Raw genomic sequence first — 53,715 nt, forward strand, 5'->3', positions numbered from 1 at the left:
GCAGCTGGAGGCGAGACGTGGGGTTGTCGCTAAATTGCAAGGAATGTATAGAAAAACGGCGTGGCCTGGGTCGGCTGGCGAGCGTCACGCGGTTGCCAGGGCAGTTGCCGACGCTATCATTGCGCGCCTGCATTCACAGCCATCGACACGGGACACACCATGACGGATCAATCTAGCACCCTCTATGCCAAGCTGCTCGGTGAGACCGCGCCGATTCGTTGGCAGGAACTGCAGCCGTTCTTCGCTCGCGGTGCGCTGCTCTGGGTCGAGGGTGGCGAGGATCTGGTGGCGGTCGCGCAGGCCGTGGCCGAGAACGATCAGGGCAGAGTTGCGCACTGGATGAACCGAGGCCTGCTGTGCAAGCTCGAAGATTCACGTGCCGAAGATCTGCTCGCGCGTGACCCGCAGTTGTGGGCGGTCGTGGTCGCCCCCTGGGTGTTGGTACAGGAAAGGGCAGGAGATTCGACTCTGCACTGAAATGGCGCACTGCAGGGCGATGAGCAGCGAGCTAGACTCTTCGCACGCTCCCGTCAGGGAGTCTCTCACAGCGCGACGGCAAAGGAGTGAACCCATGTTCGAACCTGGTCACCTGCATCGCAGCAATCCGCCTGGCCTGGGCGGGCAACCCGGTTACAGCATCGATTTCTACTACGAGGTGCGCAAGGATTCGCAAGAAGGGCCCATGCTGCATGGGCGCCTGGTTGGCGAGATCGAGGGCAGGGCATTCGAGGAAGTCTTCGAAATGCATCGCGATACCGCGTTCAACTTCGCCAGCGTGATCTCCCGCCTGGTAGCCAAGCATGGCTTGCCGCCCAACCAAAGCCCGATCATGCGTGCCCATGCCGAGTACGATGCGCTCTTCGAAGACATTCGCGCCAGGTTGCATGCCAAGCCGGGTGAAGCGGTAGACCTCGATCACCTGGAGCGCGACGGCCTGGCGTGAGCCTATGGCTGATCGAGGACGAAAAAAAACCGGATGCCGAGATCCGGTTTTTTCATTCTCGTGTCGTGCCTCAGGCAGCGACGAAACCTGCAGGATAGGCCAGCGAGGCTTGGCTGCTCTGCACTTCGGCGATGGTTTCGCGAACGACCTGTTTGGCCAGGCAAGCGCACTTGCCACACTGGCTGGCGATGCCGAGCGTGCCGCGCACTTCACGGTAGCTGCAGCAGCCTTCGTAGACCGCATCGCGGATTTGCGTATCGGTGACACCTTCACAGAGGCAGACGTACATAAGCAAGGCTCGTCTTGGTGGTTCTGTTCGATGGATCGGATACTAATGTTAATGAGAATGCTTGTCAAAGATCGATTGCGAATGCTCGCATCTCCTGACGAACGGTGTGTGAGCCCGTTGCGCAGATATGAAAAAACCGGCCTTGGCCGGTTTTTTCATTGAAGGGTGAATGCGCAGAGGCTCACTGATCGAATTCGTCCCAGCCGCCCATTTCCTTCCAGCGGTTGACGATGCCGCAGAACAGCTCGGCGGTCTTCTCGGTGTCGTAGCGCGCCGAGTGCGCTTCCTTGCCATCGAACTCGATACCGGCGGTCTGGCAGGCCTTGGCCAGCACGGTCTGGCCATAGGCGAGGCCGGCGAGGGTCGCGGTGTCGAAGCTGGAGAAAGGGTGGAAGGGATTGCGTTTGATGCCGCAGCGCGCCACCGCCGCATTGAGGAAACCGAGGTCGAAGCTGCTGTTATGGCCGACCAATATCGCACGCTTGCAGCCAGCCGATTTGATCGACTTGCGCAGGCCCTTGAAGATTTCGCCCAGCGCGTGCTCCTCGCTCACTGCCATGCGCAGCGGGTGGTCGAGCTTGATGCCGGTGAATTCCAGCGCGGCCTGTTCGATGTTGGCCCCTTCGAAGGGTTCGATGCGGAAGAAGTGGGTGTGATCCGGATAGAGGAAGCCGCTCTCGTCCATGGCAATGGTGGTCGCGGCGATTTCCAGCAGGGCATCGGTGGCGCAGTTGAAGCCGCCGGTTTCCACATCCACCACCACCGGCAGATAACCGCGAAAGCGTGCGGCCATGGGCGTGCGCGGGCCGGACGGCAGGCTGGGTTCGAGTTCGTCGTCGTAGTTGTCTTCGCTCACGCCTGGGCCTCCAGCAATTTCCAGCGCAGGGTTTCGCCGGCGCGCAGCGGCACCACGCTGTTGTCGCCCAGCGGCAGGGTGGCCGGCACGGTCCACTCCTCGCGCACCAGGGTGATGCTGTCGCTGTTGCGTGGCATGCCGTAGAAGTCCGGGCCGTGGAAGCTGGCGAAGGCTTCCAGCTTGTCCAGCGCGCCGCGCTGCTCGAAGGCTTCGGCATACAGCTCGATGGCCGCATAGGCGGTGTAGCAGCCGGCGCAGCCGCAGGCGGCTTCCTTGGCGTGCTTGACGTGCGGCGCCGAGTCGGTGCCGAGGAAGAACTTGACGTTGCCGCTGGTGGCGGCATCGAGCAGGGCTTCCTGATGCACGTTGCGCTTGAGGATCGGCAGGCAATAGAAGTGCGGGCGAATGCCGCCGACCAGCATGTGGTTGCGGTTGTACAGCAGGTGGTGCGCGGTGATGGTGGCGCCGACGTTGACCGAGGCGGCCTCGACGAACTGCACCGCGTCACGGGTGGTGATGTGCTCGAACACCACCTTGAGCGTCGGGAAGCGGTCGACCACACGGCTCAGGTGCTCGTCGATGAAGGTCTTCTCGCGGTCGAATACGTCGATCTCGGCGCGGGTCACTTCGCCGTGTACCAGCAGCAGCATGCCGACTTCGGCCATGGCTTCGAGTGCCGGGAAGATCTTGTCGATGCTGGTCACGCCCGAGTCGGAGTTGGTGGTGGCGCCGGCCGGGTAGAGCTTGGCCGCATGCACGAAACCGCTGGCCTTGGCCGCTCGCACGTCTTCGGGGCTGGTGTTGTCGGTGAGATAGAGCACCATCAGCGGCTCGAAGCGACTGCCCGCCGGGCGCGCCGCGAGGATGCGCTGACGATAGGCGTCGGCCTCGGCGGCGTTGCGTACCGGCGGTACCAGGTTGGGCATGATGATGGCGCGGCCGAAAGTGCGCGCGGCATCGCCGACGGTGTGTGGCAGCACTGCGCCGTCGCGCAGGTGAATGTGCCAGTCATCGGGACGCAGGAGAGTCAGGCGGTCGGACATGGAGGCTTCCAGGCGGGTAAAACGTGGCCGCATGGTAACTGAAAAGCGCCTGTTCGCGCTCGCGCCGACGCGACAATCGCACGCCGGTGTCAAGTTTCCGCGCGCCTGACCGATACCCCGTGAGAATGCCGTGAACCGCCGTGGAGTCGACCGTGCGTGTGCCCAATTTCCTTCTGATCAGCCTGCTGGCTGGTATGCCGTTGTGCCTGCCGGCACACGCCATCAGCTTCCAGACGCGACTGGAAAAGGTGGAGTGGGCGGTCGAGGGCGATCAGTTCGAGTGCCGCCTGAGCCAGCCGATCAGCAATTTCGGCAGTGGCGAGTTCGTACGCCGCGCGGGTGAACAAGTCACCTTCCGCCTCAAGGCCCGCGAACGCTGGATGGGCGCCGGTTCGGCGACCTTGCTGGCGGCGGCTGCACCCTGGCAGCCGGGGCGCGGCGATATCAACCTGGGTGTGGTCAGTGTCGGTAATGGCGAGGTGCCGTTCAACAGTTCGCAGGAACAGGGTTCGCGCCTGCTCACCGGTTTGCTCGAAGGGCGCAGCCCGCTGGTACGTCATCGCACCCCCAACGATGGCGATAATCTGGAAGTGCGTTTGCTGCCGGTGAAGTTTCACAAGGCCTATGGCGATTACCAGGCCTGTATCGCCAAGTTGCTGCCGGTCAATTTCGATCAGATTCGCCAGGCGCAGATCGGTTTTCCGGGCGGTGGCATCGATCTCGACCCGATGGCCAGGGCCAAGCTCGACATCATCCTCGACTTCGTCAAGGCCGATCCGAGCATCAACAGCTTCCAGATCGATGGTCATGCCGACAACAGCGGCAATCGCCTGACCAATCGCGACCTGTCACGCCGTCGTGCGCTGGCCGTGCAGGAATATCTGGTGGCCGGCGGCATACCGGTCGAGCAGATCACCATGCGCTTTCATGGCGAGCGTTACCCGCTGGCGCCAAACAACAGCGAAGCCAATCGCGCCAAGAACCGTCGTGCGACGCTGCGCCTGGATCGCGTGCCCGCGCCGGAAGTCCCGGTACAGAGCGAACCGCAGACCGCTCCACCGAGCACCCCGGTCGATCCGGCCGGAAGTACGCCCTCCTGAGGCAAAAACGCCCATTCTTGCCGTCGCTTCGTCGTCACAAGCTGTCGCGCCCCTGTAAATTGGCCCGCAGGGTCAGTAGAATCACCGGTTTTACCGTACAACCCGTGGAGTGATGGCATGGCGGACGTCAAAAAGGTAGTTCTGGCCTATTCCGGTGGCCTGGACACCTCGGTGATCCTCAAGTGGCTGCAAGATACCTATAACTGTGAAGTGGTGACCTTCACCGCCGATCTCGGCCAGGGCGAAGAGGTCGAGCCGGCCCGCGCCAAGGCTCAGGCGATGGGCGTCAAGGAAATCTACATCGACGATCTGCGCGAAGAGTTCGTCCGCGATTTCGTCTACCCGATGTTCCGCGCCAACACCGTCTACGAAGGTGAGTACCTGCTGGGTACTTCCATCGCCCGTCCGCTGATCGCCAAGCGCCTGATCGAAATCGCCAACGAGACCGGCGCCGACGCCATCTCCCACGGTGCTACCGGCAAGGGCAACGACCAGGTGCGTTTCGAGCTGGGCGCCTACGCGCTGAAGCCGGGTGTGAAAGTCATCGCCCCGTGGCGCGAGTGGGACCTGCTGTCGCGCGAGAAGCTGATGGATTACGCCGAGAAGCACGCCATCCCGATCGAGCGCCACGGCAAGAAGAAGTCGCCGTACTCCATGGATGCCAACCTGCTGCACATCTCCTATGAAGGCGGCGTGCTGGAAGACACCTGGACCGAGCACGAAGAAGACATGTGGAAGTGGACTGTCTCCCCCGAGGCAGCACCGGACGCACCGACCTATATCGAGCTGACCTACCGCGCCGGCGACATCGTCGCCATCGACGGCAAGGCCATGAGCCCGGCTACCGTACTGGCCGAGCTGAACCGCATCGGTGGCGAGAACGGCATCGGCCGTCTGGACATCGTCGAGAACCGTTTCGTCGGCATGAAGTCCCGTGGCTGCTATGAGACGCCCGGCGGCACCATCATGCTCAAGGCTCACCGCGCCATCGAGTCGATCACCCTCGACCGCGAAGTGGCGCACCTGAAAGACGAGTTGATGCCGAAATACGCCAGCCTGATCTACAACGGTTTCTGGTGGAGCCCGGAGCGTCTGATGCTGCAACAGATGATCGACGCCTCCCAGGCCAACGTGAACGGCGTGGTCCGCCTGAAGCTGTACAAGGGCAACGTCATCGTCACCGGCCGCAAGTCCGACGATTCGCTGTTCGACGCCAACATCGCGACCTTCGAGGAAGATGGCGGCGCCTACAACCAGCAGGACGCGGCGGGCTTCATCAAGCTCAACGCCCTGCGCATGCGCATTGCCGCAGGCAAGGGCCGCAAGCTGGTCTAAGCTGAGGCAGCTGCGCTACAAGGACCCCGGCCATGTGCCGGGGTTCTGCTTTCTGGAGGAGTGAACCCATGAGACTGCTGCACACCATGCTGCGCGTCGGCGACCTAGACAAGTCCATCGCCTTTTATACCGAAGTGCTGGGCATGACCCTGCTGCGGCGCAAGGACTATCCCGACGGACAGTTCACCCTGGCCTTCGTCGGTTATGGCGACGAGGCGCACAACAGCGTGATCGAGCTGACCCACAACTGGGGCGTGGACAGCTACGAGCCGGGCACCGGCTACGGCCATATCGCCCTGGAAGTCGAGGATGTCTACAAGGCCTGCGAGGACATCCGCAGTCGCGGCGGCAAGATCACTCGCGAGCCAGGCCCGATGAAGCATGGCAGCAGCGTCCTGGCCTTCGTCGAGGACCCGGACGGCTACAAGGTCGAGCTGCTCTCGCCGTCGCGCCGCGACTGATCGGCCGATACGCAAAGCCCCGCAATCAGCGGGGCTTCTTCTGTGCAACTCGATAATCAGATATCGAAATCATACTCGGCCAGCTGTTTGTGCAGGCGACGCTCTTCGAGGAAGTTGTCGATGATGCGGCGCTTGGTCAGGTTGGTCTTGGCGACTTCCACCGCAGGCTCGGCATCGTCCGATTCTTCCGCGACAAAGTCTTCGTCCAGCTCGAGATCTTCTTTGTCAGTGCTCATCTATTCCACTCCAGGCCAGTGACTGGGGCCGTTTGCGCACCTTATAGCGGCAAAAAACGAGCGGGTAAAAAAGATTTTTTCAATCAGGAGATCGCCAGATTCTATGGTCGATCAATCGTCGGAAGTCTTGGCCTTGTACTCGCACAGATCTTCGATGCGGCAGGCGCCACAACGTGGTTTACGCGCAGTGCAGACGTAGCGCCCGTGCAGGATCAGCCAGTGGTGGGCGTCGAGCAGGTAATCCTTGGGCACGAACTTGAGCAGCTTCTTCTCCACCTCGACCACGTTCTTGCCCGGGGCGATGCCGGTGCGGTTGCTGACGCGAAAAATGTGCGTGTCCACGGCCATGGCCAACTGGCGAAAGGCGGTGTTGAGCACCACGTTGGCAGTCTTGCGGCCGACGCCGGGCAGGGCTTCGAGGTCTTCGCGGTTGTCCGGTACCTGGCTGCCGTGTTTCTCGATGAGCAGGCGGCAGGCCTCGATGACGTTCTTCGCCTTGCTGTTATAGAGGCCGATGGTCTTGATGTATTCGCTCAAGCCCTCGACGCCCAGGGCGTAGATCGCCTCCGGCGTATTGGCGACCGGAAACAGCTTGGCCGTGGCCTTGTTGACGCTGACATCGGTGGCCTGGGCCGACAGCGTCACCGCCACCAGCAGTTCGAAGGGCGAGCTGTAGGCCAGTTCGGTCTTCGGCTCGGGGTTGTCCTCGTGCAGGCGGCGGAAGATTTCCAGGCGTTTGGCAGCATTCATGGTGTCGGACTTCAGGCGTGGCCCGGATGCAATCCGGGGTGGGTATTTGGCATTCCCGGATTGCATCCGGGCCAGGGTTGGTCGCTCGCTGGTGGCGTCATTCGATCACGCCGGTGACCCGCACGCGGCGGCTTTGCGCCGGCGCTTCGGGGGCGAGTGCCCTGGCGCGTTCGGCGGCGATCTGATCGATGCGGTTCTTGCCGGCGATCAACAGGCCCAGGACGATGAAGGCGCCCGGTGGCAGGATGGCCAGCAGGAAGCCTTTGTAGTCCTGCACCAGGGTGAGCGTCCAGTCGGCGGCAATCGGGCCGAATAAGAGGTGCATGTTGGCGAATAGCGCGCCGGTGCCGAGCAGTTCACGCATGGCGCCGATCAGCACCAGCACCAGGCCGAAGCCCAGGCCCATCATCAGGCCGTCATAGGCGGCGCGGGCCGGATCGTGTTTGGCGGCGAAGCCGTCGGCGCGACCGAGGATCACGCAGTTGGTGGTGATCAACGGGATGAAGATGCCGAGGATCTGGTACAGCTCGTAGGTGAAGGCCTGCATCAGCAGTTCTATGCAGGTGGTCAGTGCGGCGATGATCATGACGAAGGCCGGCAGGCGCACGGCGCTGTTGACCACGCCGCGCACCAGCGATACGGCGGTGTTCGAGCACACCAGCACCACGGCGCTGGCCAGCGCCAGGCCAAGGGCGTTGACCGTGGAGTTGCTTACCCCGAGCAGCGGACACAGGCCGAGCAACTGCACCAGCGCCGGGTTGTTCTTCCACAGGCCGTTGAGGCTGATTTCGCGGTAACTGGTCATTGCTCGTCCTCCGCCAGGCTCAGCAGCTGGGCGCGGTGCTTGTCGAAGTAGCGCAGGGCGCCGTGCACGGCCTTGACCACCGCGCGCGGGGTGATGGTGGCGCCGGCGAACTGGTCGAAGTCGCCGCGATCCTTCTTCACCGCCCAGCGGTCTTCGCCGGGGTCACTCAGGGACTTGCCCTCGAAGCTGCGCACCCAGTCGCTCTTGGCCAGTTCGATCTTGTCGCCCAGGCCCGGTGTTTCCTTGTGGCTGAGCACACGCACGCCAGCCAGGCGGCCATCGGCGAAGATGCCCACCAGCAGGTGGATGGCCCCGCTGTAGCCGTCGGGTGCGGTCACCGGCAGGATCAGCGCGCTGGGTTGGCCGCCCCTGAGCGCCAGGTAGGCTGACTGCGGGCTGCGGTGGCCCAACTCAGGAGCGTTGAGTTCGATGCGGTTGTCCAGCAGATGGTTGTCGTAGCTGCCGACCGGCAGTATTTCGGCCAGCGCGCGCACCTGGGCCTCGCGTTCGGCTGCGGCGATACGCTCGGCAGTGCCCTGTTGCAGCAGGGCAACGCTGCCGACGGTGCCGATGGCGAACAGGCCGAGTACCAGAGCGTTCTTCAGCATCGAGCGGCTGATTTCCGGCAGCATGTTCATTCTCCCAGCTTGAAGCCGCTGTTGGGCTTGCGGTGGCCGTAGCTGCGCGGCCGGGTGTAGTAGTCGATGGTCGGCGCCGCCAGGTTCATCAGCAGCACGGCGAAGGCCACCGCGTCCGGGTAGCCGCCCCAGGTACGGATCACGTAGACCAGCACGCCGACGCCGATGCCGAACACCAGGCGCCCCAGGTTGCTGGTGGCACCGGAAACCGGGTCGGTGACGATGAAGAAGGCACCGAGCATGGTGGCGCCGGTCAGCAGGTGGAACAGCGGTGAGCCGTTGGAGTCCGAGCCGCTGCCATTCCAGAACAGCAGGCTCATGACGAACAGCGCGGCGAGCATGCCCAGCGGCGCGTGCCAGGTGATCAGGCGCTTGTGCAGCAGGTACAGGCCGCCGGCGAGAAACGCCAGGTTGACCGCCTCGCTGCCGGCTCCGCCGAAGTGGCCGAAGGCTGCATTGCTGGCATGTAGCTCGTCGATGGTCAGGCTTTTGTTGACCTTGAGTGCGTCCAGCGCGGTGGCCTGCGCCCAGCCATCGGGCAGATTGGCCATGCCGAGTATGTGCTGGAGACCGTCCAGCGCGGCGACGCCGTGCGGGGCCGGCCAGCTGGTCATCTCCACCGGGAAGGAAATCAGTACCACCACGTAGCCGACCATGGCCGGGTTGAACGGGTTCTGCCCGAGGCCGCCGTAGAGCTGCTTGCCGAAACCGATGGCGAAGCCGCAGGCGATCAGGGTCAGCCACCAGGGTGAATAGGGCGGCAGTGCCAAAGCCAGCAGCACGGCGGTGACCAGGGCGCTGCAGTCCTTGAGGAAGAACGCCAGCGGGCGCTGGCGCGCGGCCAGCAGCGCGGCTTCGAAGCCCAGCGCGCAGAGGCAGGCCCATACCAGATTGAACAGCGTGCCGGCGCCGAACAACCAGGTCAGCGCGAGGATGCCCGGCACGGTTGCCAGCAGCACCTGCAGCATGACCTGCTGGGTACGGTTGCTGCCCGTGGCGTGGGGCGATGTGATGCGGGGCAGGGCCATCGGCGCTCCGGTGGTTCCGTTACTGCGTTCTTGGTGATCGCAGTTGGTGTTCATTGCCCGGATTGCATCCGGGATACGGTTGTCTGTGTCGCCCGGCTGTAATCCGGGGCACTGTACCGGCGTGCCGGCGTTTTCGTTCCCCCTCTCCCGTTTACGGGAGAGGGCCGGGGAGAGGGTGCGGTGTACTGGCCCTCTCCCCAACCCCTCTCCCACAAGTGGGAGAGGGGCTTTAATCGTTGTGCTGCCTGCCTTGGAGGGTAATCCGGGGCGATCGCTACGGCTGGTATTCCGCCAGCTTGCGTTCGGCCTCGGCCAGGCGTGTGCGGGCCTGCTCCAACGCATCGGCTGTGGCGTTGTCATCACGCTCCAGCTTGCGCAGGTCGGCGCGGGCGAAGGCCGCTTCAGTCTTCAACGCCTTGAGCTCGGCATCCACGCCGGGGCGTTCGCTGCGCACCAGTTCCGGCGCCGGCTTGCCCGATGCCGCCTCGGCAACATGCAGGGCCTGCTCGGCAGCGGCCAGGGCGTCGCGCAATGGTTGCAGCCTGGCCTCGTCGTTGCCGGCCTTCTCGGCCTTTTTCAGCTCGGCACGTTTCATTGCCAGCTCGATCTTGGCCTTTTTCAGGGCTTCCTCGCCCGCAGGTTTGGCAGTCGGCGCAGGCGCCTGGTTCTGCAGATCGGCCAGGGACTTCTCGGCGGCTTCAAGCTGTTGGCGCAGGCGGGCGATTTCGGTCTGCTGCTCGTCGTCCGGGGTTTCGAGCTTCTCCAGCTTGCGCAGCTGGGCCTTGAGCATGGCGGCTTCGATCTTGGCCTTCTTCAGGGCTTCGTCGCCCGCAGGTTTGGCAGTCGGCGCAGGCGCCTGGTTCTGCAGATCGGCCAGGGACTTCTCGGCGGCTTCAAGCTGCTGGCGCAGGCGGGCGATTTCGGCCTGCTGCTCGTCGTCAGGTGTTTCGAGCTTCTCCAGCTTGCGCAACTGGGCCTTGAGCATGGCCGCTTCGATCTTGGCCTTCTTCAAGGCTTCATCGCCGGCTGGCTTGGGTGCGAGAGCAGGTGCAGCAGCCTGGGCATCGGCCAGGGCCTTCTGTGCAGCCCCGGCGGCGGCGCGCAGTTCATTGACCTGGGCTTGCAGCTCCGGCGTGTCATGGGCGGCCAGCTGTTTTTCCGCCTTCTTCAGCGCGACCTGGGCCATGCTGGCTTCGATCTTGAGCTTCTTCAGCGCTTCGTCGGCTGGCGCGGCTGCCGCTACGGCTGGCGCATCGGCTTGCGCGGCCTTGGCGCGGGCGGCTTTCTCGGCGCGTGCCTTGCGCTCGGCTTCCTTCTGTTCCTCGGCGCGGCGCAGGCGCTCCTGGCGCTGCTCGAAACGCTGTTTGGAATGCTCGGCCTTGAGCTGCTTCTGTTCCAGTTCGCGGATTTCCGCCTTGGCTGCGCGGTAGTACTGCACCAGCGGGATGCTCGATGGGCAGACGTAGGCGCAGGCGCCGCACTCGATACAGTCGAACAGGTTGTGCGCCTTGAGCTGCTCGTGCTCCTGGCCGAGAGCGAAGAAATGCAGTTGTTGCGGCAGCAGGCTGGCCGGGCAGGCTTCTGCGCACTCGCCGCAGCGGATGCAGGGCATGGCCGGCGGCGGTGGCGGCAGCTCGGCGGCGGTACTGGCCAGCAGGCAGTTGCTGGTTTTGATCAGCGGTACGTCGAGGCTGGGCAAGGTAAAGCCCATCATCGGCCCGCCCATGATCAGGCGGCTGAGCTTGGCCTGATCCAGTCCGGCAAAGGCCAGCAGTTCGCCCACCGGCGTGCCAAGCAGCGCCTCGACGTTCCCAGGGCGTGCCAGCGCCTCGCCGGTCAGGGTGGTGATGCGTGAGATCAGTGGTCGGCCAAGCACCACTGCGTCGTGAATGGCCGTGCAGGTGCCGACGTTCTGGCAGAGGATGCCGATATCGGCCGGCAACCCGCCCGAGGGCACCTCGACACCGGTGAGAATCTGGATCAGCTGCTTCTCGCCGCCGGACGGATACTTGGTGGGGAATACCCGCACCTGGTAGCTGCGCTCGCTGCAGGCACCGCGCACGGCGGCGATGGCCTCGGGCTTGTTGTCCTCGATGCCGATCAGCACCTGATCGGGCTGGATCAGCTGCACCAGGATATCGATGCCGGAAACCAGTTCAGCGGCGCGCTCGCGCATCAGCAGGTCATCGGCGGTGATGTAGGGCTCACACTCGGTGCCGTTGATGATCAGTGTGTGAATCTTCTGCGTAGGGCGCGCAGTGAGTTTCACCGCCGTGGGGAAACCGGCGCCGCCCAGGCCGCTGATGCCGGCCTCGCGGATCAGCGCCAGCAGCTCGGCCGACTCCATATGCCGGTAGTCGGTGTGCGGCGTCAGTTCGATCCATTCGTCCAGGCCGTCGCTGTCGATGACGATGGCCGGCGCCAGCATGCCGGAAGCATGTGGGTAGGGCTGCGGGCCGATAAAGCTGACGGTACCGGAGGTCGGGGCATGCAGCGGCGCGCTGACGAAGCCATTGGCCTCGGCGATCTTCTCGCCCTTGCGCACACGCTGGCCGACGACCACGCAGGGCTCGGCGACTGCACCGATATGCTGGCCGAGCGGCAACACCAGGCGCTTGGGCAATGGCGGCGAGACGATGGGCGTACGATTGGACAGTTCCTTGCGCTCGGCCGGGTGGATGCCGCCGGGAATGTCCCAGATCTTCATGGCGTCAGCGTGGCTTGCCCGCGCTGCGCCCATGTCGTCCTTTGACATGGCGCTCATGCCGCCTGCTCCCGGTCACTGGCGATCAGTTGGCCGGGTGCCAGCGGCTTGTCCCATTTCCAGTTCTGCACGGTGCTGCCGACCTCGATCATGTCGATGCAGTCCACCGGGCAGGGTTCGACGCACAGGTCGCAGCCGGTGCACTCGCTGACGATCACCGTGTGCATCTGCCGCGCCGCGCCGACGATGGCGTCCACCGGGCAGGCCTGGATGCACTTGGTGCAGCCGATGCACTCGGCCTCGCGGATGTAGGCGACCATCTGCGGCTTCTCGCCTTCCACCGCATCCAGCGGCTCTACCTCGACATCCAGCAGGTCGGCCAGCGCCTGGATGGTCGCCTCGCCGCCGGGTGGGCACTTGTTGATCTTGTCGCCGCCGGCGATCGCCTCGGCGTATGGCTTGCAGCCGGGGTAGCCGCACTGGCCGCACTGGGTCTGCGGCAACAGGGCGTTGATCTGCTCGGCGATGGGGTCGCCTTCGACCTTGAAACGCACCGCAGCGAAACCGAGGATGGCGCCGGCGATCAGGCACAGGCCGAGCAGCGCGAGTACGGCGATGAGGACCAGGCTCATAGCTTGATCAACCCGGCAAAGCCCATGAACGCCAGCGACATCAGGCCGGCGGTGATCATGCCGATGGCCGCGCCCTGGAAGGATTTCGGCACGTCGGCGATGGCGATGCGCTCACGCATGGCGGCGAACAGCACCAGCACCAGGGAGAAACCCAGACCCGCAGCGAAGCCGTTGGCGGTGGCGGTGATGAACGTGAACTCGGCCTTGTTGGCGTTGAGCAGGGCGACGCCGAGGACGATGCAGTTGGTGGTGATCAGCGGCAGGAAGATGCCCAGCACGCGATAGAGCAGCGGACTGGTCTTGTTCACCACCATCTCGGTGAACTGCACGGTGACCGCGATCACCAGAATGAAGCTGATGGTGCGCAGGAATTCCAGATCCAGCGGCTTGAGTACGTACTGCTGCACCAGGTAGCTGCACATGGCGGCCAGGGTCAGCACGAAGGTGGTGGCCAGGGACAGGCCGATGGCGGTTTCGATCTTCTTCGACACGCCCATGAACGGGCACAGGCCGAGGAACTGCACCAGCACGAAATTATTGACCAGGATGGCGCTGACCATGATCAGGACGAGTTCGGTCATCGGGTTGCCGTCGAGTGCGCAAAGGCCATAGGAAAAGGGCGCCTATTATCGGGAAGCCGCCCCGGGCATACAAGCCGGATGCGGCGAATTGCCTGCCCTTGGCGACCTCGCGTCGCAAGCAGTATGGATCTTTTCAGCGGCTGGCGAGGCGTTTCCAAAGTTTGCGCAAACCCAGTGCCACGGGGAACAGCACGATGAGGAAGGGCAGGCTGTAGCCGATGAACTCGATCAGGTTGGCGGTGCCTTCGGCGAGGTTGTCCGTCAGGCGCGAGAAGGCGTCGCCGATGCGGCCCAGGGGTGAGCTTTCGTAGGGGCTGCTGAAATTCAGGGTCAGCAGGTTGGTATCCAGACGCCGCTGCTGTTGGGCAGCCTCTTGCGCCAGTGCCTGCAGTTGCACTTCCAGGGCGGCCTGCTCACGGGCCAGAGCCAGCAGGTCGGCCACGGCCAGGTCATCGCGCTTTTCGAACTGTTGCAGGGTCTGTTGCTGGCGCAGCAGTTGCTCGTGCTGGCGCCGGTTGTCGTTCACGGCCTGGGCCAGGTCTTCGGCGCGGGTGGTGCGATGGGTCAGCTCGCCGCCCTCGCTGGCCAAGGCGGTGATGGCCTCGACGCCGTCCGGCACGATGCGCAGGGTCAGTTCGCCGTGAGGTGCTCGGCCGCTGCTGTGCTGGGCGGCAATCAGGCTGCAGGTGCCGAAGCGCTCGGCCAGGCAGGCTTCGCGCGTGGCCGCGATACGCTCGCCGATCTGCTCGGCTGCCAGTTCGATACCTGCATAGTGTTCGTAGGCCAGGTAGTTGCCGGCCTTGTTGCGTTCACCTTGCAGGGCGCCGCCGAGCGGGGCGCCCGATTGCTCCGAGCAGCCGGCCAGCACAGCCAGCAGCGCCACTGCCATCCATGGTTTCATCCTTGCCTCCTGGCGCTTGGCTTATTTGACGCGCTGACCCGGCTTGGCGCCGCTGTCCGGGCTGAGCAGGTAGATGTCCTCGCCACCGGGGCCGGCGGCCAGGACCATGCCTTCGCTGATGCCGAACTTCATCTTGCGCGGCGCCAGGTTGGCGACGTACAGGGTCAGGCGGCCTTCCAGCTTGCTCGGGTCGGGGTAAGCGGACTTGATGCCGGAGAATACGTTGCGCTTCTCGTCGCCAATATCCAGCGACAGGCGCAGCAGCTTGTCGGCGCCTTCGACGAACTCGCACTTCTCGATCAGGGCGATACGCAGGTCGACGGCAGCGAAGGCGTCGAAATTGATCTCGGCAGCCAGCGGGTCCTTGGCAAGTTCGCCATTACCCTGTGGCTTGGGCGCTTCGGCGGCCAGGTCTTCCTTGGAGGCTTCGATCATGGCTTCGATCCTTGCTGGCTCAATGCGGGTCAGCAGTGGGTTGAACGGGTTCAACTGGTGATTGGCCAGCGGCAGCGCCAGGTCGGACCAGGTTTGCGGTTTCACGTTGAGGAAGGCTTCTGCTTCTGCGGCCAGCTTCGGCAGCACCGGCTTGAGCATGATCACCAACTGGCGGAACAGGTTGATGCCCAGCGCGCAGATTTCCTGCACCTCGGCCTGCTTGCCCTCGACCTTGTTCAGCGCCCAGGGCGCCTTATCGGCGATCCAGGCGTTGGCGCGGTCGGCCAGCGCCATGATCTCGCGCATGGCGCGGGAGAAATCACGCGCCTCGTAAGCGTCGGCGATGCTCGGCGCGGCGGCCTGGAAGGCTTCCCACAGTTCGGGCTCCGGGTTGGCGGCGACCAGCAGGCCGCCATTGCCCTTGTGGATGAAGCCGGCGCAGCGGCTGGCGATATTGACCACCTTGCCAACCAGGTCCGAGTTGACCTTCTGCACGAAGTCCTCGAGGTTCAGGTCCAGATCATCCACGCCACGGCCCAGCTTGGCGGCGTAGTAGTAGCGCAGGTACTCCGGGTTCAGGTGATCGAGGTAGGTGCGCGCCTTGATGAAGGTGCCGCGCGATTTGGACATCTTCTGCCCGTTCACCGTCAGGTAACCGTGCACGTTGACTGCGGTCGGCTTGCGGTAGCCGGCGCCTTCGAGCATCGCGGGCCAGAACAGGGCGTGGAAGTTGACGATGTCCTTGCCGATGAAGTGGTACAGCTCGGCGGTGGAATCCTTGCCCCAGAAAGCATCGAAATCCAGCTCCGGGCGGCGTGAGCAGAGGTTCTTGAAGCTGGCCATGTAGCCGATCGGCGCATCCAGCCAGACGTAGAAGTACTTGCCCGGCTCGTCCGGAATCTCGAAGCCGAAGTAGGGCGCATCGCGGCTGATGTCCCATTCCTGCAGGCCGCTGTCCAGCCACTCGGCGAGCTTGTTGGCCACCGCGTCCTGCAGGGTGCCGCTGCGCGTCCACTGCTTGAGCATGGCTTCGAAGTCGGGCAGCTTGAAGAAGAAATGTTGCGACTCCTTGAGCACCGGCACCGCACCGGAAATGGCCGAGCGCGGGTTCTTCAGCTCGGTCGGTGCATAGGTAGCGCCGCATTTCTCGCAGTTGTCGCCGTACTGATCCTCAGCGGCGCACTTCGGGCAGGTGCCCTTGATGAAGCGGTCGGCGAGGAACATGCCTTTCTCGGGGTCGAAATACTGGGTCACCGCGCGGGTGGCGATATGGCCGGCGTCGCGAAGTGCCAGGTAGATGGACGCCGACAGCTCGCGGTTCTCCTCCGAGTGGGTGGAGTGGTAGTTGTCGAAGTCCACGCCGAAGTCGGCGAAGTCGGCGGTGTGCTCGGCCTGCACGTTAGCGATGAGCTGCTCAGGCGTGATGCCTTCCTTCTCGGCACGCAGCATGATCGCCGAGCCGTGCGCATCGTCGGCACAGACGTAGATGGCCTGGTTGCCACGCAGCTTCTGGTAGCGCACCCACATGTCGGTCTGCACGTACTCGAGCATGTGGCCGAGGTGGATCGAACCGTTGGCATAGGGGAGGGCGCTGGTAACGAGAATCTTGCGGGCTTCGGTCATGGTGATCGGCTGCACGGGGGAAACGAGGGAAGTCGGCAACTATAAAGCAGCGGCAGGCTGCAAGCCACCTGCAGCAGGCGAGCGTGGTCGATGTACCGCGCATGGCTCGGTGCTGCTGCTATGATGCCGGCCTGTTATTGCGCTGCCTTCTGGAGTCCATGCATGAGTGCCGTCACCCGCGAAGCGGTCGAAGCCTGTCTGCGTCAGTTCACCGATCCTCATCTCGATCAGGACCCGGTCAGTGCCGGTTGCCTGCGTGAAGTCGACATTCAGGGCGCGCGTGTTTCCGTGCGTTTGCAGCTCGGTTATGCCGCCGGCCTGTTCAAGAACGGTTGGGCGCAGATGCTGCAGATGGTGCTGGAGAACCTCGATGGCATCGACAGTGCGCAGGTAAAGGTCGATTGCGTGATTGACTCGCATCAGGGCCAGGCCCAGGTGCCGGCACTGGCCGGGGTCAAGAACGTGATCGCCGTGGCCTCGGGCAAGGGTGGTGTAGGCAAATCCACAACCGCAGCCAACCTGGCCTTGGCCCTGGCGCGTGAAGGCGCGCGGGTGGGCATTCTCGATGCCGATATCTACGGCCCCAGCCAGGGCATCATGTTCGGCATCGCCGAAGGTACGCGGCCGCAGGTCAAGGATCAGAAATGGTTCGTGCCGCTCGAGGCGCATGGCGTGCAGGTGATGTCCATGGCCTTTCTCACCGACGACAACACGCCGATGGTGTGGCGTGGGCCGATGGTCAGCGGCGCCTTGCTGCAATTGATTACCCAGACTGCCTGGAACGATCTCGATTACCTGGTGGTGGACATGCCGCCGGGCACTGGCGACATCCAGCTGACCCTGGCGCAGAAGGTGCCGGTGGCCGGCAGCGTGATCGTCACCACGCCGCAGGACCTGGCCCTGCTCGATGCCAGGAAAGGCGTGGAGATGTTCCGCAAGGTGCACATCCCGGTGCTCGGCGTGGTGGAGAACATGGCCGTGCACATCTGCTCCAACTGCGGCCATGCCGAGCATCTGTTCGGCGAGGGCGGTGGTGAGAAGTTGGCCGCGCAGTATGGCGTGGAGCTGCTGGCCTCGCTGCCGCTGTCGATGGCCATTCGCATGCAGGCCGATGATGGCAAACCGACCACGGTGGCCGATCCGCAAAGCCAGATCGCCATGATCTACCAGGACCTGGCGCGCAAGGTTGGCGCGCGTATCGCCCTGGCGGGCAAGCCGGCGATGCCCAGTATCGAGATCAGTGAGGACTAAGAGGGCGGGAGAGGGCCATACAGGCGACTCAGTCTCGGCTTGGCGAAGCCCACTCCGATTCCGCTTTCGTAGGAGCGGCTTCAGCCGCGAATTTCGCGGATAAATCCGCTCCTACAGGGCGTGCAAATCGCCATAAAAAAGCCCCGCACTTGGCGGGGCTCTTTATCAAGCAGGACAGTGCAGGTTAGACAACCTGAACTTCCTCAGCTTGCATGCCTTTCTGACCACGGGTGGCCACGAAAGTCACTTGCTGGCCTTCTTTCAGGCTCTTGAAGCCATCGCTCTGAATGGCTTTGAAGTGTACGAAGAGGTCGTCACCGGATTGCGGGGTGATGAAGCCGTAGCCTTTCTCATCGTTGAACCACTTGACGGTGCCAGTCTGACGATTGGACATGTGATGTCTCCTAACAAAAGTAATAGCAGCCCTGGAAAAGCCCAGGCCGGGACTGAGTGCAACGAGTACTAGGAGTCGGACGATGTTTGGATCGAGATCTAGGCATCAAGTAGCGATTCGCGGTGACACATGCAGCACAGTGGGGACACCATACGTGTTTTTATCGCCAAGTGCGAATGCTCGATGCAGCTTTTTTGCAAATAATCTTCAGCGCCGGGAGCGGCAGTCTTTGAAGCGTGTCGCCTGCATCGGTAAGATGCGCTCACTTTTTTCGCAATAACTCAACTCAGGACTCCCCCGCCATGAGCATCAAATCGGACAAGTGGATTCGCCGCATGGCCCAGGAACACGGGATGATCGAGCCTTACGTCGAGCGCCAGGTACGCGGTGCCGACGACAGTCGCGTCATCTCCTACGGCGTTTCCAGCTATGGCTACGACGTGCGTTGCGCTGATGAATTCAAGGTGTTCACCAATATCCACTCGGCCATCGTCGACCCGAAGAATTTCGACGAGAAGAGCTTCGTCGACATCAAGAGCGACGTCTGCATCATTCCGCCGAACTCCTTCGCCCTGGCGCGTACCGTCGAGTACTTCCGCATCCCGCGCGACGTACTGACCATCTGCCTGGGCAAGAGCACCTACGCGCGTTGCGGCATCATCGTCAACGTCACGCCGCTGGAGCCTGAGTGGGAAGGTCACGTGACCCTGGAGTTTTCCAACACCACCAACCTGCCGGCGAAGATCTACGCCAACGAAGGGGTGGCGCAGATGCTGTTCCTGCAGTCCGACGAGGCCTGTGAGGTGTCCTACCGCGATCGCGGCGGCAAGTACCAGGGCCAGACCGGGGTAACCCTGCCCAAGGCCTGATCACCGGTTCTGGCAGGGGCGTGCGCCAACATGATCAAGGGTGCCGCAGGCGCTAATCCATCGAGCAGGCCTGGCGCAGGTAGTTTTCGGCGTCCACTTCGATCATTACCGGCTGTCGAGTGTCTTTGAGCTGCAGCAGCAGGGTCTGTAACCGAGCGGGCGTATCGACACGGTGATAAGACGCGTGGAAGCCACGGGCCATGGCCTGAAAGTCCGGTGTCAGGATGTCGACGCCCAGTGGTTCGATATCCCGATGCTGCATGTAGTCGCGAATTTCTCCGTAGCCCTGATTGTTCCAGAGCAGCAGGATGATGCCGATCTGCGCCTCGTGGGCGGCGATCAGCTCGCTGCTGGCGAACTGCAGGCCGCCATCCCCCACGAGCGCTATCACCGGACACTCTGGTCGGGCCAGTTTGGCGCCTATGGCAGCCGGCAGACCGTAACCCAAGGTACCGTAACCGCTGCCTGCGTTGAACCAGCTTGCGGGAGCCGGAGCCCTGTAGCCGCAGGCCCCCTGGTACACCGGTTGCGTCGAGTCCCCCACGATGATCGGGCTGCCCAGGGTGTCGCGCAGCCCGTCGAGCAGGTTTTGCAGGCCCTGTTGCCTGGGCGTCCAGCCGTCGCGTTCTGCCTGATTCACCCGCTTTACGCCGTCCTCCGCCCAGCGGCCGCGAGCGCAGGGCTGCAGGGCTTCCAGCAAGGCCTGCAAGCCTTGCAGGGCATCGCCCACCAGGCCAACATGGGCCCGCTGCACCCCCATGACCTGCATGGGGTCGATGTCCAGGCGGATCAGTGAACCCCTGAAACACAGTGCGCCCAGGCCGAAGAAGTCGTAGTCGGTTTCTCCCAGCTCGGTGCCTACGGCGAGCACCACGTCGGCCTCGTCGATCAGCGCCCGGCCGTGGGGCGATGACTGTACGCCGTCGAGCAGCAGCGGGTGTGAGCCGGGCAGCAGGCCGCGTGCGTTGGTGGTCAGCGCCACCGGTGCTTGCAGGCGTTCGGCCAGTTGACGCAGTACCTCGGCGCAATGGCGGGCGCCGCCGCCCGCGAGGATGAGTGGGCGGTGAGCGGCATTGAGCAAGCATGCCGCCGTCTGGATGGAGGCTTTTGCTGGAGCAGGTGCCTCGGGCAGGCTGCGGGGCATCAGGTTGAGCTGGTCGGCGGGCAGTTCCAGCACATCCAGGGGAATTTCGATGTGCACCGGCCGAGGCCGCGCGCACTTGAATACGGCAAAGGCCCTGGCCAGGAGTTCCGGCAGCTCAGAGGGCGATTGCAGGGTGTGACTGAAGGCGCATACGCCGGCCACCATGGCTCGTTGGTCAGGTAGCTCATGCAGGTGGCCGTGGCCCAGGCGCAGGTGCTCGCGACGGTTGACCGTGGAGATCACCAGCATCGGTACCGAGTCGGCGTAGGCCTGGCCCATCGCGGTGAGGATGTTGGTCATGCCGGGCCCGGTGATGATGAAGCAGACGCCTGGCTTGCCGCTGGCCCGCGCGTAGCCGTCGGCCATGAATCCGGCACCCTGTTCATGGCGTGGGCTGACGTGACGCAGACGGCTGCCGTGCAGGCCACGATAGAGCTCGACGGTGTGCACGCCGGGAATCCCGAACACGGTGTCCACGCCGTAACCTTCCAGCAAACGAACCAATGACTGCGCACAGGTGTTCATCGACCACTCCTCTTGGGTGTCTGCATGCCTGCGACACCTTGTGCCCGGCTGACGTCCGAGGACGTTAGACGCTGCACTCAAGCGGCAACAATCGAAATAAATCGTCGCGATTGCTCAATAAAATTCATGCGTTGTCAGTGTGACCAGGGTCGGGCACCAGGCGGGTGATGCCTTGCAGTTGGGACTTGATCCATTCGCTGAAAACCAGCACGACCGGTCGCTCGGCCTTGAGCATGTCGGCCACCAGGTAATAGCCGCGGCTGGACTCGATCTCGGTGCTGAAGGGTTTTACCAGCCGGCCTTGAGCCAGGGCTTCACCGCTGAGCAGGTTGTCGCCCATGGCAATGCCTTGGCCGGCAATACAGGCCGATTGCACGAAATGGGCATCAGCAAAGATGATGCCTCGCTCAGCCTCGATGTTCGGCGCCCCGGCCTCTGCCAGCCAGACTCGCCAGTCGGAGTAATCGATCATGTGCAGCAGTAACGCATGCCGGAGGCTGTCCAGGCTGTTCAAACCGCCCATGGCATTTACCAGGCTTGGGCTGCACACCGGGAAATAGCGCAGTGACACGATCTTCTGGACATGCTGGTTGGGCCAGTCGCCCATGCCATAGGCAATGAACAGATCGACACTGCTTTCACTGGTATCCCTGGGTGTACGTGGTGATACCAGTTGCAGCTCAACCTGGGGATAGAGTGTCTGAAACTCGGCGACATGGGCGCACAGCCAATAGGTAGCAAACCCCGGCGGGCTGCTGATGCGCAACCGGCCACTGATGTGCTGGCCGTCGGAACGCTGTCCGGCTTCGAGGATGCTGGCCAGCAGCAGGTGGATGTCACGGGCATAGCGCTCGCCCTGATAGGTGATGCGAATGTTGCGACCATGGCGTTCGGTCAGGGCAAAGCCGAGGGTCTGCTCCAGACTCTTGATCTGGTGGCTGATCGCGCTCGGGGTCAGGTTCAGCTCACTGGCGGCTTCGGCGACACTGCCCAGGCGAGCGACTGCGTCCAGTGCGCGCAGCGCGGTCATGGAGGGATAACGCATACCGACTCTGCCTCGACTGCAAGGAAACGAATAGCAGCACCTTAGTCGTGAAAGGACCCAGGCAATAGCCTTGCCTGTGGCTGCAAAATTCTCCGATTGCTGAAAAAAAATACCCTATCCAGGCAAAAAAGCTCGATTGACCCCACCACCTCAGTGGCTAATTCTCCAGCTCAACCCGTGCCAGGTGCTGCCCGGCCACCAGACAATAACAAGAGGGTCGACCCTTGCAATCGCAGCCCAACTCCATCAATCCCGTGGTGGCGATCGATGATCTGCACAAGAGCTACGGCGATCACGCTGTACTCAAGGGCATCTCCCTGCGTGCCAATGAGGGCGAGGTGGTGTCGCTGATCGGCTCCAGCGGTTCGGGTAAAAGCACGCTACTGCGCTGTATCAACCTGCTGGAGGTCCCCAACAGCGGCAGCTTGCGTATCAATGGCGAAGAAGTGCGTATCAGGACGGACCGCGCCGGCAACCCTCAAGTCGCCGACCCGGCTCAGGTAACGCGCCTGCGTACACAGCTGAGCATGGTGTTCCAGAGCTTCAACCTGTGGCCTCATCGCACTGTGCTGGAGAACGTCATGGAAGCGCCGGTGCATGTCCTCGGCGAGGATCGCAAGGACGCCATTGCTCATGCGCAGTTCCTGCTGGAAAAAGTTGGCCTGGCCAGCAAGCGCGACACCTTTCCCTCTTTTCTCTCTGGCGGTCAGCAGCAACGGGTAGCCATTGCACGCGCGCTGGCCATGCGGCCTCAGGTGTTGCTGATGGACGAACCCACGTCTGCACTGGATCCGGAGTTGGTGGGCGATGTGCTCAAGGTGATCCAAGGCATTGCCGAGGAGGGGCGCACGATGATTCTGGTGACCCACGAAATGGCCTTCGCCCGCGATGTGTCGAGCAAGGTGATGTTCCTCCACCAGGGGCTGGTGGAAGAAGAGGGGCCGCCACAGCAGCTGTTTCTCAATCCCGTCAGCGAGCGCTGTCGGCAGTTCGTCATGACTCAGGAAAATCGTACCTGACGTTGCGCTTCAATCCTTGAAAACAACAACATTGATAGAAGGGTAAAGCCATGAAAAACATGCTCAGGAGTCTTCTCGTTGGGGCTCTGCTCGGTTCGCTGACCGGTCAGGTCGTAGCCGCCGATCAGATAGTCTTCGGTATCGCGCTGGAACCCTACCCGCCGTTCTCGATGAAAAGCGGTAACGGTGACTGGAGTGGCTTTGAACCCGAGCTGATCGAGGCTCTGTGCGAACGCATGCAGGCTCAGTGCCCACTCAAGGAGGTGGCGTGGGACGGTTTGATCCCGGCTCTGCAATCGAACCAGATCGACGCCATCCTCAACTCCCTGAGCATCACCGAAGAGCGACAGAAGGTCATCGATTTCTCCGAGCCCTACTATCAGACCCCGGCCATGTGGGTCGCCGACCGCAGTCGGGAGTTATTGACCACGCCCGAAGGTCTCGAAGGCAAGTTGATAGGCGTGCAGGGTTCGACCTCCAACGCCACGTTCGCCAAGACCTACTATGGCAAGACATCGACCTTGCGCTACTACAGCACCCAGGACGACATGATTGCCGACCTGCAAAGCGGGCGGATCGACGTGATGCTGGCAGATGCCCTGACTGTCGAACCGATCCTCAAGAGTGCAGCCGGTGCCGGCCTGGCGGACAAGGGCCTGGCGCCCAGCGATCCCTTGTTCGGGTCCGGCATTGGCGTGGCCATGCGCAAGGGCGAGAGTGCCCTGCAGCAGCGAATCAACACCGCCCTGGCTTCGCTCAAGACTGACGGTACCTATGACAGGATCCGCAGTCGCTACTTCAGCATCGATATTTCCGCCCACTAGCTGGAGCGCCCGGTCGGCCCGCTGCGGTGGGGCGCTGGCGTTGACTGGATACGTCATGATTACTCTGTCCGAACTGTCCCAGTTGTTCGTTGCTGACGGCTGGCTTGGTGCTTTGGCCAACGGCGCGCTGACCTCCCTGCAGATTTCCGCTGGCGCCTTCGTTCTTGGCCTGTGTATCGGTTTTTCGGTGGCGATGATCAAGCTCAAAGGGCCGCGCTGGCTGGTGAAACTGGCCAATGTCTACACCACCTTGTACCGCGCGATACCGGAGCTGCTGCTGATCCTGTTGCTGTACTACGCAGGCACTGACCTGCTGAACATGGCCATGGCCGCGATGGGGCACTCGAGCGTCACGGTCAATGGTTTCATCGCAGCGGTGCTGGTGCTGGGTATTGTCCAGGGCGCCTATTCGGCAGAGATCATCCGGGGAGCGGTTCAGGCCATTCCCTACGGCCAGATCGAGGCTGCACGAGCCTACGGGATCGAGCGCTGGCTGCTGGTGCGCCGCATTCTGCTGCCGGGCATGCTGCCTTACGCCATGGCCGGTCTGTCGAACTTGTGGCTGGTATTGGTCAAGGACAGTGCGCTGATCAGCATCGTCGGCTACAGCGAGCTGCTTTCGGTTGGTAAGCAGGCTGCCGGTTCTACCAAGCACTATCTGGTGTTCTACCTGGCGGTCGCAGCCTTCTACTTCGTCATCACCCTGGTGTCCGGGAGCCTGTTGCGTGTGCTCGAGCGACGCATCAATCGGTGGTTGCCGCAACATTAGGAGGCGCGTATGGACTTTTCCTGGCTCAACGGTTTTTCCGGAGAATTGCTGCGCGGCCTGGGTATCACCCTCAAGCTGCTGGTCTTGAGTGGCGTTTGCGGTTTTGTCCTGGCGGTGATGGTGAGCCTGGGCCGGGTGTCGCGCAATCCACTGATAAGTGCGCCCATGCAGTTCTTCATCAGCGTATTTCGCGGTACGCCGTTGCTGGTGCAGATCTACATCCTCTACTACGGGGTTGGCAGTCTGTTCGCCGGTTATCCGCCAATTCGCGGCAGCATTCTCTGGCCCTACCTGCGCGACGGCTTCTGGTATGTGGCATTGGCCCTGACCCTGAGTGTCGGCGCCTATGTTGGCGAAGTGCTGCGTGGCGGCCTGCGAGCGGTGCCCCGGGGCGAACTGGAAGCGGCCTGGGCTTATGGCATGGGTTACCGGCTGACCCTGCAGAGGGTCTGGCTACCCAGAGCGCTGGAACTGGTGCGCCCGACCCTGGTGGGGGAATGCGTGCTGCTGCTCAAGGCTACTGCATTGGCGTCCACCGTGGCAGTCACCGACTTGCTGGGCGCTGCCAATCTGGTGCGTGCGCAGACGCTGAAGGTCTATGAGCCGCTGCTGGCGGTGGCGCTGATCTACATCGTCCTGGCTTTTGTCATCGAACATCTGTGTGCACGCCTGGGGCGTGTTTCCCAACGCCAGGTCTGAATTTATCGATCACGCGGGCAGTGATGCTCGCGAGGAGAACAGCATGCGTTACTCGCCCTTCGTTCAGCGCATCAGCGGTGAATCCGTCAGCGCCTGGGATATTCATTATGCAGCCATCGATGCCCGTGCTCGTGGCGAGGACGTGATCGTCCTCAGTGTGGGTGATCCGGATTTCGCCACTGACGCGCGCATCTGCGCAGCCGCCAGCGCCGCGCTCGAGCAAGGCGATACCCATTACACCCACGTCCTCGGTCGTCCGGCGTTGCGCGATGCCATCGCCGCCAAGCAAGAGCGTCTGCTCGGGATCGACGTCGGTGTCGAGAACGTCGCCGTGGTGGCGGGAGCGCAGAACGGTTTGTTCGCCACCTCGCTGTGCCTGTTCAGCAGCGGTGATGAAGTCTTGGTGCCCGAGCCGATGTACCTGACTTACGAAGCTTGCATCCACGCCTCGGGCGCCAGTATTGCCTGTGTTCAGCAGCCAGCGGCCGACGGTTTTCGCCTGACCGCAGCGGCTCTGGAGGCGGCGCTCAGCGACAAGACCCGTGGTATCGCCCTGGCCACACCATGCAATCCCACCGGCAACGTTTACAGCCGCGAAGAGCTGGAGGCTGTTGCCGCAGTGGCCCGCAAGCACGATCTGTGGGTGATCTCCGATGAGGTCTATGGGCAACTGACCTATGACCGTGAGCACCTGAGCATCGCCTCGTTACCTGGCATGGCCGAGCGCACGGTGATCCTCAACAGCCTGTCGAAAAGTCACGCGATGACCGGTTGGCGTGTGGGCTGGGTAGTCGCCCCGGCGCCTCTGGTCAGGCATTTGGACAACTTGCTGTTGTGCATGCTTTACGGCTTGCCCGGGTTCATTCAGCAGGCCGCTCTCAAGGCGCTGGAGCTGGATGAGGAAGTGCTCGGCAGTGCTCGCGAGGTCTATCGGCGTCGGCGTGATCTGGTGCTGGGGTGCTTAAAAAAAGTCAGTCTGCTGGACTGCCGCGAACCCGAGGCGGGGATGTTCATGCTGGTGGATGTACGTCGCACCGGGCTTTCGAGCATGGATTTCGCCTGGCGACTGTTCCAGGCCACCGGCGTCTCAGTGCTGGATGCTCAGGCGTTTGGCGCCAGTGGCGAGGGGTTTGTACGGATCTCCTTTACCGTCGCTGACGACAGGCTCCTCGAGGCCAGCCAGCGTATTGCCGACTTCGTTGCAATCCTGGAAGTCCAGTCGGCTGACTGAAGAGTCGGCGCGCGCTTGCCACGACATGACGCCTGTTGCCCGCAGATCATGCTGCTGCGACCGAAGGGGCTACGTGCCTCCTCGTCTGCGTACCCGTCACCCGTTGCAGAAACCCGGAATCAACTGTGTTCATTAGCGCTTGTCGTCTATTTTCTGCCCCCTTGAGGGCGCTGCCCTGAGAGGTGATCCGTGATTGCAGCCGATCAATTCAACTCCACCCACAGCGCCGTCGATCAATACGCTGAGCTGGTGCTGCACAACGGCCGGATGTACACCCTCGATCCGGCCCAGCCCTGGGCGGATGCCGTGGCTATCCGCCAGGGCAGGCTGATTGCGGTCGGCAGTCTGCATGATCTGGTTTCGCTTATCGGCCCCCATACCCGGCAGCACGATCTGAAGGGCGCCTTCTGCATGCCCGGCCTGCATGACATGCACACCCACCCGGACCTGGCGCTGGCCCCACGCTATGCCGACGACCTGGACGTGGGCGTTGAAGACCCTACCCCGGAGCAACTGGCGGCAGCGATTCATGCCTATGCCGACAGTCACCCCGGCGATGGCTGGATCTACGGCCAGTACTGGGTGCGCTACACCTTCCGCGAAGCCGGCCTGATGCCAGGCCGCGACTGGCTCGACAGCATCATGCCGGACCGTCCCGTGGCCCTGCTGGATCGTATGTGGGGCAGCATGATGGTCAACTCCAAGGCGCTCGAGGTGGCCGGTATCGATCGCCATACCCGCGACCCGCGCAACGGTTATCTGGAACGTGATGAGCTGAGCGGCGAACCCAACGGTCTGCTGATCGACGGCGCCTATGCACTGATTCACGCGGCCATGCCACCGACCCCCGTGTCGGTGCTGCGCCGGGCCTATCGTGATGGCGTGCACTTCCAGACATCGCGCGGGGTGACGGCAAGCAAGTACGTACACGTCTGCGAAAATCGTCTGCAAGCCCTCAAGGAGCTGGACGATGCCGGTGAGCTGACCCTGCGTGTGGAGGCCGCCATCAGTTGGCAGGACGATATTTTTCCGGTGCGTCGGCGCTGGGAGTTGCTCAGCGGCGAGCGGCATTTTTATCGCAGCGCACGGCTGAACGCCAATGCGGTCAAGTTTCACTTCGACGGCACGGTAGAGCCCCGATCCTCCTACTTGCTGACGCCCTGGCCTGATGAGTCGAGCTGGCGCGGCAAGCTCAATCTGACCCCTGAACACATCACCGATATGGTCGTGGACATGGACAGGCGTGGCCTGCGGGTGATCGCTCACTGCACTGGCGACGGTGCATCCGACGTGTTCCTCGACGCAGTGGCTGAAGCCAGGCGGCGTAACGGTAACAGCGGTATTCGCCATCAGTGCGCCCACAGTACGCTTCTGCACCCTGGCAACCTCAAGCGTTTCCAGAGCCTGGACGTGATTGCCGAATTCTCGCCTGCCGCCTGGTATCCAACGCCCTTCGCCAGCGGCGCTCGATCCGGTTACGGTCCGGAGCGTCTCAAGCGCATTTATGATTTCGAGGGCGTATTGGCCGCTGGCGGTATCGCGGTGTTCGGTACCGACTGGCCGGTGGCATCCATCGATCCGTGGTTGGCACTGGAAACCATGGTCACCCGGCAGAACCCATGGAACCAGGAACCGCACACCTTCGGCGAACCGATCAGTCTGGAGCAGGCACTGCAAGTGGCAACACTCAATGGCGCTCATGCCATGGGGCTCGAGCATCTGACCGGTAGCCTCGAGGTCGGCAAGTCGGCGGACCTGATCGTGCTTGACCGCGACCTGTTCGCTCAGCGGGCGCGCAACTATATCCACCATACCCAGGTGCAACTGACCTTTGTCGAAGGACAGCTGGTCTATGACCGCCAGGGCGTTTTCAGCGACACGCCGTTGCAGGCGATCTGGCAAGGTCAGCCGCCGGTAGTCGAGGGCGCGCAACGATGAACAGCGCACCGAGTATCCCGGTGACCGTGGTGGCTGGATTCCTTGGCGCCGGCAAGACCACCCTGCTGCGCCAGATGGTGCAGCGTGTCGACAGCGGCAGGCTGGCGGTGATCGTCAATGATTTCGGCGAGCTGAACATCGATGCCGCGATCATTGCCGAAGTCACCGATGCGGTGTACAGCTTGCAGAACGGTTGCATCTGTTGCACCGTGCAGGAAGACCTGTTGGCGCAACTCGTCAGCCTGTCCAGGCTGCGCCCGGCCCCGGAGCGGATCATCATCGAATGCAGCGGCGTCTCTGACCCGCAGCGCATCGTGCAGACCATCGCCTACCCGCAGTTGCGCACCAGTCTGCATCTGGACGCGGTCATCACCCTGGTGGATGCCAGCAGCCATCACAACCTCGACGTCGAAATGGCCCGCTTGTCACGTGCCCAGGTGGCCAGCGCCGATTGGCTGCTGCTGAACAAGGTCGATCTGGTGACGCCTGAACAGCTGCACAACATTCGTATCGGACTTGGCAGCCGTGTGCCGGTGTTCGAGACGGTACGGGCGGAGCTGCCGCCCGAGCTGCTGCTGGCGCCACTGGTGCGTTCCAGCGAGGTACTGTTCAAGCTTCTGCCTCAGGCGCACGACCAGCTGTTCGAGAGCTGGGTGTGGAGCAGCGTGCGACCGCTGCAGCCAACGGCCCTGCGCGCCTGGTTGGCGCGCCTGCCTGCAGATCTGCTGCGTCTCAAGGGCCTGGTTCATCTGGACGGAAGTGAACAGCCCTATTGGTTGCAGCATGTGGGCAAGCGCAGCCAGTTCATCCCGGCCGCCAATCAACCCAGCGAATATGCCGCGCAACTGGTTTTCATCGCTCGCCGCGGTAGTGATCTGCGGCAAAGGCTGGAAGCCGGGATCAAGGGTACGCAGGCGCCCTGATCCCGGGGCTGAATGCGAGGGGCAACGACGATGTGATGGGTGCGCGATCAGCTTCGCGATTCAGGGCTTTCAACCCGGTGCCGCCAGGGGAGCTCCCCGAGCGGCCCAAGCCATGATTGTGCGTGCAGGCCCTCAACAGCGAGCGTGCCGGTGAAAGGACTGCGGACGGCGACTGCAACCCGGCACCGGACCCTCTGCGATGATTCAACTGGCAGGCGCCCGCAGTTCGCCGTCACGGCACCAATGGCAATTCGCGTTTGTGGCGCGTGTTGTCGTAGGTGCGAACGATGGTGGCGTAGGCTTCGTCGCTGACTGTCTCGCCATGCAGGAAGGCGTCGATTTCGGCGTAGGTGACGCCATGCGCCTCCTCGTCCGGTTTGCCTGGGCGCAGTTCTTCCAGGTCGGCAGTCGGCGTTTTCATCACCAGGTGCTGCGGTGCGCCCAGGTGCGCTGCGATGGCGCGCACCTGTTTCTTCACCAGGCCGGACAGCGGCGCGAGGTCGCAGGCGCCGTCGCCGAATTTGGTGAAGAAACCCATCACCGCCTCGGCGGCGTGATCGGTACCGATCACCAGGCCATTGTTGGCGTTGGCGATGGCGAACTGGGCGACCATGCGGATGCGTGCCTTGATATTGCCGACGACGAAATCGCGGCGGGCGTCGGTCAGTTTCTGCAGATGGCTGACCTGCTCGCCGAGGCCGGATACGCTGCCGGCGATGTTCACAGTGTCTTGTTCATCGGCGCAGATGAATTTCAGCGAATCCTGGGCGTCAGGTTCGTCGTGCTGGGCGTTGTGCGGCAGGCGCACGGCGATGAAGCGGTAGCCGGCGTCTCCCGTTTCGGCGCGCAGCTCCTCGACCGAAAGCTGGGCCAGGCGCCCGGCAGTCAGCGAGTCGACGCCGCCGCTGATACCCAGGACGAGTACCTTGAGGCCGGAATTCTTCAGGCTGTTCTTGATGAAGGTCTTGCGCCGCTCGATCTCCGCGCTCAGCGCGGCGACGTCGGCGAACGGCGGCACCACATCGAGGGCGGCGGCGATTTCGGCTTGGCGGTTGCTCATGTCTGGCTCCTCACTGGGTAACGCGAAAGACGTGTTTCAGGTAATGGACGAAGTTCTCGTCGCGGCATTGAGTCTTGCCGGGGGTATCGGAGATTTTCGCCACGGGCTGACCGTTGCAGGCGATCATCTTGATCACGATGTTCATGGGCGTGACGCCGGGGATGTCGCAGGTCAGGTTGGTGCCGATACCGAAGCTTACGTGGATTCGCCCGGAAAGTGCACGGTAGAGCTGTAGCGACTTGGGCAGGTCAAGCCCGTCGGAGAACACCAGGGTCTTGCTCCTGGGGTCGATACCGAGTTTCTCGTAGTGGGCGATGGCTTTTTCTGCCCACACCAGCGGGTCGCCCGAGTCGTGGCGCAGGCCGTCGAAGAGCTTGGCGAAGTACAGGTCGAAATCGGCGAGGAAGGCATCCATGGTGATGCAGTCGGTCAGGGCGATGCCGAGCAAGCCGCGGTATTCGCGGACCCAGCAGTCGAGGGCGGCGATCTGGCTGTCGATCAGCCGTGGGCCGAGCTGCTGATGCGCCATCAGCCACTCGTGGGCCATGGTGCCAATGGGCTTGAGGTCGAACTCGCGCGCCAGGTGCACATTGCTGGTGCCGACGAAGCGACCGGGGAAATCGCGCTTGAGGATATGCACCGCCTGCTCCTGCACGCGGTAGGAAAAGCGCCTGCGGGTACCGAAATCAGCCAGCTGGAAACCGGCCAGCTCGCTCGGCGAGGCTTCGGCCTTGAGCCAGTCGAGCTTCTCGTACAGGCGCTCGGCGGCCTGCTCCAGCAGCACTTCGCGGTAGCGATAGCGGTTGCGCACCTCGCTGACGATGGCCAGCAACGGTACCTCGAAGAGGATGATGTGCAGCCAGGGGCCGCGCAGGCGGATGTTCAACTGGCCGTCTTCGATGCTGGTGTGCACGTAGCGCAGGTTGAAGCGGAACAAACTCAGAAAGCGGATGAAGTCGGGCTTGATGAAGGGAATGCTTTCGAGAAAAGCGAGCTGATCGATGCTTAGGCTCAGCTCGCTCAAGCGTTCGATCTGGTAGCGGATCTCGGCCAGGTAGGGCGTCAGGTCCTCGCTGCTGCGGCAGCGGAACTCCCATTCCACCTCGGCGTTGGGGTAGTTGTGCAGCACCGCCTGCATCATGGTGAGCTTGTAGAAGTCGGTGTCCAGCAGGTTCTGCACGGTGCGCTCGGCGAAGATGCTCTCGCTCATCGCAGATTCTCCTTGGCTAGGGCGCCATCCAGCTGTTCCAGGCTGGCGGCCAGGGTAATGCCCTGTTCGCGCATGGCGATGCAGGCGGTTTCGGCTGTTTCGCTGGCAATTGCGCGGCAGGCCGGTAGATGCACGATCACCTCGAAGCCGGCGCGGCGCAGCTGCAGGGCGGTGGTCTTGACGCAATAGTCCAGGGCCAGGCCGCCTAGCAGTACAAGGTCGACGTCATTTTGCCGGAGAAATTCGATCACGCCCGTGCTGCGCTTCTCGGCCAGGTCGTGATAGCAGGCGCCGTAAGGGTGCAGGTCCGGCTCGACGCCTTTCCACACGAAGTAGTCGTAGTCCAGCGGCGCTGGCAGGCCATCGAGCAATTCGAAGCCGGGCGTGCCGGGCACGCAGTGGCTGACCCAGGTCAGGTCGGCATTGGCCAACGGCAGGGGCTGCAGCATCTGCGCATGTTCTGCCACCACCCAGGTGGCTTGCGGGCTGTGGGCATCCTTGCTGCCGATGCGCAGCTGGGCGCGAGCGGCCAATTGATTCAGTGCCGGGACGATGGCGTCGCCCTCGGGCACTGGCAGCTCGTTGGGGCACAGCGGGGTGAAGCCTTTCTGGGCATCGACATCGAAGCTGGCGATCTTCATGGCGCCCTCCTTCTCGTGGGTGAGTGACTACATATTTCATCTGATGAAATATGTAGTCAAGTGTTTTCACCAAATCCTGCGTGAAAAAATATGAGTTATTGGTCAAGATGGAATAAGTATATGAAGGAGCAAGGGACAGGATGAGTGCAGTGGAGGTTCTGGCCGGGGTGGATATCGTTGCCCTGCGCCTGAGCGAGGAGGGGGCGTTGCAGGTGCTGCTGCTGCGTCGCCAGCGCGAACCCTACGCAGGGCAATGGGCGCTACCGGGCGTGCTGGTCAATGGTCGTTGCGTCGATGCCAGCCTGGACGCCGCCGCTGCCCGTGCGCTGGCGGACAAGGCGCGCCTGCAACCGCAGTATCTGGAGCAGGTGGCGACGGTGGGCAATGGCGTGCGTGATCCGCGCGGCTGGTCGTTGAGCACCTGCTATCTGGCGCTGCTGGCGCCTGATGCCGTACCGCAGGATGAAGGTTTGCGCTTCGCCGATCTGACGCTCATAACTGCAGGACAGCAGGCGTTGCCATTCGACCACACGCAACTGGTGCGCCTGGCGGCCGAGCGATTGCGCGGCAAGTCGGTCTACAGCTCCCTGCCGCTGTATCTGCTGGCGCCGCGATTCACCGTGACCGAAGCGCTGACGGCGTTCCAGGCTTGTCTGGGCGAGCCGGTGCAGCACACCACCTTGCGCGGGAGGCTGGAACGGATGAAGGCGCAGGGTTGGATCCGTGACACCGGCGAGAAGAACTATCCGAAGATGGGGCGCCCGCAGAGTCTGCTGGAGCATCGCCCGCAAGCGGCTGAGGCCTTTATCTTCGACCGTAGCCTGCTGGCTTAGCAGGCCGTTGCAAAACTACCTACGTTGCCATTGCTGCGTTAAAGACAGTCTCGCGTGCGAGCCCAGTCAAAATGCTCATTTACAGCTCGTAAAGTCGACCGCGACTCCGACCGTTTTTCGCCTGTTTTTGCGGGGCCGCCACCGGTATTGCCCTGGCTGCCTCGGCTCGGGCTTCCTGCTTCGCTCTACCTCCTGCATCCATGCAGTCGTCGCCTACGTTTTTCAACGGCCTGTTCGCAGGCACTCTCTGAATCGCAGGCAAAAAATAGGCGCCAGAGGCGCCAGGGGAGCATTTCAATCGATGCATAGTCTCTGAGCCTGCTTCGTTCGGGAAGTTCCGTACGGTGATGGAAAAAAGCCATCTTTTTCCTGCAGGCAAAAGAAAAGGCGCCAGGGGCGCCTTAAAACGATGATCTATGGAGTAAGTCGATCATTCAGAGTCAGGCGCTGAGGGAAAGGTTCAGCGCTGCCCGACGAACGGTCATTACTTGGCCGGCATCAACAACAGGCGCTGCTTGCCGTAGACCTTGTCCAGGTTCTGCGCTTTGAAGGGGAAGCTCATGTAGCCGCCCTTGAGCCATGATTCGATGCCGTCGGCATAGTGTGGGCTGGCCGGATTGCCGGACTGGCCCGAGCTGTTGACGCCGACCAGAGGCTCGTCCGCGGCAAAATCCACCACGATGCGCATGGCCGGGATCAGGAAGGTGTGGAAATCCTGGCCCCAGGCGTAGGCGGAGACGTTCAGCGTGCTGTGGTCGCCCCCGGCCGGATAGGGGCCGCGATCCAGATAACCTTTCAGGGCATTGATGCTGGTGCGCTGGCTGGCGCTCATGTAGGGCGCCATGCGTGTGGTGTCCGTCACCCACTCATAGCTGTGCAGCTTGCCCCATTGCCAGTTGCGACGCTCCATGCCCAGGCGGTTTTCCAGCAACTCGATGCTGGCGGCCAGGCTGCGCGCGAGGATGGCCGGCTTGTCTTCCTGCTCCGGCGTGCGGATGTCGTTCCAGAACGGGCTGTCGGCACGGCCAAGCAGATGATCGGCCTGCGCCGAGTAGGAGGTGTTGGCGGTTTGCACCAGCGCCTTCCAGGCCGGGCTGTCTTCCGGGCCCAGCTCGTCGAGGAAGATCTGCCGCGCGCTTTCATGCAGGAAGGCGCCGTAGATGGCGGCATCGGCCGAACCGGCGGCGAGCTTGCCGTCGAACGCCAGCAGGCGCTTCAGGGCTTCATCGGCACGGGCGCGCTGACCAGCGGGCAGGGCGGCGATGGCCTGGCGCAGCGAATCGTGCATGACCGGGTCGTTGAACATGGCCTGCAGTTTGGCGACGAAGGGGGAGGTCTGGTCGTACTGCATGGCGATCATGCTGCGACCATCGTGACGGCCGTTGCCGGCCAGTTCGGCGATGCGCTCGGCGCGCTCCGGGTAGTACCAGGAGCTGGACAACTGCATGCCATAACCGGGCGGCACGCTGCGCTCATTGGCAGTGCCCAGCCAGCCTTGCGGCGGGTCCTGATCGTAAGGGTGCAGCATCGGGTCGGCGAAGCCATCCCAGGCGTAGCGTTCGTCCCAGCCGGGCGAGGGCAGCAGGCCACGACCTTCGCGGCGGTTCGGGTAGCGACCGGTGACCTGCCAGCCGATGTGCTGGGCATCGGCGAAGACGATGTTCAGCGGCATGGCGCGGATTTCCCGCGTCGCCTCGAAGGCCTGCTCCACCGATTGTGCGCGTGACAGGTCGAAGAAGGCATCGAGGCTCTGGTCACGCTCGAACTGGGTGGTTTTCAGGGCCAGGCCATAACCGCTCTGCAGCGCCAGGGGCTGCAGCATATGTTTGCGTTCGCCCAGTACCGAGTTGAGCAGCGGCCCGTTGCGGGTCTCGTAGAGCGTTTCACGGATCGGGCGCTGGCCGCGAATGAAGAACGTCTCCTGGCGCTCGCTGACCGGCAGCCACTTGCCGCCGGCCTGATACATCAGGCGGCTGCCCTCGCGCTTGATGCGCTCCAGGTAGATATCCTGGTTGTCGCCCATGACCATGGTCATGCCCCAGGCCAGCTTGCCGTTGTAGCCGGCGACCACGGCCGGCACGCCCGCCAGGGACACGCCGGCGGCCTGGTACTTGGGCGAGCGGATCTGCACGAAATTCCACAGCGAAGGCATGCTCAATGGCAGATGAGTGTCGTTGGCCAGCAGGCTCTTGCCGCCACGGCTACGCTGCGGGGCGATGGCCCAGTTGTTCGAGGCGGCGACGCCGAGCATGTGCTGTTCGGCGATCTGCGTCGCAGTGCGGGAAATCGCCTGCAGGCCCGGCAACTGGCCCTTGAGGTCGAGACCGGCGAGTTTTTCCGCCTCGGCGAAGGGCAGCGGTTCGTCCGGGTAGATCGGCAGCAGCCAGGGCAGCTTGTCGGTGCCCACCTGCTGGGCCATGGTCAGCGCGGCGATCTCTTCCTGCAGGTTCACCGCCAGGCCAAAGTTGAGCAGGCAGAACAGCAGCACCGAGTCCTCGGGCTTCCAGTACTCGGGGCGGTAGCCGGACTCGGCCAGATCCATCGGCAGGCGATCGCGGTAGCGGAACACATAGGCGTTGACGCCACGCGAATAGACCTCGAAGAAGCGCTTCAGGCGAGGCGAGGCGTCGGCGTAGAGAATTTCCGCATTCTTTTTCAGGTTGACCGCGCGCATGAAACGGTCCATTTCCAGCACGCCGGGCCCGGCCATCTCGGCCAGGCGACCCTGAGCCAGCAGGCGCATGCCGACCATCTGGCTGAGACGGTCACCTGCATGCACGTAGCCCAGGGTAAACAGGGCGTCGTGGAAATTGCTCGATTCGATCAGTGGCATGCCGAGGGCATTGCGCCGCACCGACGCACTTTCGGCCACACCCTGGATGCGCTCGACACCGCGCGTCGGTGGCACGCTGTCGGCATAACGGCTGTTGAGCAGGGACTGGCAGCCGGCGAGGCTGATCAGTGAGGCGGCAATAGTCAGGCGAGCCAGCGTGCGCATGGCGAATTTCCTTGGTGTGCGGACGGTCGCGGCCGGTCGTGCAGTGACCGGCCACAAAGGCGCCAAGGTAATGAGGCTGGCGATGCCTGGCAAGAGGCCTCAGACGCTCGTCTGAGGCCTCTTCAGCCCTTCGTCCAGCAACCAGCGAGCGGCGATGCGCGCGGCGGCCTTGTGCTGCAGTTCCAGCTCGTTGAAGCGTTTTTCGAAGCGGCGCCGTTCGGCCTTGTCCAGGGCCTTCCAGGCCGCATGGGTGGGCACCTCGGCGGTCGCCTCGAAGAGCAGATGGAACACCTGGCAGCGGTTGTCATTGCTCAGGGCGCTGTCATAGTTGTCGAGCAGCACCTTGATGCGGATGGCACCTTCGATCAACGGCAACTGCTCGTCGAGCAGGCTGCTGGCGAGGATGTGCAGATCGCCACCGATGCGTTGCTGGCGCTCTTGCTGCGCTTGCTCGTGCACGCGCTGGTTCGCCCACACACGGCGCCACAGGTGCCAGGCATAGGCGGCCAGCGCTGCGATCAACAGCAGACCGGTCAGCAGCAGGATGAGGGTCAGAGCATCCATGCGCGGTTCAGGCGCCGTGGCACTTCTTGTACTTCTTCTCGCTGCCGCATGGGCAGGGATCGTTACGGCCGACGTCCTTCAGCGCGTTGCGCACCGGCTCCTGATGGCCATGGTTGCAGTGCGGGCCGTGCACATGGCCGTGATCGTGATGATCGTGGTCATGGTTGCAGTCAGGGCCGTGGACGTGGGGTTGGTTGCTCATGGTGTTACTCGTGCAGGTTATTCGGGGATGAAATCGCCGGGGATTATCTCGCCATTACGCGCCATGTGCACGCTGCGGCCGAACAACATGCCGGTTTTTACCTTACCCTTGAGGCTATAGCGAATCGGCACGTCCGGTTTTTCCAGTGCTTTGACGATCTGCCGCACATGGCGCCAGAGGTTGGTGCGCACCGATACGTCGAAGGTGTGGTGGCCATGGGCGGGCACGGTGAACCACTCGTTGGAGTAGCCCTCGGCCAGCTGGATACCGTTGAGCTGGACGTTATAGTCCAGCCCGCGCACCGGCAGGCTGACGCCGTTGGGATTGTCGATTCGAAAGCGCAGGCGGAACTCCTGTTCGAGCAGCCTGGCCTTGACCACATCAACTTTGATGAGTTGGACGTCCGGGTCCTTGAAGCCACCTGTCATCCAGGTGGAGCATCCTGTCAGGCCTGAAAGCAGGCCAAAAAACATCAATAGGCTGATAATTCTTATCATTTGCGCCTGAGAAAACATTTCATACCCCCATTGCGGCCCAGTGTAACAAGCAAGCGCTTGGCTGCAACGGGGACGCACTCATTATTTTCAATGAGATACTGTGGTGGTTTCGGGGTGTTGGTGATCGCGAGAGCATGAATGAGAAGCCTGCAGTGTCAGGGCAAAGGAACCTGCGCCATACTGAGCGGCGAATAGGACAGGAGTGTGACCATGAGTCGCTACGAGATCGCCTTCTCCGGGCAACTGGTGCCGGGCGCCCAGCCAGAGCTGGTCAAGGCCAACATGGCCAAGCTGTTCCAGGCCGATGCTCAGCGCATCGCTCAGTTGTTCTCCGGGCGCCGCATCGTGATCAAGAACAACCTCGACGCCGCCGGGGCGGAGAAGTACCGCGCGACTCTGGAGCGGGCCGGTGCGCGGGTCGAAGTCGTCGACATGGACGCCCTGATCGAGGAGGTCGAACTGGCCCCGCCGCCGCCCGTAGAGCCGCAACCGGCTCCGGCAGCAGCACGGGCTGTGGCCAAGCCAGGGCGCCTGCAGGTCGCGCCACGAGATGAGTACATGGCCGCGTTCAGTGATGTGGATGCCCCGGATTTCGACATCGCTCCGGTGGGCAGCGATCTGCAGGACGCCAGGCCCGACGCTGCAGCGCCACAGGTCGACTTGTCGCAGTTCAGTCTGGCGCCCGTCGGTAGCGATATGGGGCAGGCCAAGGCTGCGACTCCAGCGGTTGCACCGGATACATCGCACCTGAAACTGCAGGACTGAGCATTCGGTAGCCTGGCTTGAAACGCCCTGAGTTGAGCCTGCAGCCACGGCGTTTTTGCGTTCAGGGCCGCTAACCCGCCTTGCACGCGGTCGCGGCTTCCTCGGGCTTGAGGTTGCGCACGCTGGTGAAGAACAGTTCGCAGGTTTGCAGCTTCTCCGTTACCTGCCATTTTTCGGTGCAGGTATTGAGCGTCTGCTGCGGATCACTCGTCGGCTGCTGGCCCATGCCAGCCTGCCAGCAGGCGGCGCTCAAGTCCTGCCCCATGACCTTGATCCCGGCTGCGTTGGCGGCAGCCTTGCTGCCCTTGTTGTTGGCCGGATCGGCCGCATACCAGATGTAGCTGGGATGATTGGCGCCGAGCACGTAGACCTGCTGCCCGGGGGCCGCATCGATCTGGCCGAGGCCCAGCACCGGCAGATTGACGCCGTACTGTTGCTTGATCCAACTGCGCACCGGGCTGCCGAAGGCGACCATTGGCAGGCTGGCATCGTTCGGGCCGGCGCTGAGTTCGCTGACCATGCGCCGCTGATAGCTGTTGAAGTAGCCGTACACGCCCTGCAATGCGCTGCCGGCACTGGCCGGGGCGGCGATGGGAGCGATGTCGATGATGGTCTGGTAGGCAGGAGTGTGTTGCGCCTGTACACCATTGAAACCGAGCAGCGAGGCCCAGCGATCGGTGGTGCTCGAACGCAGATAATCCTGAGCCTGGGTCAGTGAGTAGTCCGGTGGGAAGTGCAGCAGCTCGACGCTCTTGCGGTTCTCCAGAGCCATGCCCAGCGGCAGGAAGAAGTACCAGTTGTACTGCCATTTACCGTCACGATTCAGCTGACTGGCGCCCTGATAGGCCAGGTCACCGGCATCGAGCAATTGCAGCAGGGGTTTGCCGTAATCCTTTGGCGTGCCGTCGAAATTGGCGTGAATACGTTCCCCGTTGCGTGTTACGCGCACGCTGGCCTGGGGGTAACCATCGCGCGTCAGGCTCTGTTGCAGGTAGTGTTCGACCGTCTGTTCCAGCGTCCAGTCGCGGTAGCAGATCACGCTGCAGTTGTTCGGGTAAGCGAACAGGCGGCTGACGCGCTGGCTGTCGCCCAGGTCCAGCGTTTCCCCTTGCAGCCCGGCGGGCTGGTTGGCGCAGCCAAAAAGCAGGCTGGCCAGGATAAGAGCGATACCACTTTTCTTGTGCATGACTTTCTCCTTGTTGAGTGTCCTCGTGGGACCCATCAACTCAAGCAGAAAGCAGGATTAACGCCAATCAGCCATTCAGGTAAGGCGCGCAGCACTTCTTGAACTTCTGCCCGCCCTGGCAGGGGCAAGGGTCATTGCGTCCGGCCTTCAGTGGTGCGGTCGGGTCGAGGAAGAACCAGCGCCCGTCCACCTGAACGAAAGCGGAGCATTCGCGGTGACGATGTTCGCCGTTGTCATCGTGCCAACGAGCGACGAAAGTCACCTGGGCATGCTCCGGCTGACCGCCGAATACCTCGCTGCCCTCGACTTCCAAACCCAGCCAGGTGCTTTGCGCGCTCCAGGCGGCCATCGCGTCGCGGTCGAGGGCCTGTTGCTGGGCGGGCAAGGTGGTGGCTACCAGATAATCCACCAGGCCCAGTACATAAGCGGTGTAGCGCGAACGCATCAACAACTGCGCGCTGGGTGCGTGGGTGCCCGCGTGATAGTGGCCGCAGCACTGGCTCAGCAGGTTGCCGCTGCCGCAAGGACAATTGGGATCGAGAGGGTGCATCGTTCTACCACCAGTATTTGCCGAAGTTTTGTGGATTTGCCCAGAACTTCGCGTTCAACCAGTCGGGAACTTGCTTGTAATCGAGTAGATCATAGGTGAACAGATGCAGGGTCTGTCCCTCGCGCTGGAACTGTTCACTGGCTTGCATGGCCAGGGCGAAAAAGTCGGTTTCCTGCCAATCACCTGCCTTGAGGTCGAGCAATACGGCGACCCGGCTGGCGTTGAGGTTGCGAATGCCACCCAGTAGTTGCAGTCCATCGCGTTTGGGCAAGTGCTCCAGACAGTCGACCAGAATTGCCAGGTCGAAGCGCTGTGCGGCCAGTTCAGGCGCCAGGGGAGCAGCAGGTGCGGTAGTGACCTGACACTGCGGGTGGGCGCTGTGAAAGGCGCTGACTGCGGGGAGCTCGCTTGCTCCGAGTAACAGCAGTTTCTCGGGGGTATGGCGGGCAAGCAGTGCCGCAATGGCTTGCTGTGGAGTACGGGTGCTAAGGCTGGCGGTCATCGAACTTCCTCGAAAAGTCTGCAAAGACTAACGTGGTGTCGGTATCAGGCCTAGAGTGAGAGAAAATTATCCGTAGAAGCTGCTATAGCTGGCGGATTGTACAACTCCTGTCTTTACTACTATCGAGTCGGTTATGCGCCGATGAACATTGGAGACCTAAAGTATGAGTATCACAAGGAACGCAGTACCCCTGATTCTGGCTAGCACCTTGCTGACCGGTTGCGCCGGCCTGCAGAAAACCGACTGGCCCACCTGCGCCGCTGTAGGCGGCGTGGGTGGTGCTGCGCTCGGGGCAATCGAAAGTTCTTCCTGGGCGGGCGGCGGTGCGGTGTTAGGTGCCGGTATGGCTGCTGCCTACTGCTGGGTACACGGTGCCGAAGAGCAGCAGGTTGCCGTCGTCGAAGAAGTCGTTGTCGAGGAGATGGCAGTTGCCGAGCCGGCCGAGGCCGTTCGTGTCGAGCTGGACGTCAAGTTCGACTTCGACAAGGCTCAGGTCAAGCAGGAAAGCTATGGCGACATCAAGGCCCTGGCCGACTTCATGAAGCAGTATCCGCAGACCAGCACCGTGGTTGAAGGTCACACCGACTCCGTGGGCAGCGATGCTTACAACCAGGGTCTGTCCGAGCGCCGCGCCAGTGCCGTGCGTGAAGTTCTGGTCAACCAGTACGGTGTAGAGTCCGGCCGCGTGCAGGCAGTGGGTTATGGCGAGAGCCGCCCGGTTGCCGACAACGCCACTGCCGATGGTCGTGCCATCAACCGCCGCGTAGAAGCCGAGGTCGAAGCTCAGCCGTAAGGCGCTTCTTCCAAGCCACGTCAGGTGTCACCCGCGAAGGCCCGACCGATTCCATCGGTCGGGCCTTTTCTTGTATGAACCCCTGCTGCGGTCTTTACTCCTGTGATACCGGCCACATGCCGGTATCACAGGAGACACCGCCATGAGAATCCAGCTTTCGAGGGTTTTACCCTTTCTCCTGGTCAGCAGTGTTCTCTCGGGTTGTGCCACGACTTCCAGTACGGGAGACGCGCCGCTCAACCAGGGGAACTGGCCCCTGTGCAGTGCGATTGGAGCTTTGGCCGGTGGCGGCCTCGGCGCAATCGAAAGTTCCACCTGGGCAGCAGGCGGCGCGGTAGCCGGCGCTCTGCTGGGCACCATCATCTGTTATGCGCAGGACGGCGACGAAGATGGCGACGCTGTATTCGACCGCCGTGATCGCTGCCCCGGTACGCCAGCGGGTACTGCTGTAGGCCATAACGGCTGCCCTTTGCCGCAGTACCCCGCCAGCGTTGCGGCCGAGCCGGCGATGGAGCAGCAGGTGCAGGATGAGGTCATCGTGCTCAGCGACCTGGGAAATGTGCTGTTCGCGTTCGACTCAGCCGAGCTGACGGGCGAGGCGCGGCGCCTGCTTGCCGATGTCGGTAGCCGTCTGACCGGCGCCAGTCTGGTCGCAGTCAAGGTCGTCGGACATACCGATAGCGTCGGTTCTGATACCTACAACCAGGCGTTGTCCGAACGCCGTGCACGCAGTGTTGCCGACTTCCTCAGCGCCCAGGGTGTGCCTGCCGCCAAGCTCAGCACGGAAGGCCGTGGTGAGAGCCAGCCGGTGGCGGACAATGGCAGCGATGCCGGCCGCGCCCAGAACCGCCGCGTCGAGTTGTACGTTTCGCGTTGAAGCGAAGGGGCGCCCCACAGGTCGTCACGGCCTGGGGGTGTCGCTTTTGCGGCGGGTGACAGCTGAAGTCATGGAAAATAATCCCGCGCTCTGGTGGTCAGCGCCGCGACCGGTTAACGTGCTGCGCTATTAGAAGAACCAGAGCAAGAGGGCGGGGATGAAAGCATTGTTGGGGGTGGGCAAGGCGCTGACCTTGGCCTTCTGGCTGGTATTCGGGGCGGCGCTGGCCAAGCGTTTCGGCGCACCGTTCGAGCAACTCGTCTATCTGCTCGGGGCCTTTCTTGCGCTGCTGCATGGGGCACAGCTGTGGCTGTTCGCAGGTCTGCTGTGCGGTCGCGCCAGCCCCTGGCTGGATCGTGTACAGGTCCTGCTGTTCGGCATTTTTCACCTCTATCCGCTGAAGGTCGAGCGGGCGGGCGAGAGCCTGGCTGCAGCGCATGAGGAGGCTGCTCATGCGTAGTCTCGCTTTGTTGCTCTGCTTGTTCACAGGCGCGTCGTTGGCCGCTACTCAGGTCAAGGTGCCGTCCAATACCTTGATGCGTCTGCCGGTCGCCACTAGCAGCCTGCAGCTCGAGCGGCTGGAAGTGGCGGATCAGGCGACCCTGATGATCCCGGCCACGGTGACCGAGTTGCGCATTGGCGAGTTGCTGATGGGCCGCGACGCGCGTATTGGCGTAGCGCCCAGCGATCAGCCGCTGCGTCTGCTAGTCGAGGACGCCGATATCGGTCCGGGCGCCTGGATCAGCGCCAAAGGTGCGGCCGGTACTTACACTCGGCCGGCTACTGCTGGGCGTGAAATCAATCTCAAGCTGCACAAGCTGACATTCGAATCGCTGACCCTGGATGTACGGGGTGGGCAAGGCAGGCCGGGTTATGCCGGGCTCGATGGGGCGCATGGCAAGCCAGGTGGTTGCACCTGGGGCCAGGCCAGTGCCGGCCACGATGGCCAGGACGGTACCGATGGCCATGAAGGCGCAGCAGGTGGCAAGGTGGTCCTTGAAGTGCCTCACCATGTCGAGGTCGAGCGCATGCAGGTGTTGCTCGACGGCGGCGCGGGCGGTGCAGCCGGCTTGGCGGGGCGCCCCGGCCGTGGCGGTGCCGCCAAGGGCTGCCTGCTCTACGGCGTGGAGGGTGCGGCCGATGGCAAACCCGGTCAGCCCGGACGCGAAGGTGCAGCGGGTCGCAGCGGTGCCGTTCAGGTGTTTCGTTTCTAGATAACCGTCGCTGCCTTGGTTTGCATGTGCAAACCAAGGCAGCCGCGTCGGTCAGAATGACGGACGCATGGCGGCCAGTGTCATCAGTGCCAGGCCGATCAGCAGGTTGCTGCCCACGACCCTGCGAATCCGCCCCAGCACTTCGCCGCCTGCAGGCCAGTTCTCGGCCTCCACGGCGCGCCGCAGTTGTGGCAGCTGCAGTGCCTGAATACGCAGGAACAGGGCGAGCATCACCAGATACAGCCCCATCATGATGTGCACGTAGCGCGGCGCGGCGTCGAAACCGCTGTAGCTCATGTGCAGCATGCCCAGCCCGCTCAGTGGCAGGGCCGCTACCGCCAACCAGACCCAGACGAAAAATCGCCTGAACACACTCAGCCACAGGCGCAGGCGCGCTGGCGGTTCCAGTATTTCGACCGCTGCCGGGCGCAGGATCATCCAGGCGAAGAACATGCCGCCAACCCAGACGACGGCGGCCAACAGGTGAAGTGCGTAGAGCGGTGCGTAGGGGGTCATGCGGTATCTCCGGAGGGGCCGTCTGGCAGCTCGGTTCATTCGATAGACACGCGAGTCAGCGCCAGATCGATTGCCGCGCTATGATAGCGACCGCTCCGCGAATACTGAAAATTTATCCAGCCTTTTTCGTTTCAGAATCCATGCTCAGTACCGAACTCAAGTCCCAGATCCAGGGCGCCTACTCGCGCTTTCTCGAAGCCAAGTCGCTCAAGCCGCGCTATGGCCAGCGGCTGATGATCGCCGAGATCGCCAAGGTGCTCGGCACCATCAAGACCGATGACGAGGGCAAGCGTCTGGGTGATCCTGCCGTCGTGGCGGTCGAGGCGGGCACCGGTACCGGCAAGACGGTGGCCTACAGCCTGGCCACCATTCCCACGGCCAAGGCCGCCGGCAAGCGTCTGGTGATCGCCACTGCCACCGTGGCGCTGCAGGAGCAGATCGTGCACAAGGATCTGCCGGATCTGCTGCGCAACAGCGGCCTGAATTTCAGCTTCGCCCTGGCCAAGGGGCGTGGGCGCTACCTGTGCCTGTCCAAACTCGACCACCTGCTGCAGGACGGCGCGGCGCAGAGCGCAACCGCGCAGTTGTTCGAGGAGGAAGGCTTTCGCATCGATGTGGATGAACAGGGCCAGAAGCTGTTCACCGCGATGATCGAGAAGCTCGCCGGCAACAAATGGGATGGTGACCGCGACAGCTGGCCGGAGGAGCTGGAGGACGTACGCTGGGCGCAGCTGACCACCGATCACAGCCAGTGCACCAATCGCCACTGCCCGAACTTCCAGCAGTGCGCCTTCTACAAGGCGCGCGAGGGCATGGGCAAGGTCGACGTGATCGTCACCAACCACGACATGGTGCTGGCCGACCTGGCGCTCGGCGGCGGCGCGGTGCTGCCCGACCCGCGCGAAACCATCTATGTGTTCGACGAAGGCCATCACCTGCCGGACAAGGCCATCGGCCACTTCGCCCATTTCACCCGCCTGCGCTCGACCGCCGACTGGCTGACCCAGATCGACAAGAACCTGACCAAGCTGCTGGCGCAGAACCCGCTGCCGGGCGATCTCGGGCGGCTGATCGAACAGGTGCCGGAACTGGCCCGCGAACTGAAGACCCAGCAGCAGTTCATGTTCGCCGCCTGCGAGCAGATCGCCGACTTCAAGGCCGGTGAGGACATGGAGGGCCGCGAGCGCCCGCGTCACCGTTTCGTCGGCGGCGTGGTGCCGGAGCACCTGACCGAACTGGGGCTGGAGCTGAAGAAGGGTTTTTCCAAGCTCAACGATCTGTTCACCGGCGTTACCGAGCTGCTCAAGGAAGCGATGGATGGCGAGGGCGCGGTGGGCATCGCCAGCCATCAGGCCGAGGAGTGGTACCCGCTGTTCGGCAGCCTGATGGCGCGCGCCAAGGGCAACTGGGAGCTGTGGCTGGCCTTCACCGCAGAAGACCCTGAGGAAAGCCCGCCCATGGCGCGCTGGTTGACCCTGGCCGAGAGCGGTGCGCTGTTTGACATCGAGGTCAACGCCAGCCCGATCCTGGCGGCCGAGACCTTGCGCCGCAACCTGTGGAATGTCGCTCACGGCGCCCTGGTGACTTCCGCCACACTGACTGCGCTGGGCACCTTCGACCGCTATCGCATGCGTGCCGGGCTGCCCAAGGTGGCGGTCGCCGCCATCGTGCCGAGCCCCTTCCACCATGCCGACGCCGGCCTGCTGCGCGTGCCTGATCTCAAGGCCGATCCCCGTGAGGCTGCTGTGCATACGGCGGCCATCATTCGTGAGTTGCCGGGCCTGGTGGCAGGCAGCCGCGGTACGCTGGTGCTGTTCTCCTCGCGCAAGCAGATGCAGGACGTGTTCGACGGCCTCGATCGCGACTGGCGCAAGCGCGTGTTCATTCAGGGCAACCTGTCCAAGCAGGAGACCCTGAACAAGCACAAGGCACGCGTCGATTCCGGTGAGGAAAGCGTGCTGTTCGGCCTGGCCAGTTTTGCCGAGGGCGTCGATCTGCCCGGCGCCTATTGCGAACACGTGGTGATCGCCAAGATTCCCTTCGCCGTGCCGGACGACCCGGTGGAGGCGGCGCTGGCCGAATGGATCGAGGCACGCGGTGGTAATCCCTTCATGGAAATCGCCGTGCCGGACGCCTCGCTGCGCCTGGTCCAGGCCTGTGGTCGCCTGCTGCGTACCGAGGCCGATCGCGGCACCATCACGTTGCTGGATCGGCGTGTGGTCACCCAGCGCTATGGCAAGGCGATTCTCAATGCTCTGCCGCCGTTTCGCCGGCAGATCGACTGATCGAGCCTATTCGCCCCCCCTGTTGCGTTGCTCCAGTTCATCGCCCAGTCGCCCCAGCGTTGGCCGAATCCCGGCGCGATGGGCGGCGCGGGCGATGGCGTGAGCGGCTAGCGGGGCGCTGGCCAGCAGAATCAGCAGGCCGATAAAGGCCTCCAGCGCCAGCTCGCCACTGCTGGCCAAGGCCACTGCGCCAAGTAGCAACACGGCGCCGAGCACGCCGGCCTTGCTTGCCGCGTGCATGCGGCTGTAGCTGTCGGGCAGGCGCAATACGCCAATCGCGCCGAGCAGAGAGATCACCGCACCGCTCAGTACCAGCAGCGACGCCAGCCAGGCCTGTACGTCGTTCATGGGTGCTCCTCGCTTTTTTCCGGCATCTGGCTGTGGGCATCATCGAACAGGAAGGCAAAGGCCGCCGTGCCGAGAAACGACACCAGTGCCAGCAGCACGGCGACGTCGAGGAACAGCGCCTCGCCGCGCATCAGGCACAGCAGCGCCATGGCAGCGACCGCCAGCAGGGTCAGGGCGTCGATGGCCACCGCGCGATCCGGGCGACTCGGCCCGCGTAACAGGCGATACAGCGTGATCAAACCGCTCAGTGCGAGCAAGGCAGCCGCCAGGGGCAATACCCAGGCTGCTCCGGCCAGGTGCAGGGTCATGGCGTTGCTCCTTCGGCTTTGCCGGCGTCGAGCCAGGCCAGCAGGCGGCGTTCCAGCTCGATGAGGATGTCGGTCAAGTCCTCACGGCGACGGGCATCGAGGGTGTGGATATAGAGCAGGCCTTGTTCCTCGTCATAGTCCAGGGCCAGGGTGCCGGGAGTCAGGGTCAGCAGCGTGCCGAGCAGGGTGACCTTGTCCACTTCCCGGCGGGTCACCGGGTAGGCCAGCACGGCCGGCTCCACCTCGATCCGGCGCGCCAGTATCAGCGTGGCGACCTGGTAGGTTGCAAGAAACACCTGGGCGATGAACCACAGGCAGAAGCTGACGCCATGCTCCAGGCTACGGGCGTAACGGCCCAGGCGCGGGACTGCCAACCCCAGCAGGCGAGCGCTCAGGTAGAGCAGGGCGAAGGCCAGCAGAGCGCCGCCCAGATGACCGGCGCCGAGGCTCCAGGCCAGGCCAGCGCTGGCCAGCAAATGGATGAGAAACAGCATCAGGTACCTCCTGCGCCGGTAAAGGGTTGCAGATAGGCTTGCGGGTCGGCGAGCTGCGCGGCGGCAGCCACGGCGTAGTCGATCAGCGGGCCGGCGCCCAGGCCGATCAGTACGGTCAGCAGCGCCAGGGCACTCATCCCCAGCCAGGCCGCGCGTATGCCGGCAACCGCTTGCAGCACCTCTTCACCTTCTGGATGAGGCTTGAGAAAGGCTTCGTTCCAGATCTTGTTCATCGACAGTAGAGTGAACACGCCGGTCACCAGGGCGATGCCCGCCGCCCACCAGGCAGCGGCATCCAGGCTGGCCTTGACCAGCAGGAACTTGGCCCAGAAACCGGACAGCGGCGGAATGCCTGCCAGCGACAGCGCCGGAATGGCGAACAGCAGCGCCAGCCAGGGCATGCGCTTGTAAAGCCCGCCCATGTCGGCCAGCCGCTCGGAGCCACAGATGCGCGCCGCCAGGCCGCCGATGAAGAACAGATTGGCCTTCACCACGATATGGTGGATCAGGTAGAACACCGCGCCGGCCAGCGCCAGCGGGGTGGCCAGGGCCAGGCCGAGGATCATGTAGCCGACCTGGCTGACAATGTGGAACGACAGGATGCGCCGCACCTCGGTCTGCGCCGCCGCACCCAGCACGCCCACCAGCATGGTTGCGCAGGCGACCCACAGCAGCAGTTGATGCGGCAGGCCGTACTCCGGCCAGAGCAGGGTCACCAGGCGAATCAGCGCGTACACGCCGACCTTGGTCAGCAGGCCTGCAAACATCGCCGAAACCGCCGTCAGGGCAACGTGGTAGGTGGCCGGCAGCCAGCCGAATACCGGGAATAGCGCAGCCTTGATGGCGAACGACAGCAGCATCAGCAGCAGCGCCGGCGTCACGCCCGGTGGCGCCTCACCGCTGCGCATGATCACTGCCAGTTCACCCATGTTCAGCGTGCCGCTGGCGCCGTAGACCAGGCCGGCGGAGAGCAGGAAGATCAGCGTGGCGAACAGGTTGAGGGCCACGTAGGTCATGCTGCCGGCCAGCCGGCGGCTGCCACCGCCGAGTGCCATCAGGGCGAAGGAGGCGATCAGCAGCACCTCGAACCAGACGTACAGGTTGAAGATGTCGGCGGTGATGAAGGCGCCGCAGATGCCCGTCAGCAGGCCCTGGATGAACAGGTGGAAGTCGCGGCCGATCGTGCTGTCGTTGTCCTTGGCCACGCCATAGAGCAGGGTGACCAGCGCGACCAGGGCACTGATGGCGATCATCACCGCCGACAGTCGATCGATCACCAGGCTGATGCCGAACGGCGCCTGCCAGTCGCCTACCTGACCGCTGAGCACGACGCCCTGCGCGGCCTGCCAGACCAGCACCAGGCCAACGGCCAGCAGCAGGGCAGTGCCGCTCAGGCTGAGCACGCGCACGGCCAGCAGGTTGCGGCGCAGGATGATCGCCAGCAGCAGACTGCACAGGGGCACGAGGATCGGCGCAACGAGTAACGCGTGATTCATCGGCGAGCCTCCGCACCATTGGCGTCGTGTCCATGCTCGCTGTCGTGCCAGTCCGGCGCCGGTTGTTCGGTGATCGAACTGACCGAGTCGGTGGTCTTGTCGCCATGCAGTTCGCGGGTGCGCTTGAGCAGCGCCAGGGCAAAGATGAACAGGCTGAAACCGATGACGATGGCGGTCAGCACCAGTGCCTGCGGCAACGGGTTGGCGGTGCTGGCTGCGTTGCCAGCCTCGACGAATGCCGGGCGCTCGCCGAAGAAACGTCCGGCGGTGAGCACGCCCAGGTTGATTGCGTTGCCCAGGACCACCACGCCCAGCACGACGCGCTTGAGGTTGCGATCCAGAAGCATCCACAGGCCCAGACCCGCCAGGCCTCCGGTCGTGATTGCGGCTAACCATTCCATGACTGGCGAACTCCCGTCAGTTTGTCGATCATGTGCAGGGCCGAGCCGAACACGGTGAGGAATACGCCAACATCGAAGAGCAAGGGCGTGCCCAGCGGCAGCCCGCCGGGGAAGGTCCACAGGCCGGTGAGAAACGCATTGCCGGTGATCAGGCCAAGCATGCCGGCACCCGCCGCGCAGCCCAGGCCGATACCGATCAGTTGCGCAGGCGCAATGGGCAGCACCCGGCGAATCTGCCCGTGGCCGTAGGTCAGCACCAGCAGAATCAGGCCGCAGGCCGCCACCAAGCCGCCAATGAAACCACCGCCCGGCAGGTTGTGGCCGCGCCACAGCACTAGTAGCGAGGCGGCCAGCATCAGCCAGGCCAGTGGGCGCAGGCCCTGGCGCAGCAGCGGCGAGGTGAAGGCATCTTCACCGCTGTGTTCGTTGCCGAAGCGCCGGCCAGTGCCCAGCAGGCTGGCCGCCGCAAGGGCAGAGAGGGCGACCACGAGGATTTCGCCCAGGGTATCGAAAGCGCGGAAGTCCACCAGGATGACGTTGACCACGTTATGCCCGTGACCGCCCGGCAGGCTGTTGGCCTGATACCACTGCGCGATTTCGCCCGGCAGTGGCAGGCTTGTCGCCAGCAGCAGGGCGCCAGTCACGCTGAGACCGAAGAGGATCGCCACACTGGCGTGCAGGCGGCGCTTCCACGGGGCGCGTGCGCCGCTGGCTGGCACCGTGGGCATCTTGCGAAACACCAGGGCCAGGAAGATCAGGCTGAGGGTTTCCACCATCAGCTGGGTCATCGCCACGTCCGGTGCATTGACCGCGACGAACACCAGCGCCAGGCCCAGGCCGCAGGCACCCAGTGCCGCCAGCAAGGTAAGCCGGCCGGGCAGGAACGCCGCTGCCACGCCGCCAGCCAGTGCCAACAGGCAGCCGGCCAGACCCAGTGGCGAGATCGGGCTGTAGCTGCCCTGCAGCAGTTGCGGCAGCGCAGGCACCAGGCCTACCGCCAACAGGCCGCCGACCGCCAGGGCCAGCAGTACCAGATGCTGACGCAGCGAGCCGTGCTGGAAGCGGGCGGCAAGCAGCCCGGCGAAGTGGAACACGCGTTTGAGCAGACGATCCCAGATCAGGTCGCCACTGACGTTCCAGGCTGCGTTGGCGCGATCGAGCAGCCGCCTGACGCGGTCGCGCATCACGTAGAACAGCACGCCCAGTGATACGGTCAGCAAGCTGGCCAGCAACGCAGGGGTAATGCCGCCCCACAGGTACAGGTGGACATCCACCGGGCCGCGCGCCACGGCCTGCACCGCGTTATTCACCAGCCAGGTTTCCGGCCAGGCATTCCAGGCGCCGAGCAGGAAACCGCCGATGGCCAGCAGCATCGGTCCCAGCCACATCGGTAAACCAACTTCATGTGGCGTGCGCGGATAGTCGCCGCGCTTGCCGAGGAAGGTCTGCAGGAATACCAGGCCGGCAGCGGCGAAGAGCAGGGCGTTGGTGAGAATCATCACCAGCGTCACCGCCCAGCCGATATGACCCATCTCGATCAGGCCGGTGTACTTGAACTCCTTGGCGATGAAGCCGAAGAACGGCGGTAGCCCGGCATTGGAGAATGCTGCCAGGGCCACGGCCGCGCCAGTCATCGGCATGAAGCGGATCAAACCGCCGAGGCGCGCCAGCTCGCGAGTGCCGGTGGCGTGGTCGATGGCGCCGACCGCCATGAACAGCGCACCTTTATAGAGAGAATGCGCCACCAGATAGAGCACGAACGCCTGCAGGCCATAGCTGGTGTTGGTGCCGATCAGCATGGTCAGTTGGCCCAGCACGGTCACCGTGGTGTAGGCCAGCAAGCGCTTGAGATCGGTCTGGCGGAAGGCCAGGAAGGCGCCGAGCACCGCAGTGGCGGCGCCGAAGGTGATCAGCAGGGTGCCCCAGCCGACGGAGCCACCGAGCACCGGGTTGAGACGGGCCAACAGGTAGATGCCGGCTTTTACCATGGTCGCCGAGTGCAGATACGCCGACACCGGCGTCGGCGCGTTCATTGCGTTGGGCAGCCACAGATGGAAGGGCACCTGCGCCGATTTGGTGAAACAGCCCAGCAGTACCAGGGCGATGATCGCCGGCAGCAGCACATGGCCTTCGATCTGCTCGGCGCTGAGGCTGGAGAACTGCCAGTTACCCGTCGCGCCCCCGAGCAGGATCAGCCCTGCCAGCAGCGCCAGGCCACCGCCGCCGGTGATCAGCAGCGCCTGCAATGCCGCGCGGCGCGATACCGCTTTGTCGTGTTGAAAACTGATCAGCAGGAAGGAGGCGATACTGGTCAGCTCCCAGAACACGAACATCGCCACCAGGTCGTCGGCCAGCACCAGGCCGAGCATCGCCAACATGAACACCAGCAAGTAAGCGTGAAAGCGGCCGAGGTGGGCGTGGCTGGACAGATAACTGCCGGAGTACAGCACGATCAGACTGCCGATGCCGCTGATCAGCAGCGCGAACAGTAGCGAGAGACCGTCCAGGCGCAGGCTCAGGTTGATGCCCAGCGCCGGAATCCAGCTCAGGCTCTGCATCACGCTGTCGCCGCCGGCTATCAGCGGAATCTGCTGCACGAACCAGATGAAGGCCACCAGCGGCGCCAGCATCAGCAGCCAACCCGTGCGAGCGCCCAGCAGACGCGTCAGGCCGGGTGCCATGATGGCCGCCATGGCGAGCAGGGACAGTAGGTAGAGCACTCGTTTCTCCTGTGCCGAGCATCGAATCCAGGGCGGCGCGATGATCACGCCTGCCCCTGCAGCCGGCGTTTGCCGGTCTGCCGCGGGAGGCAAGGCCATCGCTCATAGCAGGCCGCGCTTTTTTCAGCATAGAAAAAACCAATCGAAGATCGCTATTTTATGAAGTTTCAGAACATTGCATGATAGGCGGCTGCCATCATCGGCAGCATCTGGCCAAGCAGCGACACGGGAGAACAGCGTGCAGATTCAGGGCTATTTCGACTTGGGCTTCGAGGCGGTGAGGGACGCATTCGCCGCTTTGTTCGATGACGCGCAGGAACGGGGCGCGGCCCTGTGCGTGAAGGTCGGCGGGGAAACCGTGGTCGACCTGTGGGCCGGGGTCATGGACAAGGACGGCCAGCAGGCCTGGCACAGCGACACCATCGCCAATCTGTTCTCCTGCACCAAACCCTTCGCTGCCGTCGTCGCTCTGCAACTGGTGGGCGAAGGCAAGCTCGATCTGGATGCCCCGGTTGCGCGCTACTGGCCCGAGTTCGCTGCGGCTGGCAAGCAGCGCATCAGCGTGCGTCATCTGCTCTGCCACCAGGCAGGGTTGCCGGCGTTGCGCCAGGCACTGCCCGCCGAGGCGCTGTACGACTGGCAGACCATGACCGCCGCGCTGGCGGCTGAAGAACCCTGGTGGCCGCTGGGTGATGGTCACGGCTACGCGCCCATTACCTATGGCTGGCTGATCGGTGAGCTGATTCGTCGTGTCGAAGACCGTGGTCCGGGCGAGAGCATCGCTGCGCGCATCGCCAGGCCACTGGGGCTGGATTTCCATGTCGGCCTGGCTGACAGCGAGTTCGAGCGCGTCGCCCACATCGCGCGCGGCAAGGGCAATCTCGGCGACGCCGCAGCGCAGCGCCTGCTCAAGGTGATGATGAGCGATGCCACTGCCATGAGCACGCGCTCGTTCACCAATCCGCCGTCGATCATGACCAGTACCAACAAGCCCGAGTGGCGGCGCATGCAGCAACCAGCCGCCAATGGGCACGGCAACGCGCGCAGCCTGGCGGGCTTCTATGCCGGTCTGCTCGACGGCAGCCTGCTCGATGCCGACCTGCTGGGCGAAATGACCCGTGAGCACAGTGTCGGCGATGACAAGACCCTGCTGACCCGCACGCGTTTCGGCCTGGGCTGCATGCTCGATCAGGCCGATGTGGCCAACGCCACCTACGGTATGGGGGCAAAAGCCTTCGGTCATCCCGGTGCCGGTGGTTCCAGTGGCTTTGCCGACCCGGAACGGGACCTGGCATTCGGCTTCGTCACCAACAATCTAGGACCGTTCGTCTTGATGGACCCCCGCGCGCAGAAACTTGCGCGCCAGATTGCGGACTGTATCTGATCGAAGCGGCTAAACTTGCGCCAATCGTTCAATACCAACCATAACGATCCGACCATTAGATTTGCGTGACCTCGGGGGCTACATGCGCGCCAACAAGATTTTTGCCTTTACCTGCTGCCTGCTGATGGCTGGCTGTGCCGGCTCGGAAAAGAAGGAAGCCGCCAAGCCGGCGGTGATGCCGCCGCCTCAGGTAACCCGCGCCTGGCTCGACGAGTACGAGCCAAAACTGCGTGAAGCGGTCAAGGGCAGCCAGTTCGAGTTCGAGCGTCGCGAGAATCTGTTGGTGGTGACTGCGCCGGTGCAGAGCTCCTTCAACCCTGATCGCCCGCACATGCTGATGCCAGCCAGCCTGGGGCCGATCACCCGCGTGGCCAAATTGCTGGAAACCGATCAAGACATCGCGGTGGTGGTTCTTGGCCATGCCGACAGCAGCGGCAATGCTGCGCTCAACCGTGATCTGAGCCAGCAGCGCGCGCGCGCCGTGACGTCCATCTTCCGTCTCAGCGGCCTCAAGCAGAATCGTCTGCAGGTCATGGGCCTGGGCTCCGATATGCCGCGCGCTGCCAACGACAGCGCTGCCGGCCGTGCGCTCAACCGCCGAGTGGAAATCCTGCTGACTTCGCGTGACACCATGAAGGGCCTGATCGCCAAGTACAGCCAACCGGCCAAGGCAGAGCTCAAGGATGCACCCAAGGTAGCTGCCGCAGATCAAGGAAAAGTGAGCAAGTCGGAGTAAGCTTGCGGGCATTTCCACCTTGCGCGGGCAGGCACTAGAAACCAGGTGGATTGGTTTCCGGCCCTGCCCTGAGGAATTGCCATGACCCAAACCTTGGCCGATATGCGCCGCGATTACACCCGCGATGGCCTGAGCGAAGCCCAG

General features: G+C 63.3%; 56 protein-coding genes and 1 pseudogene (1 of these 57 cut by a window edge). 24 read left to right on the plus strand and 33 right to left on the minus strand.

Features of this window, described 5'->3' with window-relative positions; all coding sequences use genetic code 11:
* The first annotated feature begins 159 nt into the window (after nucleotides 1-159).
* Complete coding sequence (locus tag ACN0X6_RS01320; RefSeq protein WP_417701446.1) at nucleotides 160-477, plus strand: DUF2288 domain-containing protein; 318 nt, start codon at nucleotides 160-162, stop codon at nucleotides 475-477.
* A gap of 94 nt (nucleotides 478-571) precedes the next feature.
* Nucleotides 572-943: a DUF5064 family protein gene (locus ACN0X6_RS01325; protein WP_417701447.1), complete on the plus strand. Its 372-nt coding sequence runs from the start codon at nucleotides 572-574 to the stop codon at nucleotides 941-943.
* A 70-nt stretch (nucleotides 944-1,013) separates the two neighbouring features.
* On the opposite strand, the gene ACN0X6_RS01330 is transcribed toward ACN0X6_RS01325, so the two are convergent.
* From ACN0X6_RS01330 to pyrC, 3 genes are all read right to left on the minus strand, one after another.
* Nucleotides 1,014-1,232 carry a bacterioferritin-associated ferredoxin gene (locus ACN0X6_RS01330; protein ID WP_004423711.1) on the minus strand — a complete coding sequence of 73 codons (219 nt, stop codon included), beginning with the start codon at nucleotides 1,230-1,232 and terminating at the stop codon, nucleotides 1,014-1,016.
* Between the two features lie 181 nt (nucleotides 1,233-1,413).
* Nucleotides 1,414-2,088, minus strand: coding sequence for a ribonuclease T (gene rnt, locus ACN0X6_RS01335; RefSeq protein ID WP_099522109.1), 675 nt, complete (start codon nucleotides 2,086-2,088; stop codon nucleotides 1,414-1,416).
* Nucleotides 2,085-3,131, minus strand: coding sequence for a dihydroorotase (pyrC, locus tag ACN0X6_RS01340; RefSeq protein WP_417701449.1), 1,047 nt, complete (start codon nucleotides 3,129-3,131; stop codon nucleotides 2,085-2,087). The genes rnt and pyrC overlap by 4 nt, the downstream gene beginning before the upstream one ends.
* A 152-nt stretch (nucleotides 3,132-3,283) precedes the next feature.
* Between pyrC and ACN0X6_RS01345 the strand changes: the two genes are divergently transcribed.
* The 3 genes from ACN0X6_RS01345 (at nucleotide 3,284) to gloA (ending at nucleotide 6,027) form a co-directional block, all read left to right on the plus strand.
* The gene (locus ACN0X6_RS01345) at nucleotides 3,284-4,231 is read left to right on the plus strand and encodes a flagellar protein MotY (protein WP_417701451.1); all 948 of its coding nucleotides are present in this window, start codon (nucleotides 3,284-3,286) and stop codon (nucleotides 4,229-4,231) included.
* Between the two features lie 117 nt (nucleotides 4,232-4,348).
* A complete protein-coding gene (locus tag ACN0X6_RS01350) occupies nucleotides 4,349-5,566 on the plus strand; it encodes an argininosuccinate synthase (RefSeq protein WP_160020563.1) in 1,218 nt (405 codons plus the stop codon).
* A 68-nt stretch (nucleotides 5,567-5,634) separates the two neighbouring features.
* Entirely contained in the window at nucleotides 5,635-6,027 is a 393-nt protein-coding gene (gloA, locus tag ACN0X6_RS01355) for a lactoylglutathione lyase (RefSeq protein WP_417701452.1), read from the plus strand.
* Between the two features lie 56 nt (nucleotides 6,028-6,083).
* Here gloA and ACN0X6_RS01360 read toward each other — a convergent pair whose 3' ends face one another.
* The 10 genes from ACN0X6_RS01360 to metG form a co-directional block, all read right to left on the minus strand.
* Nucleotides 6,084-6,263, minus strand: a complete 180-nt coding sequence (locus ACN0X6_RS01360) for a PA3496 family putative envelope integrity protein (RefSeq protein ID WP_017677837.1) — start codon at nucleotides 6,261-6,263, stop codon at nucleotides 6,084-6,086.
* A gap of 111 nt (nucleotides 6,264-6,374) precedes the next feature.
* Nucleotides 6,375-7,013 carry an endonuclease III gene (gene nth, locus ACN0X6_RS01365; RefSeq protein WP_160020560.1) on the minus strand — a complete coding sequence of 213 codons (639 nt, stop codon included), beginning with the start codon at nucleotides 7,011-7,013 and terminating at the stop codon, nucleotides 6,375-6,377.
* Nucleotides 7,014-7,110: 97 nt separating this feature from the next.
* On the minus strand, nucleotides 7,111-7,818 hold the full coding sequence (locus ACN0X6_RS01370) for an electron transport complex subunit E (RefSeq protein WP_417701454.1): 708 nt from the start codon (nucleotides 7,816-7,818) through the stop codon (nucleotides 7,111-7,113).
* Complete coding sequence (gene rsxG, locus ACN0X6_RS01375; RefSeq protein ID WP_417701456.1) at nucleotides 7,815-8,450, minus strand: electron transport complex subunit RsxG; 636 nt, start codon at nucleotides 8,448-8,450, stop codon at nucleotides 7,815-7,817. Before rsxG ends, ACN0X6_RS01370 begins: the two co-directional genes overlap by 4 nt.
* Nucleotides 8,451-8,452: 2 nt before the next feature.
* Nucleotides 8,453-9,484: an RnfABCDGE type electron transport complex subunit D gene (locus ACN0X6_RS01380; protein ID WP_417701458.1), complete on the minus strand. Its 1,032-nt coding sequence runs from the start codon at nucleotides 9,482-9,484 to the stop codon at nucleotides 8,453-8,455.
* Nucleotides 9,485-9,758: 274 nt separating this feature from the next.
* On the minus strand, nucleotides 9,759-12,248 hold the full coding sequence (gene rsxC, locus ACN0X6_RS01385) for an electron transport complex subunit RsxC (RefSeq protein ID WP_417701460.1): 2,490 nt from the start codon (nucleotides 12,246-12,248) through the stop codon (nucleotides 9,759-9,761).
* Entirely contained in the window at nucleotides 12,245-12,820 is a 576-nt protein-coding gene (gene rsxB, locus ACN0X6_RS01390) for an electron transport complex subunit RsxB (RefSeq protein WP_417701462.1), read from the minus strand. The genes rsxC and rsxB overlap by 4 nt, the downstream gene beginning before the upstream one ends.
* On the minus strand, nucleotides 12,817-13,401 hold the full coding sequence (gene rsxA, locus ACN0X6_RS01395) for an electron transport complex subunit RsxA (RefSeq protein WP_021488430.1): 585 nt from the start codon (nucleotides 13,399-13,401) through the stop codon (nucleotides 12,817-12,819). The genes rsxB and rsxA overlap by 4 nt, the downstream gene beginning before the upstream one ends.
* 133 nt (nucleotides 13,402-13,534) lie before the next feature.
* Nucleotides 13,535-14,302: a DUF4349 domain-containing protein gene (locus ACN0X6_RS01400; RefSeq protein ID WP_417701465.1), complete on the minus strand. Its 768-nt coding sequence runs from the start codon at nucleotides 14,300-14,302 to the stop codon at nucleotides 13,535-13,537.
* Nucleotides 14,303-14,323: 21 nt separating this feature from the next.
* Nucleotides 14,324-16,360, minus strand: a complete 2,037-nt coding sequence (metG, locus tag ACN0X6_RS01405) for a methionine--tRNA ligase (RefSeq protein WP_417701467.1) — start codon at nucleotides 16,358-16,360, stop codon at nucleotides 14,324-14,326.
* Between the two features lie 162 nt (nucleotides 16,361-16,522).
* Here metG and apbC point away from each other — a divergent pair, with 162 nt between their 5' ends.
* Nucleotides 16,523-17,611 carry an iron-sulfur cluster carrier protein ApbC gene (gene apbC, locus ACN0X6_RS01410; protein WP_417701469.1) on the plus strand — a complete coding sequence of 363 codons (1,089 nt, stop codon included), beginning with the start codon at nucleotides 16,523-16,525 and terminating at the stop codon, nucleotides 17,609-17,611.
* 184 nt (nucleotides 17,612-17,795) lie between these two features.
* On the opposite strand, the gene ACN0X6_RS01415 is transcribed toward apbC, so the two are convergent.
* Nucleotides 17,796-18,005 (minus strand): cold-shock protein, encoded by a 210-nt coding sequence (locus ACN0X6_RS01415; RefSeq protein ID WP_004423761.1) that lies wholly within the window; start codon nucleotides 18,003-18,005, stop codon nucleotides 17,796-17,798.
* A 302-nt stretch (nucleotides 18,006-18,307) separates the two neighbouring features.
* Between ACN0X6_RS01415 and dcd the strand changes: the two genes are divergently transcribed.
* A complete protein-coding gene (dcd, locus tag ACN0X6_RS01420) occupies nucleotides 18,308-18,874 on the plus strand; it encodes a dCTP deaminase (RefSeq protein WP_004423764.1) in 567 nt (188 codons plus the stop codon).
* A gap of 52 nt (nucleotides 18,875-18,926) precedes the next feature.
* Here the strand turns inward: dcd and ACN0X6_RS01425 are convergent, their stop codons facing one another.
* Together ACN0X6_RS01425 and ACN0X6_RS01430 are read right to left on the minus strand one after the other, a co-directional pair.
* A complete protein-coding gene (locus ACN0X6_RS01425; RefSeq protein WP_417701472.1) occupies nucleotides 18,927-20,543 on the minus strand; it encodes a 5-guanidino-2-oxopentanoate decarboxylase in 1,617 nt (538 codons plus the stop codon).
* A gap of 124 nt (nucleotides 20,544-20,667) precedes the next feature.
* Nucleotides 20,668-21,588 carry a LysR substrate-binding domain-containing protein gene (locus ACN0X6_RS01430; protein ID WP_417701474.1) on the minus strand — a complete coding sequence of 307 codons (921 nt, stop codon included), beginning with the start codon at nucleotides 21,586-21,588 and terminating at the stop codon, nucleotides 20,668-20,670.
* Nucleotides 21,589-21,812: 224 nt separating this feature from the next.
* Here ACN0X6_RS01430 and ACN0X6_RS01435 point away from each other — a divergent pair, with 224 nt between their 5' ends.
* From ACN0X6_RS01435 to ACN0X6_RS01465, 7 genes are all read left to right on the plus strand, one after another.
* On the plus strand, nucleotides 21,813-22,607 hold the full coding sequence (locus tag ACN0X6_RS01435) for an ABC transporter ATP-binding protein (RefSeq protein WP_417701476.1): 795 nt from the start codon (nucleotides 21,813-21,815) through the stop codon (nucleotides 22,605-22,607).
* A 50-nt stretch (nucleotides 22,608-22,657) separates the two neighbouring features.
* On the plus strand, nucleotides 22,658-23,431 hold the full coding sequence (locus tag ACN0X6_RS01440; protein ID WP_417701477.1) for a transporter substrate-binding domain-containing protein: 774 nt from the start codon (nucleotides 22,658-22,660) through the stop codon (nucleotides 23,429-23,431).
* 55 nt (nucleotides 23,432-23,486) lie between these two features.
* Nucleotides 23,487-24,200, plus strand: a complete 714-nt coding sequence (locus ACN0X6_RS01445; protein WP_417701479.1) for an ABC transporter permease — start codon at nucleotides 23,487-23,489, stop codon at nucleotides 24,198-24,200.
* Between the two features lie 9 nt (nucleotides 24,201-24,209).
* A complete protein-coding gene (locus tag ACN0X6_RS01450) occupies nucleotides 24,210-24,899 on the plus strand; it encodes an ABC transporter permease (RefSeq protein ID WP_417701481.1) in 690 nt (229 codons plus the stop codon).
* 43 nt (nucleotides 24,900-24,942) lie between these two features.
* A complete protein-coding gene (locus ACN0X6_RS01455; protein ID WP_417701483.1) occupies nucleotides 24,943-26,130 on the plus strand; it encodes a pyridoxal phosphate-dependent aminotransferase in 1,188 nt (395 codons plus the stop codon).
* 189 nt (nucleotides 26,131-26,319) lie between these two features.
* Entirely contained in the window at nucleotides 26,320-28,068 is a 1,749-nt protein-coding gene (locus tag ACN0X6_RS01460; protein ID WP_417701485.1) for an amidohydrolase, read from the plus strand.
* The gene (locus tag ACN0X6_RS01465) at nucleotides 28,065-28,991 is read left to right on the plus strand and encodes a CobW family GTP-binding protein (RefSeq protein ID WP_417701487.1); all 927 of its coding nucleotides are present in this window, start codon (nucleotides 28,065-28,067) and stop codon (nucleotides 28,989-28,991) included. Before ACN0X6_RS01460 ends, ACN0X6_RS01465 begins: the two co-directional genes overlap by 4 nt.
* A 232-nt stretch (nucleotides 28,992-29,223) precedes the next feature.
* On the opposite strand, the gene nadE is transcribed toward ACN0X6_RS01465, so the two are convergent.
* The 3 genes from nadE to ACN0X6_RS01480 are packed head-to-tail and all read right to left on the minus strand — an operon-like array spanning nucleotide 29,224 to nucleotide 31,902.
* Nucleotides 29,224-30,051 carry an ammonia-dependent NAD(+) synthetase gene (gene nadE, locus ACN0X6_RS01470; RefSeq protein ID WP_417701489.1) on the minus strand — a complete coding sequence of 276 codons (828 nt, stop codon included), beginning with the start codon at nucleotides 30,049-30,051 and terminating at the stop codon, nucleotides 29,224-29,226.
* A 10-nt stretch (nucleotides 30,052-30,061) separates the two neighbouring features.
* Nucleotides 30,062-31,261, minus strand: a complete 1,200-nt coding sequence (pncB, locus tag ACN0X6_RS01475) for a nicotinate phosphoribosyltransferase (RefSeq protein WP_160020547.1) — start codon at nucleotides 31,259-31,261, stop codon at nucleotides 30,062-30,064.
* On the minus strand, nucleotides 31,258-31,902 hold the full coding sequence (locus tag ACN0X6_RS01480; protein ID WP_417701490.1) for a nicotinamidase: 645 nt from the start codon (nucleotides 31,900-31,902) through the stop codon (nucleotides 31,258-31,260). Before ACN0X6_RS01480 ends, pncB begins: the two co-directional genes overlap by 4 nt.
* 140 nt (nucleotides 31,903-32,042) lie before the next feature.
* Between ACN0X6_RS01480 and ACN0X6_RS01485 the strand changes: the two genes are divergently transcribed.
* Nucleotides 32,043-32,735 (plus strand): NUDIX hydrolase, encoded by a 693-nt coding sequence (locus ACN0X6_RS01485; RefSeq protein WP_417701492.1) that lies wholly within the window; start codon nucleotides 32,043-32,045, stop codon nucleotides 32,733-32,735.
* 484 nt (nucleotides 32,736-33,219) lie between these two features.
* Here the strand turns inward: ACN0X6_RS01485 and ACN0X6_RS01490 are convergent, their stop codons facing one another.
* The 4 genes from ACN0X6_RS01490 to ACN0X6_RS01505 all read right to left on the minus strand — a co-directional run bounded on the left by ACN0X6_RS01490 (nucleotide 33,220) and on the right by ACN0X6_RS01505 (nucleotide 37,014).
* On the minus strand, nucleotides 33,220-35,733 hold the full coding sequence (locus ACN0X6_RS01490) for a penicillin acylase family protein (protein ID WP_417701493.1): 2,514 nt from the start codon (nucleotides 35,731-35,733) through the stop codon (nucleotides 33,220-33,222).
* A 99-nt stretch (nucleotides 35,734-35,832) separates the two neighbouring features.
* A complete protein-coding gene (locus tag ACN0X6_RS01495) occupies nucleotides 35,833-36,297 on the minus strand; it encodes a DUF2489 domain-containing protein (protein WP_417701495.1) in 465 nt (154 codons plus the stop codon).
* Nucleotides 36,298-36,304: 7 nt separating this feature from the next.
* Nucleotides 36,305-36,499, minus strand: a complete 195-nt coding sequence (locus ACN0X6_RS01500; RefSeq protein ID WP_017677822.1) for an SEC-C metal-binding domain-containing protein — start codon at nucleotides 36,497-36,499, stop codon at nucleotides 36,305-36,307.
* A gap of 17 nt (nucleotides 36,500-36,516) precedes the next feature.
* Nucleotides 36,517-37,014 (minus strand): LEA type 2 family protein, encoded by a 498-nt coding sequence (locus tag ACN0X6_RS01505; protein WP_417701497.1) that lies wholly within the window; start codon nucleotides 37,012-37,014, stop codon nucleotides 36,517-36,519.
* A 192-nt stretch (nucleotides 37,015-37,206) separates the two neighbouring features.
* Here ACN0X6_RS01505 and ACN0X6_RS01510 point away from each other — a divergent pair, with 192 nt between their 5' ends.
* Complete coding sequence (locus tag ACN0X6_RS01510; protein WP_417701499.1) at nucleotides 37,207-37,761, plus strand: hypothetical protein; 555 nt, start codon at nucleotides 37,207-37,209, stop codon at nucleotides 37,759-37,761.
* A 70-nt stretch (nucleotides 37,762-37,831) separates the two neighbouring features.
* Here the strand turns inward: ACN0X6_RS01510 and ACN0X6_RS01515 are convergent, their stop codons facing one another.
* From ACN0X6_RS01515 to ACN0X6_RS01525, 3 genes are all read right to left on the minus strand, one after another.
* Nucleotides 37,832-38,947, minus strand: coding sequence for a hypothetical protein (locus ACN0X6_RS01515; RefSeq protein WP_417701501.1), 1,116 nt, complete (start codon nucleotides 38,945-38,947; stop codon nucleotides 37,832-37,834).
* Nucleotides 38,948-39,014: 67 nt separating this feature from the next.
* Nucleotides 39,015-39,497 (minus strand): YchJ family protein, encoded by a 483-nt coding sequence (locus ACN0X6_RS01520; RefSeq protein WP_417701503.1) that lies wholly within the window; start codon nucleotides 39,495-39,497, stop codon nucleotides 39,015-39,017.
* A gap of 4 nt (nucleotides 39,498-39,501) precedes the next feature.
* On the minus strand, nucleotides 39,502-39,999 hold the full coding sequence (locus ACN0X6_RS01525) for a DUF6231 family protein (RefSeq protein WP_417701505.1): 498 nt from the start codon (nucleotides 39,997-39,999) through the stop codon (nucleotides 39,502-39,504).
* A 439-nt stretch (nucleotides 40,000-40,438) separates the two neighbouring features.
* On the opposite strand from ACN0X6_RS01525, the pseudogene ACN0X6_RS01530 reads away from it, so the two are divergent.
* The 4 genes and pseudogenes from ACN0X6_RS01530 to ACN0X6_RS01545 form a co-directional block, all read left to right on the plus strand.
* Nucleotides 40,439-40,792: pseudogene (locus ACN0X6_RS01530) on the plus strand (OmpA family protein); the annotation flags it as partial.
* Between the two features lie 142 nt (nucleotides 40,793-40,934).
* Nucleotides 40,935-41,669, plus strand: coding sequence for an OmpA family protein (locus tag ACN0X6_RS01535; protein ID WP_417701506.1), 735 nt, complete (start codon nucleotides 40,935-40,937; stop codon nucleotides 41,667-41,669).
* A 157-nt stretch (nucleotides 41,670-41,826) separates the two neighbouring features.
* Nucleotides 41,827-42,129: a DUF1145 domain-containing protein gene (locus ACN0X6_RS01540; RefSeq protein WP_417701508.1), complete on the plus strand. Its 303-nt coding sequence runs from the start codon at nucleotides 41,827-41,829 to the stop codon at nucleotides 42,127-42,129.
* Entirely contained in the window at nucleotides 42,122-42,883 is a 762-nt protein-coding gene (locus ACN0X6_RS01545) for a collagen-like protein (protein ID WP_417701510.1), read from the plus strand. The genes ACN0X6_RS01540 and ACN0X6_RS01545 overlap by 8 nt, the downstream gene beginning before the upstream one ends.
* 51 nt (nucleotides 42,884-42,934) lie before the next feature.
* Here ACN0X6_RS01545 and ACN0X6_RS01550 read toward each other — a convergent pair whose 3' ends face one another.
* Nucleotides 42,935-43,399 carry a CopD family protein gene (locus tag ACN0X6_RS01550; RefSeq protein ID WP_417701511.1) on the minus strand — a complete coding sequence of 155 codons (465 nt, stop codon included), beginning with the start codon at nucleotides 43,397-43,399 and terminating at the stop codon, nucleotides 42,935-42,937.
* 140 nt (nucleotides 43,400-43,539) lie between these two features.
* Here ACN0X6_RS01550 and dinG point away from each other — a divergent pair, with 140 nt between their 5' ends.
* On the plus strand, nucleotides 43,540-45,684 hold the full coding sequence (dinG, locus tag ACN0X6_RS01555) for an ATP-dependent DNA helicase DinG (RefSeq protein ID WP_160020532.1): 2,145 nt from the start codon (nucleotides 43,540-43,542) through the stop codon (nucleotides 45,682-45,684).
* A 6-nt stretch (nucleotides 45,685-45,690) separates the two neighbouring features.
* Here the strand turns inward: dinG and mnhG are convergent, their stop codons facing one another.
* From mnhG to mbhE, 6 genes are read right to left on the minus strand one after another with little or no spacing between them, the layout of a single operon-like run.
* Entirely contained in the window at nucleotides 45,691-46,032 is a 342-nt protein-coding gene (gene mnhG, locus ACN0X6_RS01560; protein WP_104727068.1) for a monovalent cation/H(+) antiporter subunit G, read from the minus strand.
* On the minus strand, nucleotides 46,029-46,340 hold the full coding sequence (locus ACN0X6_RS01565; RefSeq protein ID WP_417701514.1) for a monovalent cation/H+ antiporter complex subunit F: 312 nt from the start codon (nucleotides 46,338-46,340) through the stop codon (nucleotides 46,029-46,031). Before ACN0X6_RS01565 ends, mnhG begins: the two co-directional genes overlap by 4 nt.
* Nucleotides 46,337-46,834 carry a Na+/H+ antiporter subunit E gene (locus ACN0X6_RS01570; protein WP_417701515.1) on the minus strand — a complete coding sequence of 166 codons (498 nt, stop codon included), beginning with the start codon at nucleotides 46,832-46,834 and terminating at the stop codon, nucleotides 46,337-46,339. Before ACN0X6_RS01570 ends, ACN0X6_RS01565 begins: the two co-directional genes overlap by 4 nt.
* Nucleotides 46,834-48,330: a proton-conducting transporter membrane subunit gene (locus tag ACN0X6_RS01575; RefSeq protein WP_417701517.1), complete on the minus strand. Its 1,497-nt coding sequence runs from the start codon at nucleotides 48,328-48,330 to the stop codon at nucleotides 46,834-46,836. The genes ACN0X6_RS01570 and ACN0X6_RS01575 overlap by 1 nt, the downstream gene beginning before the upstream one ends.
* The gene (locus ACN0X6_RS01580) at nucleotides 48,327-48,731 is read right to left on the minus strand and encodes a sodium:proton antiporter (protein ID WP_417701519.1); all 405 of its coding nucleotides are present in this window, start codon (nucleotides 48,729-48,731) and stop codon (nucleotides 48,327-48,329) included. The genes ACN0X6_RS01575 and ACN0X6_RS01580 overlap by 4 nt, the downstream gene beginning before the upstream one ends.
* The gene (mbhE, locus tag ACN0X6_RS01585) at nucleotides 48,719-51,451 is read right to left on the minus strand and encodes a hydrogen gas-evolving membrane-bound hydrogenase subunit E (RefSeq protein WP_417701521.1); all 2,733 of its coding nucleotides are present in this window, start codon (nucleotides 51,449-51,451) and stop codon (nucleotides 48,719-48,721) included. Before mbhE ends, ACN0X6_RS01580 begins: the two co-directional genes overlap by 13 nt.
* A 238-nt stretch (nucleotides 51,452-51,689) precedes the next feature.
* On the opposite strand from mbhE, the gene ACN0X6_RS01590 reads away from it, so the two are divergent.
* The 3 genes from ACN0X6_RS01590 to pdxH all read left to right on the plus strand — a co-directional run.
* Nucleotides 51,690-52,835: a serine hydrolase domain-containing protein gene (locus tag ACN0X6_RS01590; protein WP_417701523.1), complete on the plus strand. Its 1,146-nt coding sequence runs from the start codon at nucleotides 51,690-51,692 to the stop codon at nucleotides 52,833-52,835.
* Between the two features lie 82 nt (nucleotides 52,836-52,917).
* Nucleotides 52,918-53,571, plus strand: coding sequence for an OmpA family protein (locus tag ACN0X6_RS01595; protein WP_417701525.1), 654 nt, complete (start codon nucleotides 52,918-52,920; stop codon nucleotides 53,569-53,571).
* Nucleotides 53,572-53,652: 81 nt separating this feature from the next.
* On the plus strand, nucleotides 53,653-53,715 hold the start of the coding sequence (pdxH, locus tag ACN0X6_RS01600; RefSeq protein ID WP_417701527.1) for a pyridoxamine 5'-phosphate oxidase. The gene runs 585 nt beyond the window's last position; only the first 63 of its 648 coding nucleotides appear in the window; its start codon is at nucleotides 53,653-53,655; its stop codon lies off the right edge, out of view.

This window comes from Pseudomonas sp. (assembly GCF_048269965.1).
GTDB lineage: Bacteria > Pseudomonadota > Gammaproteobacteria > Pseudomonadales > Pseudomonadaceae > Aquipseudomonas.

What these genes read in the sequence shown, in the direction of transcription:
- ACN0X6_RS01320 (WP_417701446.1), top strand. Translation starts at nt 160, where the DNA reads ATGACGGATCAATCTAGCACCCTCTATGCCAAGCTGCTCGGTGAGACC.
- ACN0X6_RS01325 (WP_417701447.1), top strand. Translation starts at nt 572, where the DNA reads ATGTTCGAACCTGGTCACCTGCATCGCAGCAATCCGCCTGGCCTGGGC.
- ACN0X6_RS01330 (WP_004423711.1), bottom strand. Translation starts at nt 1,232, where the DNA reads ATGTACGTCTGCCTCTGTGAAGGTGTCACCGATACGCAAATCCGCGAT.
- pyrC (WP_417701449.1), bottom strand. Translation starts at nt 3,131, where the DNA reads ATGTCCGACCGCCTGACTCTCCTGCGTCCCGATGACTGGCACATTCAC.
- ACN0X6_RS01350 (WP_160020563.1), top strand. Translation starts at nt 4,349, where the DNA reads ATGGCGGACGTCAAAAAGGTAGTTCTGGCCTATTCCGGTGGCCTGGAC.
- gloA (WP_417701452.1), top strand. Translation starts at nt 5,635, where the DNA reads ATGAGACTGCTGCACACCATGCTGCGCGTCGGCGACCTAGACAAGTCC.
- ACN0X6_RS01360 (WP_017677837.1), bottom strand. Translation starts at nt 6,263, where the DNA reads ATGAGCACTGACAAAGAAGATCTCGAGCTGGACGAAGACTTTGTCGCG.
- nth (WP_160020560.1), bottom strand. Translation starts at nt 7,013, where the DNA reads ATGAATGCTGCCAAACGCCTGGAAATCTTCCGCCGCCTGCACGAGGAC.
- ACN0X6_RS01370 (WP_417701454.1), bottom strand. Translation starts at nt 7,818, where the DNA reads ATGACCAGTTACCGCGAAATCAGCCTCAACGGCCTGTGGAAGAACAAC.
- rsxG (WP_417701456.1), bottom strand. Translation starts at nt 8,450, where the DNA reads ATGCTGCCGGAAATCAGCCGCTCGATGCTGAAGAACGCTCTGGTACTC.
- ACN0X6_RS01380 (WP_417701458.1), bottom strand. Translation starts at nt 9,484, where the DNA reads ATGGCCCTGCCCCGCATCACATCGCCCCACGCCACGGGCAGCAACCGT.
- rsxC (WP_417701460.1), bottom strand. Translation starts at nt 12,248, where the DNA reads ATGAGCGCCATGTCAAAGGACGACATGGGCGCAGCGCGGGCAAGCCAC.
- rsxB (WP_417701462.1), bottom strand. Translation starts at nt 12,820, where the DNA reads ATGAGCCTGGTCCTCATCGCCGTACTCGCGCTGCTCGGCCTGTGCCTG.
- rsxA (WP_021488430.1), bottom strand. Translation starts at nt 13,401, where the DNA reads ATGACCGAACTCGTCCTGATCATGGTCAGCGCCATCCTGGTCAATAAT.
- ACN0X6_RS01400 (WP_417701465.1), bottom strand. Translation starts at nt 14,302, where the DNA reads ATGAAACCATGGATGGCAGTGGCGCTGCTGGCTGTGCTGGCCGGCTGC.
- metG (WP_417701467.1), bottom strand. Translation starts at nt 16,360, where the DNA reads ATGACCGAAGCCCGCAAGATTCTCGTTACCAGCGCCCTCCCCTATGCC.
- apbC (WP_417701469.1), top strand. Translation starts at nt 16,523, where the DNA reads ATGAGTGCCGTCACCCGCGAAGCGGTCGAAGCCTGTCTGCGTCAGTTC.
- ACN0X6_RS01415 (WP_004423761.1), bottom strand. Translation starts at nt 18,005, where the DNA reads ATGTCCAATCGTCAGACTGGCACCGTCAAGTGGTTCAACGATGAGAAA.
- dcd (WP_004423764.1), top strand. Translation starts at nt 18,308, where the DNA reads ATGAGCATCAAATCGGACAAGTGGATTCGCCGCATGGCCCAGGAACAC.
- ACN0X6_RS01425 (WP_417701472.1), bottom strand. Translation starts at nt 20,543, where the DNA reads ATGAACACCTGTGCGCAGTCATTGGTTCGTTTGCTGGAAGGTTACGGC.
- ACN0X6_RS01430 (WP_417701474.1), bottom strand. Translation starts at nt 21,588, where the DNA reads ATGCGTTATCCCTCCATGACCGCGCTGCGCGCACTGGACGCAGTCGCT.
- ACN0X6_RS01440 (WP_417701477.1), top strand. Translation starts at nt 22,658, where the DNA reads ATGAAAAACATGCTCAGGAGTCTTCTCGTTGGGGCTCTGCTCGGTTCG.
- ACN0X6_RS01445 (WP_417701479.1), top strand. Translation starts at nt 23,487, where the DNA reads ATGATTACTCTGTCCGAACTGTCCCAGTTGTTCGTTGCTGACGGCTGG.
- ACN0X6_RS01450 (WP_417701481.1), top strand. Translation starts at nt 24,210, where the DNA reads ATGGACTTTTCCTGGCTCAACGGTTTTTCCGGAGAATTGCTGCGCGGC.
- ACN0X6_RS01455 (WP_417701483.1), top strand. Translation starts at nt 24,943, where the DNA reads ATGCGTTACTCGCCCTTCGTTCAGCGCATCAGCGGTGAATCCGTCAGC.
- ACN0X6_RS01465 (WP_417701487.1), top strand. Translation starts at nt 28,065, where the DNA reads ATGAACAGCGCACCGAGTATCCCGGTGACCGTGGTGGCTGGATTCCTT.
- nadE (WP_417701489.1), bottom strand. Translation starts at nt 30,051, where the DNA reads ATGAGCAACCGCCAAGCCGAAATCGCCGCCGCCCTCGATGTGGTGCCG.
- pncB (WP_160020547.1), bottom strand. Translation starts at nt 31,261, where the DNA reads ATGAGCGAGAGCATCTTCGCCGAGCGCACCGTGCAGAACCTGCTGGAC.
- ACN0X6_RS01480 (WP_417701490.1), bottom strand. Translation starts at nt 31,902, where the DNA reads ATGAAGATCGCCAGCTTCGATGTCGATGCCCAGAAAGGCTTCACCCCG.
- ACN0X6_RS01485 (WP_417701492.1), top strand. Translation starts at nt 32,043, where the DNA reads ATGAGTGCAGTGGAGGTTCTGGCCGGGGTGGATATCGTTGCCCTGCGC.
- ACN0X6_RS01490 (WP_417701493.1), bottom strand. Translation starts at nt 35,733, where the DNA reads ATGCGCACGCTGGCTCGCCTGACTATTGCCGCCTCACTGATCAGCCTC.
- ACN0X6_RS01495 (WP_417701495.1), bottom strand. Translation starts at nt 36,297, where the DNA reads ATGGATGCTCTGACCCTCATCCTGCTGCTGACCGGTCTGCTGTTGATC.
- ACN0X6_RS01500 (WP_017677822.1), bottom strand. Translation starts at nt 36,499, where the DNA reads ATGAGCAACCAACCCCACGTCCACGGCCCTGACTGCAACCATGACCAC.
- ACN0X6_RS01505 (WP_417701497.1), bottom strand. Translation starts at nt 37,014, where the DNA reads ATGTTTTCTCAGGCGCAAATGATAAGAATTATCAGCCTATTGATGTTT.
- ACN0X6_RS01510 (WP_417701499.1), top strand. Translation starts at nt 37,207, where the DNA reads ATGAGTCGCTACGAGATCGCCTTCTCCGGGCAACTGGTGCCGGGCGCC.
- ACN0X6_RS01515 (WP_417701501.1), bottom strand. Translation starts at nt 38,947, where the DNA reads ATGCACAAGAAAAGTGGTATCGCTCTTATCCTGGCCAGCCTGCTTTTT.
- ACN0X6_RS01520 (WP_417701503.1), bottom strand. Translation starts at nt 39,497, where the DNA reads ATGCACCCTCTCGATCCCAATTGTCCTTGCGGCAGCGGCAACCTGCTG.
- ACN0X6_RS01525 (WP_417701505.1), bottom strand. Translation starts at nt 39,999, where the DNA reads ATGACCGCCAGCCTTAGCACCCGTACTCCACAGCAAGCCATTGCGGCA.
- ACN0X6_RS01535 (WP_417701506.1), top strand. Translation starts at nt 40,935, where the DNA reads ATGAGAATCCAGCTTTCGAGGGTTTTACCCTTTCTCCTGGTCAGCAGT.
- ACN0X6_RS01540 (WP_417701508.1), top strand. Translation starts at nt 41,827, where the DNA reads ATGAAAGCATTGTTGGGGGTGGGCAAGGCGCTGACCTTGGCCTTCTGG.
- ACN0X6_RS01545 (WP_417701510.1), top strand. Translation starts at nt 42,122, where the DNA reads ATGCGTAGTCTCGCTTTGTTGCTCTGCTTGTTCACAGGCGCGTCGTTG.
- ACN0X6_RS01550 (WP_417701511.1), bottom strand. Translation starts at nt 43,399, where the DNA reads ATGACCCCCTACGCACCGCTCTACGCACTTCACCTGTTGGCCGCCGTC.
- dinG (WP_160020532.1), top strand. Translation starts at nt 43,540, where the DNA reads ATGCTCAGTACCGAACTCAAGTCCCAGATCCAGGGCGCCTACTCGCGC.
- mnhG (WP_104727068.1), bottom strand. Translation starts at nt 46,032, where the DNA reads ATGAACGACGTACAGGCCTGGCTGGCGTCGCTGCTGGTACTGAGCGGT.
- ACN0X6_RS01565 (WP_417701514.1), bottom strand. Translation starts at nt 46,340, where the DNA reads ATGACCCTGCACCTGGCCGGAGCAGCCTGGGTATTGCCCCTGGCGGCT.
- ACN0X6_RS01570 (WP_417701515.1), bottom strand. Translation starts at nt 46,834, where the DNA reads ATGCTGTTTCTCATCCATTTGCTGGCCAGCGCTGGCCTGGCCTGGAGC.
- ACN0X6_RS01575 (WP_417701517.1), bottom strand. Translation starts at nt 48,330, where the DNA reads ATGAATCACGCGTTACTCGTTGCGCCGATCCTCGTGCCCCTGTGCAGT.
- ACN0X6_RS01580 (WP_417701519.1), bottom strand. Translation starts at nt 48,731, where the DNA reads ATGGAATGGTTAGCCGCAATCACGACCGGAGGCCTGGCGGGTCTGGGC.
- ACN0X6_RS01595 (WP_417701525.1), top strand. Translation starts at nt 52,918, where the DNA reads ATGCGCGCCAACAAGATTTTTGCCTTTACCTGCTGCCTGCTGATGGCT.